General features: G+C 40.2%; 60 protein-coding genes, 1 pseudogene and 1 other annotated feature (2 of these 62 cut by a window edge). Of the genes and pseudogenes, 44 read left to right on the top strand and 17 right to left on the bottom strand.

Features of this window, described 5'->3' with window-relative positions:
• The 5 genes and pseudogenes from M3197_RS08700 to M3197_RS08680 all read left to right on the top strand — a co-directional run.
• A protein-coding gene (locus M3197_RS08700; RefSeq protein WP_251660740.1) for an ASCH domain-containing protein crosses the window boundary here: on the top strand, positions 1–85 show its 3' portion. The gene continues 245 nt to the left of window position 1, outside the view; only the last 85 of its 330 coding nucleotides appear in the window; its start codon lies off the left edge, out of view; its stop codon occupies positions 83–85.
• 10 nt (positions 86–95) lie between these two features.
• Complete coding sequence (locus M3197_RS08695) at positions 96–536, top strand: hypothetical protein (protein WP_251660738.1); 441 nt, start codon at positions 96–98, stop codon at positions 534–536.
• A gap of 1,146 nt (positions 537–1,682) precedes the next feature.
• Entirely contained in the window at positions 1,683–1,868 is a 186-nt protein-coding gene (locus M3197_RS08690) for a hypothetical protein (protein WP_251660736.1), read from the top strand.
• A gap of 196 nt (positions 1,869–2,064) precedes the next feature.
• A pseudogene (locus tag M3197_RS08685) lies at positions 2,065–2,837 on the top strand (GNAT family N-acetyltransferase).
• A gap of 151 nt (positions 2,838–2,988) precedes the next feature.
• The gene (locus M3197_RS08680; protein WP_251660732.1) at positions 2,989–3,225 is read left to right on the top strand and encodes a hypothetical protein; all 237 of its coding nucleotides are present in this window, start codon (positions 2,989–2,991) and stop codon (positions 3,223–3,225) included.
• A gap of 101 nt (positions 3,226–3,326) precedes the next feature.
• Here the strand turns inward: M3197_RS08680 and blaI are convergent, their stop codons facing one another.
• The 3 genes from blaI to bla all read right to left on the bottom strand — a co-directional run bounded on the left by blaI (position 3,327) and on the right by bla (position 6,578).
• Positions 3,327–3,707 carry a penicillinase repressor BlaI gene (gene blaI / locus M3197_RS08675; RefSeq protein ID WP_251660730.1) on the bottom strand — a complete coding sequence of 127 codons (381 nt, stop codon included), beginning with the start codon at positions 3,705–3,707 and terminating at the stop codon, positions 3,327–3,329.
• Positions 3,708–3,728: 21 nt separating this feature from the next.
• A complete protein-coding gene (locus M3197_RS08670; protein WP_251660728.1) occupies positions 3,729–5,501 on the bottom strand; it encodes a BlaR1 family beta-lactam sensor/signal transducer in 1,773 nt (590 codons plus the stop codon).
• A 147-nt stretch (positions 5,502–5,648) separates the two neighbouring features.
• Positions 5,649–6,578, bottom strand: coding sequence for a class A beta-lactamase (gene bla / locus M3197_RS08665; protein WP_251660726.1), 930 nt, complete (start codon positions 6,576–6,578; stop codon positions 5,649–5,651).
• Positions 6,579–7,215: 637 nt separating this feature from the next.
• On the opposite strand from bla, the gene M3197_RS08660 reads away from it, so the two are divergent.
• The gene (locus M3197_RS08660; RefSeq protein WP_251660724.1) at positions 7,216–7,896 is read left to right on the top strand and encodes a VOC family protein; all 681 of its coding nucleotides are present in this window, start codon (positions 7,216–7,218) and stop codon (positions 7,894–7,896) included.
• Between the two features lie 199 nt (positions 7,897–8,095).
• Here M3197_RS08660 and pepF read toward each other — a convergent pair whose 3' ends face one another.
• Both pepF and M3197_RS08650 read right to left on the bottom strand, forming a co-directional pair.
• Positions 8,096–9,922, bottom strand: coding sequence for an oligoendopeptidase F (gene pepF, locus M3197_RS08655; RefSeq protein WP_251660723.1), 1,827 nt, complete (start codon positions 9,920–9,922; stop codon positions 8,096–8,098).
• Positions 9,923–10,010: 88 nt separating this feature from the next.
• Complete coding sequence (locus M3197_RS08650) at positions 10,011–10,460, bottom strand: hypothetical protein (RefSeq protein WP_251660721.1); 450 nt, start codon at positions 10,458–10,460, stop codon at positions 10,011–10,013.
• 156 nt (positions 10,461–10,616) lie between these two features.
• On the opposite strand from M3197_RS08650, the gene M3197_RS08645 reads away from it, so the two are divergent.
• The 4 genes from M3197_RS08645 to M3197_RS08630 all read left to right on the top strand — a co-directional run bounded on the left by M3197_RS08645 (position 10,617) and on the right by M3197_RS08630 (position 13,656).
• Positions 10,617–11,099, top strand: a complete 483-nt coding sequence (locus M3197_RS08645) for a PaaI family thioesterase (RefSeq protein WP_251660719.1) — start codon at positions 10,617–10,619, stop codon at positions 11,097–11,099.
• A 62-nt stretch (positions 11,100–11,161) separates the two neighbouring features.
• A complete protein-coding gene (locus M3197_RS08640; protein WP_251660717.1) occupies positions 11,162–11,479 on the top strand; it encodes a magnetosome magnetite crystal formation protein family in 318 nt (105 codons plus the stop codon).
• Positions 11,480–11,671: 192 nt separating this feature from the next.
• Positions 11,672–12,907 carry a dicarboxylate/amino acid:cation symporter gene (locus M3197_RS08635; RefSeq protein WP_251660715.1) on the top strand — a complete coding sequence of 412 codons (1,236 nt, stop codon included), beginning with the start codon at positions 11,672–11,674 and terminating at the stop codon, positions 12,905–12,907.
• Positions 12,908–13,038: 131 nt separating this feature from the next.
• On the top strand, positions 13,039–13,656 hold the full coding sequence (locus M3197_RS08630; RefSeq protein WP_251660713.1) for a YitT family protein: 618 nt from the start codon (positions 13,039–13,041) through the stop codon (positions 13,654–13,656).
• Here the strand turns inward: M3197_RS08630 and M3197_RS08625 are convergent.
• A complete protein-coding gene (locus M3197_RS08625) occupies positions 13,651–14,025 on the bottom strand; it encodes a hypothetical protein (protein WP_251660711.1) in 375 nt (124 codons plus the stop codon). The genes M3197_RS08630 and M3197_RS08625 overlap by 6 nt on opposite strands.
• 152 nt (positions 14,026–14,177) lie before the next feature.
• Between M3197_RS08625 and M3197_RS08620 the strand changes: the two genes are divergently transcribed.
• Positions 14,178–15,758, top strand: a complete 1,581-nt coding sequence (locus M3197_RS08620; RefSeq protein ID WP_251660709.1) for a BCCT family transporter — start codon at positions 14,178–14,180, stop codon at positions 15,756–15,758.
• Between the two features lie 65 nt (positions 15,759–15,823).
• On the opposite strand, the gene M3197_RS08615 is transcribed toward M3197_RS08620, so the two are convergent.
• Positions 15,824–16,540, bottom strand: coding sequence for a metallophosphoesterase family protein (locus M3197_RS08615; RefSeq protein WP_251660707.1), 717 nt, complete (start codon positions 16,538–16,540; stop codon positions 15,824–15,826).
• A gap of 129 nt (positions 16,541–16,669) precedes the next feature.
• On the opposite strand from M3197_RS08615, the gene M3197_RS08610 reads away from it, so the two are divergent.
• Positions 16,670–17,215, top strand: coding sequence for a hypothetical protein (locus M3197_RS08610; protein ID WP_251660705.1), 546 nt, complete (start codon positions 16,670–16,672; stop codon positions 17,213–17,215).
• Between the two features lie 6 nt (positions 17,216–17,221).
• On the opposite strand, the gene M3197_RS08605 is transcribed toward M3197_RS08610, so the two are convergent.
• The 4 genes from M3197_RS08605 to M3197_RS08590 form a co-directional block, all read right to left on the bottom strand.
• Positions 17,222–17,860, bottom strand: coding sequence for a DUF3298 and DUF4163 domain-containing protein (locus tag M3197_RS08605; RefSeq protein WP_251660703.1), 639 nt, complete (start codon positions 17,858–17,860; stop codon positions 17,222–17,224).
• A 103-nt stretch (positions 17,861–17,963) separates the two neighbouring features.
• Positions 17,964–18,914, bottom strand: a complete 951-nt coding sequence (locus M3197_RS08600) for a metal ABC transporter solute-binding protein, Zn/Mn family (protein WP_251660700.1) — start codon at positions 18,912–18,914, stop codon at positions 17,964–17,966.
• Positions 18,915–18,982: 68 nt separating this feature from the next.
• Positions 18,983–19,840, bottom strand: a complete 858-nt coding sequence (locus M3197_RS08595; RefSeq protein WP_251660698.1) for a metal ABC transporter permease — start codon at positions 19,838–19,840, stop codon at positions 18,983–18,985.
• Entirely contained in the window at positions 19,840–20,583 is a 744-nt protein-coding gene (locus tag M3197_RS08590; RefSeq protein ID WP_251660697.1) for a metal ABC transporter ATP-binding protein, read from the bottom strand. Before M3197_RS08590 ends, M3197_RS08595 begins: the two co-directional genes overlap by 1 nt.
• A 422-nt stretch (positions 20,584–21,005) precedes the next feature.
• Here M3197_RS08590 and M3197_RS08585 point away from each other — a divergent pair, with 422 nt between their 5' ends.
• The 3 genes from M3197_RS08585 (at position 21,006) to brnQ (ending at position 26,737) form a co-directional block, all read left to right on the top strand.
• A complete protein-coding gene (locus M3197_RS08585; RefSeq protein ID WP_251660694.1) occupies positions 21,006–22,166 on the top strand; it encodes an exonuclease SbcCD subunit D in 1,161 nt (386 codons plus the stop codon).
• Entirely contained in the window at positions 22,163–25,240 is a 3,078-nt protein-coding gene (locus tag M3197_RS08580; RefSeq protein ID WP_251660692.1) for an AAA family ATPase, read from the top strand. The genes M3197_RS08585 and M3197_RS08580 overlap by 4 nt, the downstream gene beginning before the upstream one ends.
• 123 nt (positions 25,241–25,363) lie before the next feature.
• A complete protein-coding gene (brnQ, locus tag M3197_RS08575; protein ID WP_251660690.1) occupies positions 25,364–26,737 on the top strand; it encodes a branched-chain amino acid transport system II carrier protein in 1,374 nt (457 codons plus the stop codon).
• Positions 26,738–26,812: 75 nt separating this feature from the next.
• Here the strand turns inward: brnQ and M3197_RS08570 are convergent, their stop codons facing one another.
• Positions 26,813–27,472 (bottom strand): GntR family transcriptional regulator, encoded by a 660-nt coding sequence (locus M3197_RS08570; RefSeq protein WP_251660687.1) that lies wholly within the window; start codon positions 27,470–27,472, stop codon positions 26,813–26,815.
• A gap of 198 nt (positions 27,473–27,670) precedes the next feature.
• On the opposite strand from M3197_RS08570, the gene M3197_RS08565 reads away from it, so the two are divergent.
• The 16 genes from M3197_RS08565 to M3197_RS08490 all read left to right on the top strand — a co-directional run bounded on the left by M3197_RS08565 (position 27,671) and on the right by M3197_RS08490 (position 38,806).
• Positions 27,671–28,243 carry a 3D domain-containing protein gene (locus M3197_RS08565; RefSeq protein ID WP_251660685.1) on the top strand — a complete coding sequence of 191 codons (573 nt, stop codon included), beginning with the start codon at positions 27,671–27,673 and terminating at the stop codon, positions 28,241–28,243.
• An 87-nt stretch (positions 28,244–28,330) separates the two neighbouring features.
• A complete protein-coding gene (locus tag M3197_RS08560) occupies positions 28,331–29,047 on the top strand; it encodes an SDR family NAD(P)-dependent oxidoreductase (RefSeq protein WP_251660683.1) in 717 nt (238 codons plus the stop codon).
• Between the two features lie 307 nt (positions 29,048–29,354).
• Entirely contained in the window at positions 29,355–29,717 is a 363-nt protein-coding gene (locus M3197_RS08555) for a DUF5412 domain-containing protein (protein WP_251661035.1), read from the top strand.
• Positions 29,718–30,030: 313 nt separating this feature from the next.
• Positions 30,031–30,288: a hypothetical protein gene (locus M3197_RS08550; RefSeq protein ID WP_039044478.1), complete on the top strand. Its 258-nt coding sequence runs from the start codon at positions 30,031–30,033 to the stop codon at positions 30,286–30,288.
• A 308-nt stretch (positions 30,289–30,596) separates the two neighbouring features.
• Positions 30,597–30,920 (top strand): hypothetical protein, encoded by a 324-nt coding sequence (locus tag M3197_RS08545; protein ID WP_251660681.1) that lies wholly within the window; start codon positions 30,597–30,599, stop codon positions 30,918–30,920.
• 251 nt (positions 30,921–31,171) lie between these two features.
• The gene (locus M3197_RS08540) at positions 31,172–32,149 is read left to right on the top strand and encodes a DUF2268 domain-containing putative Zn-dependent protease (protein ID WP_251660679.1); all 978 of its coding nucleotides are present in this window, start codon (positions 31,172–31,174) and stop codon (positions 32,147–32,149) included.
• A 31-nt stretch (positions 32,150–32,180) separates the two neighbouring features.
• Positions 32,181–32,486: a hypothetical protein gene (locus M3197_RS08535; RefSeq protein ID WP_251660677.1), complete on the top strand. Its 306-nt coding sequence runs from the start codon at positions 32,181–32,183 to the stop codon at positions 32,484–32,486.
• A gap of 140 nt (positions 32,487–32,626) precedes the next feature.
• Complete coding sequence (gene dnaN, locus M3197_RS08530) at positions 32,627–33,757, top strand: DNA polymerase III subunit beta (RefSeq protein ID WP_251660675.1); 1,131 nt, start codon at positions 32,627–32,629, stop codon at positions 33,755–33,757.
• 106 nt (positions 33,758–33,863) lie between these two features.
• Positions 33,864–34,286, top strand: coding sequence for an NUDIX hydrolase (locus tag M3197_RS08525; RefSeq protein ID WP_251660672.1), 423 nt, complete (start codon positions 33,864–33,866; stop codon positions 34,284–34,286).
• A gap of 83 nt (positions 34,287–34,369) precedes the next feature.
• Positions 34,370–34,534 (top strand): LPXTG cell wall anchor domain-containing protein, encoded by a 165-nt coding sequence (locus M3197_RS08520; protein WP_251660671.1) that lies wholly within the window; start codon positions 34,370–34,372, stop codon positions 34,532–34,534.
• Positions 34,535–34,690: 156 nt separating this feature from the next.
• The gene (locus tag M3197_RS08515; protein WP_251660670.1) at positions 34,691–35,152 is read left to right on the top strand and encodes a GNAT family N-acetyltransferase; all 462 of its coding nucleotides are present in this window, start codon (positions 34,691–34,693) and stop codon (positions 35,150–35,152) included.
• Between the two features lie 380 nt (positions 35,153–35,532).
• Positions 35,533–36,102, top strand: a complete 570-nt coding sequence (locus M3197_RS08510; protein ID WP_251660668.1) for a nucleotidyltransferase domain-containing protein — start codon at positions 35,533–35,535, stop codon at positions 36,100–36,102.
• 156 nt (positions 36,103–36,258) lie between these two features.
• The gene (locus M3197_RS08505; RefSeq protein WP_251660666.1) at positions 36,259–36,855 is read left to right on the top strand and encodes a hypothetical protein; all 597 of its coding nucleotides are present in this window, start codon (positions 36,259–36,261) and stop codon (positions 36,853–36,855) included.
• A gap of 284 nt (positions 36,856–37,139) precedes the next feature.
• Positions 37,140–37,415, top strand: coding sequence for a DUF4190 domain-containing protein (locus M3197_RS08500; protein ID WP_349774109.1), 276 nt, complete (start codon positions 37,140–37,142; stop codon positions 37,413–37,415).
• A 685-nt stretch (positions 37,416–38,100) separates the two neighbouring features.
• Positions 38,101–38,259: a hypothetical protein gene (locus tag M3197_RS08495; protein WP_251660664.1), complete on the top strand. Its 159-nt coding sequence runs from the start codon at positions 38,101–38,103 to the stop codon at positions 38,257–38,259.
• Between the two features lie 181 nt (positions 38,260–38,440).
• Positions 38,441–38,806 (top strand): hypothetical protein, encoded by a 366-nt coding sequence (locus M3197_RS08490; protein ID WP_251660662.1) that lies wholly within the window; start codon positions 38,441–38,443, stop codon positions 38,804–38,806.
• A gap of 153 nt (positions 38,807–38,959) precedes the next feature.
• Here M3197_RS08490 and mnmM read toward each other — a convergent pair whose 3' ends face one another.
• Entirely contained in the window at positions 38,960–39,523 is a 564-nt protein-coding gene (gene mnmM / locus M3197_RS08485) for a tRNA 5-(aminomethyl)-2-thiouridylate-methyltransferase MnmM (protein ID WP_251660660.1), read from the bottom strand.
• A gap of 17 nt (positions 39,524–39,540) precedes the next feature.
• Complete coding sequence (mnmL, locus tag M3197_RS08480; protein ID WP_251660658.1) at positions 39,541–40,500, bottom strand: tRNA modification radical SAM protein MnmL/YtqA; 960 nt, start codon at positions 40,498–40,500, stop codon at positions 39,541–39,543.
• Positions 40,501–40,644: 144 nt separating this feature from the next.
• Here mnmL and M3197_RS08475 point away from each other — a divergent pair, with 144 nt between their 5' ends.
• From M3197_RS08475 to leuS, 4 genes are all read left to right on the top strand, one after another.
• Positions 40,645–41,829: an MDR family MFS transporter gene (locus tag M3197_RS08475; protein WP_251660656.1), complete on the top strand. Its 1,185-nt coding sequence runs from the start codon at positions 40,645–40,647 to the stop codon at positions 41,827–41,829.
• 105 nt (positions 41,830–41,934) lie between these two features.
• On the top strand, positions 41,935–42,621 hold the full coding sequence (locus M3197_RS08470; protein WP_251660654.1) for a CoA transferase subunit A: 687 nt from the start codon (positions 41,935–41,937) through the stop codon (positions 42,619–42,621).
• A gap of 19 nt (positions 42,622–42,640) precedes the next feature.
• Positions 42,641–43,288 (top strand): 3-oxoacid CoA-transferase subunit B, encoded by a 648-nt coding sequence (locus M3197_RS08465; RefSeq protein WP_251660652.1) that lies wholly within the window; start codon positions 42,641–42,643, stop codon positions 43,286–43,288.
• A gap of 59 nt (positions 43,289–43,347) precedes the next feature.
• Positions 43,348–43,563 (top strand) — a binding site (T-box leader).
• Between the two features lie 47 nt (positions 43,564–43,610).
• On the top strand, positions 43,611–46,028 hold the full coding sequence (gene leuS, locus M3197_RS08460; protein ID WP_251660650.1) for a leucine--tRNA ligase: 2,418 nt from the start codon (positions 43,611–43,613) through the stop codon (positions 46,026–46,028).
• Positions 46,029–46,934: 906 nt separating this feature from the next.
• Here the strand turns inward: leuS and M3197_RS08455 are convergent.
• A complete protein-coding gene (locus tag M3197_RS08455) occupies positions 46,935–48,209 on the bottom strand; it encodes a BaiN/RdsA family NAD(P)/FAD-dependent oxidoreductase (RefSeq protein WP_251660648.1) in 1,275 nt (424 codons plus the stop codon).
• 195 nt (positions 48,210–48,404) lie between these two features.
• Here M3197_RS08455 and M3197_RS08450 point away from each other — a divergent pair, with 195 nt between their 5' ends.
• Both M3197_RS08450 and M3197_RS08445 read left to right on the top strand, forming a co-directional pair.
• Positions 48,405–50,024: a putative polysaccharide biosynthesis protein gene (locus tag M3197_RS08450; RefSeq protein WP_432813989.1), complete on the top strand. Its 1,620-nt coding sequence runs from the start codon at positions 48,405–48,407 to the stop codon at positions 50,022–50,024.
• Entirely contained in the window at positions 50,025–50,744 is a 720-nt protein-coding gene (locus M3197_RS08445) for a pseudouridine synthase (RefSeq protein WP_251660644.1), read from the top strand. It begins immediately after the preceding gene.
• Between the two features lie 54 nt (positions 50,745–50,798).
• Here M3197_RS08445 and M3197_RS08440 read toward each other — a convergent pair whose 3' ends face one another.
• On the bottom strand, positions 50,799–51,020 hold the full coding sequence (locus M3197_RS08440; protein ID WP_025786120.1) for a DeoR family transcriptional regulator: 222 nt from the start codon (positions 51,018–51,020) through the stop codon (positions 50,799–50,801).
• 351 nt (positions 51,021–51,371) lie between these two features.
• Here M3197_RS08440 and dat point away from each other — a divergent pair, with 351 nt between their 5' ends.
• From dat to M3197_RS08420, 4 genes are read left to right on the top strand one after another with little or no spacing between them, the layout of a single operon-like run.
• Positions 51,372–52,229: a D-amino-acid transaminase gene (gene dat, locus M3197_RS08435; protein WP_251660641.1), complete on the top strand. Its 858-nt coding sequence runs from the start codon at positions 51,372–51,374 to the stop codon at positions 52,227–52,229.
• Positions 52,230–52,255: 26 nt separating this feature from the next.
• Positions 52,256–53,257 (top strand): NERD domain-containing protein, encoded by a 1,002-nt coding sequence (locus M3197_RS08430; protein ID WP_251660639.1) that lies wholly within the window; start codon positions 52,256–52,258, stop codon positions 53,255–53,257.
• A 32-nt stretch (positions 53,258–53,289) separates the two neighbouring features.
• Positions 53,290–53,940 carry a tRNA (guanosine(46)-N7)-methyltransferase TrmB gene (gene trmB / locus M3197_RS08425; protein ID WP_251660637.1) on the top strand — a complete coding sequence of 217 codons (651 nt, stop codon included), beginning with the start codon at positions 53,290–53,292 and terminating at the stop codon, positions 53,938–53,940.
• 23 nt (positions 53,941–53,963) lie between these two features.
• Positions 53,964–54,809, top strand: coding sequence for a YtnP family quorum-quenching lactonase (locus tag M3197_RS08420; protein WP_251660635.1), 846 nt, complete (start codon positions 53,964–53,966; stop codon positions 54,807–54,809).
• A 61-nt stretch (positions 54,810–54,870) separates the two neighbouring features.
• On the opposite strand, the gene M3197_RS08415 is transcribed toward M3197_RS08420, so the two are convergent.
• Positions 54,871–55,185 carry a PepSY domain-containing protein gene (locus M3197_RS08415; protein WP_251660633.1) on the bottom strand — a complete coding sequence of 105 codons (315 nt, stop codon included), beginning with the start codon at positions 55,183–55,185 and terminating at the stop codon, positions 54,871–54,873.
• A 173-nt stretch (positions 55,186–55,358) separates the two neighbouring features.
• Here M3197_RS08415 and M3197_RS08410 point away from each other — a divergent pair, with 173 nt between their 5' ends.
• The 3 genes from M3197_RS08410 to M3197_RS08400 form a co-directional block, all read left to right on the top strand.
• Positions 55,359–56,432, top strand: a complete 1,074-nt coding sequence (locus M3197_RS08410) for a M42 family metallopeptidase (RefSeq protein ID WP_251660630.1) — start codon at positions 55,359–55,361, stop codon at positions 56,430–56,432.
• 116 nt (positions 56,433–56,548) lie between these two features.
• A complete protein-coding gene (locus M3197_RS08405; protein WP_251660629.1) occupies positions 56,549–57,115 on the top strand; it encodes a hypothetical protein in 567 nt (188 codons plus the stop codon).
• A 29-nt stretch (positions 57,116–57,144) separates the two neighbouring features.
• Positions 57,145–57,671: the 5' portion of a DUF1444 domain-containing protein gene (locus tag M3197_RS08400; protein ID WP_251660627.1), read on the top strand. The gene runs 292 nt beyond the window's last position; the window shows 527 of its 819 coding nt (coding positions 1–527); the start codon lies at positions 57,145–57,147; its stop codon lies off the right edge, out of view.

Genomic DNA, 57,671 nt, shown 5'->3' with positions numbered 1-57,671 from the left:
ATCGATTCTCGATATGCATGAAGGGATGAAATGGATTCCTACTATGAAAGTATGGGTACATGAGTTTTCTCCCGTAAAGAATTGATGGATTTGATATGGGCTTCTTATATACAGCCATCGTCTATATCCATGTGTTATCAGCAGTAGCCTCAGTTGGACCGCTATTTATGCTGTTCCCGATTATTTCACGTATTCGCAGAGCGGTTTTGAGTGAGGAAGCAATTCTTCTTTCATTATTTAAATGGACAATTCGCTTTGTGATGCATTCGGGACATGTTCTTGTAGTTTCTGGAGTGATTCTGATCTTGATTGGGCCCTGGCCATGGTATACCTCATGGGTAATTGTCACGTTAGGCATTATGATGCTATCGATTGTATTTCTGGCTAGTGGTTTTTCAGTAGTATTGAATCGCTTTCCTAAAGAACCAGAAAATCGAGAAGCACTGTTAAAAAAATTAAAGACCACGTCGTGGCGGTATATAGGATTACTGCTAATTATGCTTTACCTAATGGTTGTCAAACCATCATTTTGGTAAAGATGAAAACAAATCAAATCATTTTAAATAATAAAGCGAGCGTATCATTCGAGAGAAACGGATGACATGCTCGCTTTTTTGTTCCATGTGAAATTGGTTCCATAACATTAGTCAAGATAGTTTTCTAAAAATCGCCAATCCATAAACCTTACAATCGAGACAGTATAGAGTAATCTAGTTTCTTGTTCTGAAAAATATGCTTCCTGGCCAATGGTGATTTGAAAAGAGCCGATAGGAAAGTAGAGAAGGAAAACCCATGGCAATTAGCTTTTATTGTTTGGAAAATGAGGGTTTTGTTGAAGTAAGATAATGTTTGATAATAATTAATGAATTCTGGTAATTTGTTGAAAGTTTGGTACAATTTAATTGATAAGTTAAATTACTATGCTCCCCACACGGTCTATGAAGACTGTTGCTTTCCGCTCCAGACGGAACGCTTTCCGAGGGGCGTGGCTTGAGCCTCCTCGGTCGCAAAAAACGCTCCCTGCGGGGTCTCAATGCGCACGCTGATCCCTTCGGAGTCGTCCGTCTTCCGCTCCAAGCAACGACGAATACTAAAAATAAAGCGTCTGTTCATCAACCGGGCCATTTAATTATGGACGTTGGATTTAGGGAGGAGTGATATAATGCCGACTTGCCAGAATTGTAATAAAGAGTGGAATTGGAAACAAACAATAAAAAAAACGACAACGTTGGACCCTGCAATGACTTGTCCTAACTGCTGAGAAAAGCAATATCAAACACAGAAATCTAAAAAGAGGATCAGCTTTCTAACTGTAATTATTTTATTGCCACTACTGATCCAAATCTTCTTTGATATACCAGTAATTATCCTGTTTAGCTTACTTCCCGTTTTCGCTGCTATCGTTTTTCTTTTATATCCATTTTTTGTGGAATTGAGTAGTAAGGAGAGGTACATAGGCGAACAGTGAAGTGTTTGGACAAGAATAGGGGGATTTAATCGCATAGCTTTGTACCAGAATCGGGGCGCGTTTGCTGCACAAATAATCGCGCCAATATCGCAAACGGGCCATTTTTTAGATTCGAGTAACTAGAGATGAAAATGACGAGGTAGAATAAAAAAATGTTGAAGATTAACCTGAAAAAGTATTGATACAGGAGCTATTAAGAAATGAGGATTATGTAGTGAAAAAAATTTCTTTGATAATTTTAATGCTTATTGGTGTTTTTATGATGTCCGTAACAATAGGTAGCTTGGGGGAGCAAGGAAACCGTGTTATGAATTTTCTAGGGAGAATCTTTTTTATCGGTGGAACCTTTTATTCTCTATACTTAAGCTTTGGTGTAAAAAGTAGTAATAACTCCGAATAAAGTATAGTTTTCTTATTTCAATTCTATTTTTGTACCACATATAATTAAGTAAGGATATTAGAAATAAACAAGTAACGGGGCATTAACGGAATAAAAGTTGTGCCAGAATCGGGCCAGATTGAATAAGATCCCATGTCACAAAAGGAATTAGTAATGATTTGAATTTCAATAATAAATTTATGAGAGTAGGAATTAAATGATCTATGAAGCAAAGCTGAGGTAAGAAAAAAATTAGTCCCTATGTTTGAAAATATTGATAGCACTATTGTTCTTTCATATCTTCAAGGTCATATGGGAACTGCTTGGGTGGATGACCTGGAGAATCCAGTGGTTGCCCAGATAACTGTAGGGATTTTTGTGTTTTATGCTGGCGATTCAAGTACAAAAGAAGCTGAGGAATTGCTATATAATCTCCCGGAATTCACCCTAGCAATTGTTGATTCTGATGAATGGAAAGACCGGATAGAGACAGTTCATAATGGTGCGATTGAGAAATTTCAACGATACAGTTTTGAAAAGAACCCGGAGCACTTAAATAGGTTACATATACGGAACCTAATGTCTTCATTACCAGAGGGCTATGAAATTAGGAAGGTTGATAACAATATAGCATTTACACCTTCTTTTAAGGAACTGTCTGAGGATTTTGTAAGTCAGTTTGAATCCATTGATGATTTTATTAAAAGAGGTGTGGGTTATGCCATACTACACGACGGTGAAGTTGTTGCTGCAGCGACATCTTTTAGTGTATATGACGATGGTATCGAGATTGAAATTGCTACACATCCCGAATATAGAAGAAAAGGCTTGGCGACTATAGTGGGCTCCGCTCTAATCTTAGATTGCCTGGACAGTGGGAAGTACCCCAGTTGGGATGGAGCTAATTCTGAGTCAGTTGAATTAGCCAAAAAACTTGGTTACGAGTTCAAAGAATCATATGATACCTATTTCATTAACCATATAAAATGATTTTTATGTAAGGAAATAAACCTTTAGTAACTTGTTATTTCGTTTGACGACTAAGAGCACGAGTAATTTCCTAATGTTCCATCATCGGGTGCTTTTCTTGCATAGAGTTTGTGTTTCAACCGGACCAAATTGATGGAGAAGGAGTGACAGTATGACTATTGTTTTTTTAGGGTTATGTATAATCATAGGATCTGGTTTAATATCTCATTCGCTTGATAACGCAAAAACAATTAAGTACAGATATGAGTTTATTTCAGCAAATGAACGAAACATAATCATATTTGATAAGAAAACGGGTAGTTACTGGCAGAAGCTCATTGAGGAAAGCGATGGAACGACTGAATGGCAAAAACAAGAATCTCCAATTGCCAAACAAGAACAACGTTAGTTCATTAATCATCAAAAGGGCATAATAGTGAATGCAATTTTTTGGACTAATCCAGTAGATATAGCCAAAGGATGCTTTTAGTTTTTAAAGACGGGACGGTCTTATTTTTTATCCTTCTTATCCAAGATGGATCTTAGTTCTTTAATATCTTCTTCAGACAGGTCCTCATCCTGAATGAATTGAACGAGCATCGATTTTAAGGTGCCATCATAGAATCGTTTTAGAAAGGAGTCTGCTTTGGCACGTTGGCATTCGTCTTGGGAATATCGCGGATAGAATGTATAAACTTTCTGATTCTTATGGACACCGACGACTTCTTTTTTTGTAAGCCGATCCAACAGGGTACGTACGGTTTTCGGCTTCCAGGTCGTTTGTGCCTGCAAGGATGAAATGATATCATTTGCGGTTTGTGGCGCTTTTGCCCAAAGTACCTTCAAGATTTCCCATTCTGACTCTGAAATAGCGGGTATTTTATTCTTCACGTGAATCCCTGCCTTTACCTTTTAATTGATGCCTTTATCTTGCAGAATGGATTTTGTAATTTCAGCAGCCATACCGCCACTGGCATGATGGTCGCTTTCGATATTTGTTGCGAAAAAGAACGTGTTGTTTTTCGTTTCTACATATCCAATGAACCAGCCATTTACATTTTTTCGGTTTACCGTCCCTGTGCCGGTTTTGCCATAGAGTGTTCCGTTGTCTGTCGTCTCCAGTTTGATGCCGTCTTTTATGAGTTGAATGTTTTTTCCATCAAATCCAAATTGGTTTGTATAAAAGTCTTTGAGTATCTGCACCTGTTCAATCGGTGAAATTTTCAAGGAAGATTCAAGCCAATAGTCTTCTGTTCCACCAGACAGATTTTGATTACCATACTTTATTTTATCAAGGTAAGATTTAATGTTTTTCTTTTGTACCTTTTTGTCCAAGTGCTGGAAGTACCAAGTTACGGAATTTTCTAGTGCAGTAAACAAATCTTGACTCTGGTTCCAGCTTTGATAAGGATAAGATTTCCCATTCCACTTCACTGAGTTGTCAATTCGTGTAATGACCTCGGATTCCAATGCAAATAATGCACTGTAAAGTTTGTACGTTGAATTGGGGGAAACCCGCAATGTGCTTTTATCTTTATTATAGATATTGTATTGTTTTTCCTGTAAATCGTACAGTACAAAGCTACCTTCATATCCATTGAAAAATGCGCTTAAATCCTCATACACTGTCTGCTCATTGTCAAAATTAATCCGGTCATCACCATAAGACTTTGCAGAAACAATAGGTATCTGACTCAAGACAATTCCTGCTAGAAGTATAAAAATCAGGATGCTTTTCAATTGTAGTATCTTTGTTTCAAATGTAAAGGTTGCAATACATTCGATCCGTTTTTTTAATTGCTTTTTTGAACTAGCGAGCTGGTTAGCCATTGCGAATTGCTTTTGAAAATAGGATTTTTCCGCAAACATAATAATTGTGTTTCCGTATGTAGCATGCTGATTTTGATCCAATATATTTAGGACAGCACTGTCACACGCGATTTCCCGGTCCAATCTCATCTCCCTGAACGCCATCCAAATCAATGGATTAAACCAGTATAATATCTGGAACAGGACAATCAGATAATTTGTGGCGATGTCTTTATATTTATAGTGATGTAATTCATGCAGAAAAATGCATTTTATTTTGTCCATGGACAGCCATTCTTCAGCATGACGTGGCAGGATTATATAGGTTTTAAATATCCCGAACGTCAACGGGGATTTGATTAGTGGCGATTCTCCCAAAATCAGTGGTCGCGCTACATTAAGTCCTAGTTTGCACTCATCGAATAAGGCTATCAGCTCGTTATTCTTTAGGAAGCTTATGGACTTTTTTATTTGTCGCAGTTTTATCCATGCGTGAAGGGAAAGAGCAATCATCACGAGTACGCCTGTAATCCATATTATGGATAAAGTATTATTCAGAAATGTCAAATCTAACCGGTTAACGGATATTGAAAAATCATGCATCCAATTTCCATTTTCCCATAATCCAGGGTTTTCGGTTGTGGTAAAGGATGGTAAGGGTTTTCCGTTTTGGTTCTCATACCACGTAAACTTGTCCCAGAAGTTTAATAATTGGGATGGAATATAAGGCAATAGTAAAGCGATTAGTAATAGGAACCAGAGATTGTATTTCCATTTGGATGACAATTGGTTCTTGAAAATTTTTCGGATCAGCATGACAACAATAGCCATGATAGAAGATATGATCAAGCAAACAGTCAGATGGAGGACAAACATTTCTTCAACTCCTTAACCACGAAGTTATCTACTCAAAGCACCTCTGTTTTACCACTCGAGTCTATTTTATCACCTTGGAAAGAAGTGCAAAAAAACAGAAGGATCACACATGGTGTCCCTCACTGACATGTGTGATCCGGGATTTTCTCATTTTAAGGCATTCAGTGTGATTTCGGCAGCTTTTGCAATCAGTGCGTCATCATATTCAGCATTCTCTGTATCGTGCCGGGACATAATTGCAATGACGATTGGTTCTTTGTTCGGTGGCCATACAACGGCAATGTCATTTCTTGTTCCGTAGGTTCCGGCGCCGCTTTTATCAACAACTATCCATTCTTCAGGTGCGCCTGCACGTATTAATGGATCCCCTGATTCATTTCCTGTCATCCAGTTGATAAGCAATTCTCGCTTATCATCAGTAAGAAAATCACTAAGGGCGACCTTCTTCAGATTGGTGGCCATAGCTCTCGGTGTGCTTGTATCACGCTTATTCCCCGGTGTGAATTTATTTAATTCAATTTCGTATCGTTCGGGTTGAGTAACGTCATCGCCAATGTCATGTAGGGCTTGCTCAAATTTATCAGGACCCCCAATAGCCTCAAGTAGAAGATTCCCCGCAGTGTTGTCACTTTTCCGGATGGCAGCTTCATTTATTTCCAACAGCGTCAATCCGGTATCCACTTGTTTCTCGGTGACCGGAGAATAAGGAACCAAATCATCATTAGTGTACGTAACGACTTTTTCAAGATCTTCTAAGCTGTTTTGCTTAAGTAAAATTGCTGCAGCGAAAGGTTTGAAGGTGGATGAATAGGCAAAACGTTCATTCGGTTGGTATTCAACGGTTCGATTCGTCTCGGTATATATTGCATAGACACCGAGTTGGGCATCAAACTCATTTTCAAGCTGTACAAACATTTCAATCTTATTAATTGGTTGCTTTGATTGAATCTCCTTGTCGGATGATGCATCGTTCTTATTATCTGCATTTCCGCATGCGGTAAGTATTGTTAGTAACAGCGACGTTAAGGACAGTGTAAACAGGCGAATACCTATTTTGTATGGGCTTGTTTTTCTCACATTGATACCTCTTCTCTAAAAGATTGAATTGCTTATATTTATTTTCTCAGTTTACCAACTGTTATTTGTGAAAATTAAATATCTCCTTATTAACTATTTGGACTACAGATGTAGTCCAATATTACATTTGTAGTCCATGAGATGTCAAGCTGAAGTTTTAAAGTAGTTTGGAACTATCTTGAAGTATTTTTCTGTGAAGATGGGGAATTACGTGGCAAGCCTGTCATAAAGAAATAAGAAAACATATCGGTTACAAAGAGGAGCGGAGAGGGCTGGTACGTGTTCTCTCTGACCGCGTATTCGTTCTTGCTTACAATCAGTGCGAAATCATGTCGAAAATGACTTGCTGTATAGATTACGATACGAGAATCTGTTCCAGCCGGAGCGAAAAGAAAAGTTGAAAAAGAGATTCGTAAAATCATCGAGAACTGTAAGGACTGAATAAGAGGTTGTGAAGAACTACAGAACTCTTTGAAATATGAGTGGTACAATATGAATAGATATTAAAAAATACTTTTTCTACTTCCAGTTCAATCGGGCAGTTTTATTTTTAAGTGTTTATAATCTTGTTACAAGGATAGTTAACTAGAGAATTGAATTACTTCATACAAGGATAGACATAAGAGGGGATATTGATATGGAAATAAAATTACTGACTTTACAAACGACTGAATTAGAGAAGATGAAAGCATTTTATACGCAACATCTAGGTTTTATAATTTGCGGTGAGAATACAAATGGATTTCAAATTCGAGTTGGATCAAGTATTTTAGAATTTACAAATGAAAAAGTGGTAGGGGAACCATATTATCATTTTGCATTTAATATTCCTGCCAATCAGTTTCAAGAAGCAAAGGAATGGTTGAAAGGAAAAACAACACTTTTATTAGAAGATGGAGAAGACGAGGCAGATTTTTCATTTTGGCCAGCACATGCTTGTTATTTTGAAGATCCAGCAGGAAATATAGTCGAACTCATTGCTCGATACAATGAGAATCCAATTAGCGAATCACCATTTACAATAAATAGTATTCTAAATATCAGTGAAATTGGTTTAATGGTAAAAGATGCACCAATGGTCGGTGAGCAATTTAAGGAAATTGACATTTTTGATAGTGATAATGATCCGGTTACTAATTCTTCTTTAAACTTTATGCAAGATCATAATAATGGTGTTTTTATTATTTTAACTAGCATAGATAGAAGATGGTTGTTCTCAGAAAAGAAATCTAAAATATTTCCAATGAAAATAACTCTTGATGAACAATTAGTTGTTGGAGTAGATAAAGAACATGAATTTTTCATTGAAAAAAGTTAATGACTGTAGACGAAAAGGGGAGAAATCGACTTGATTTTTATCCCTTTTGTTATTTCGATTCTTCGTCATCATGTCCATCAGCGCATTTGATAGGTGGCTCAGATGTATATCAAAACAGGAAGATATCGCAAAGAACGAACAAGAAAAAGAGCAGTGGCCATCTAGCCGCTGCTCTTTTTCTTGTTTGTTAAATTATTGATTACTTAGTAGGTTGTGCTTCGGCGTTAATTTCCTCTGTTAGCTGAACGAGCTGGTCAATAAGATCACCAATATAAGCAATCGTATTGCGTAACGGTTCGTCAGTCGTAATGTCGACGCCCGCCATTTTTGAAAGTTCAGCTGGTGTTTGTGTTCCACCTGCTTGTAAAACTTTCAACCAATCATCTACTGCTGGCTGACCTTCATTCAACACGCGTTTTGCCATTTCTGTTGAAATCGTAAGCCCTGCACTGTACGTATATGGATACAGACCCATGTAGTAATGAGGTTGACGCATCCAAGTAAGCTCTGCGCCTTCATTAATTTCCACAGCATCCCCCCAGAATTCTTCCAGTACGCCACGCTTTAGCTCATTTAAAATGGTTGCATTGACGCTGCCGCCTGCATCGATTTTTTCATACACTTTTCGCTGATAAGCAGCTTCTAGTAAATGCGTTACAAAGTTGTGATAATACGTACGTGAAATAATGGAAGAAATGACCCAACGTTTGAACTTCAGGTCTTCTGAATTTGAAAGAAGATGGTTTGCTACGAGCATTTCATTCATCGTCGATGGAGCTTCGATGAAATAGGTAGACGGACGTGAGTTGAACACGTTCTGGTTCTTATGAGCATTGTAGAAATGCCCAGCGTGTCCAAGTTCGTGAGCCAGGACAAATACATCTTCCATGCTACCTGTCCAAGAAATCAGGATATACGGGTGAGTGCCATAAGGGCTGGAACAAAAAGCGCCTGTCGACTTGCCTTTGTTCTGTGCGAAATCCGTCCAACGCTCATCATATGAACGTTTCACCATATCTAAATAGTCTGGCCCCATAATGGCAAGAGCTTCGTTAATGTATTTTTTGGATTCTTCTACAGTGATTGTCGGTTCGTACGTTGCATCCAAAGGGATTTTTAAATCTGCGAACGTCATTTTGTCGAGACCGTGCACATCTTTTAGCAGGTTTGCATACTTGCGCATGTGTGGAGCCAATTCTTTGGTGATCAAATCGATTTGGCGATGATACATCGACTGATCGACTTCCTGATTGAATAATAAGTAGTCTGTAATACTTTCATAGCCACGTAAATCGGAAGTGATTTTCTCGAGTTGCAAGTGAGAGTCATACGTTTTAGCAGTCGTATGCTGATAGTCACGTAATTTTGCAGAAAACGCTTCGAACGCAGCACGGCGTTTTTTCGTATCCGGCTCGGACTCCCAACCACCTTCAAATGAGACATAGCTGAGCGGGTATGAGTTCCCATCTACGACGAAGTCAGGAAAATCCATATCAACCATTTTAGTCGTGTTATACAAGCCATAAGGTGCCTCGAAAGCAGAAGAATAAGCAGCAAGCGCCTTCTCAACTTCCGGGTGAAGGCGATACTGCTTCTCACGGATCAATTCTTTCAGATAGTGGCTATATTCTTCTGATTGCTCCATCGCTTGCTGTAATACGTCCTCAGGAAGCTCTAGCAATTCGCTCGTAACAAAAGAGAGTTGGCTTCCTACTTTAGCTGAAACTGAACCGAAATGGCTATCTCGCATTTGTGCTTCGTCATTTGTCTGGTCAACACTCACTGCTAAGCTAGAGTACGTACCCAATGGAATAATCTGCATGTAAATCGCTTCAAATTGTTTCAGGACAGCTACTACATCGTCAGCTGTTTGGATATTTCCTTGGAACTTCTGTGCGAATGCTGTAACGTCAGTTTGCAGTGTTCCTAGAGCTTCTGAATAGGCAGCCTCCGAAGGGAATAGATCTTTCAAATTCCACGTTTCTTCTTGAGGTACTTCTGATCTTGGCGGTAATTGTTTAACCAATGAACTCTCTCCCTTATTTCGAATTCTGAACTATTTTTAGTATAAAACAAATAGACTGAAATGTACAAAGATTTATAGCGTGAATTAGTTAAGATGGAGAATGGCTTGTGAGTATGAAATCAACCATCCAGTCCGTGTCTAATGGCCCGTCAAGTAGTGTATATTGGTCTCCATTTTGTGTGACGATCAAACTGTCTTCCACCATTATGGTTACGAGATTTTCATCGTGATCCTCAATACTGATTGTGAATTGGTTGAAATTCAACTCATCGAGGATTTCTTGAGAATCTTTTTTCTTTAATTCATAGCTACCTAGAAACTCTAACAGATTGGCAATCTGTTCTTTGTCTGATGAAACCCATGCGGGCGGGGTCATACCTGTAGTAGAAGGTTTAGTAAAAATAAGTTGAGCTACATGGTCTTCAGGCAACTGTAGCACTTCTGAGAATTTCTTTGAAGAGAATTCATTAATGGAATGGATCATGGCATAAGCTCCTCCGACGAGTAGAAGAACTAGTAGAAACGCGCGTAATTTCATAGAATCAGCCTCCTTGTATCGTTCGTTAGTGTAGTATACGCATGCTCATGATCAGGTGGTATTGTATTCCGACGCTAGTATATGTATGAGTCAATATAATAATTCTCAGAATTATTATGATATACTCATAAGCAAATAGGTGAAGGAGGAATTTAAATGGTACAAAAAGTTGAACATGCGATTCAGGATCGTTATCCGGATGACTTTTCGTGGTGTTATGGATGTGGTCGATTAAACAAAGAAGGTCACCATTTTAGAACCGGTTGGGAAGGGGACCAAACCGTTACATATTATGAGCCTGATTCTAATCACAAGGCGATTCCAGGATTTGTCTATGGAGGAATCATCGCATCGTTAATAGATTGCCATGGAACCGGCTCCGCATCATTAGCACTTCATCGTAAAAATGGATTTGAACCAAATAACGAGGAACTTCCACCGAGGTTTGTAACCGCTTCCTTGGCAGTGAATTATGTTAAACCGACTCCAGAAGGGACTACCTTGAAAGCTGTCGGCACCGTTGAAGAAATACATCCTAAGAAATTCAAAGTAGCCGTTGAAGTTTTTGCTGAGGGTGTACTATGTGCAACTGGAGAAGTTGTTGCAGTTGTCATGCCTGCCTCATTTGGAGCAAAATAAAATGAATCTTTTCCACGCTTCACTCGTAAAATTACTAAGAACGAGTGAAAGGATGGAAGCTTATGGAAACAAAAGGATTAAAGATTCTCATACACGCCAGCGCATTCTTTGCACCATTTTTGGTGCCAGTTGCGATATACATTATGACGTTTTTTGTGGAGTTAGATGAACAAATAAAACGGTTGTCGATTCAAGCGCTTTTGTTCCAATTAGTCATGGGAGCATTGATCGTTTTGTCAACGATTTTTTCGTTTATCCTAATAGGAATACCGTTCCTGATTGGTTTCATCATTATGACAATTGTGATTCCGATTATCGCGATTATTAAAACGCTTCAAGATGAGCCATACAATTATCCAATCGTGGGTCGTTGGTTCTAATTAGTTTACTGAATAGAAAAATTGTTGTGTTTCTATATTAGAAAAGTTATTATGTATAGAAATGCACACGTGAAAACCTTTCCCGTGAGAAGATGCTCTGGGAAGGGCTTTTTTTATAGTACCGTGTGAAAGCGTTTGCATGTATACATATACATTGGAATACAGTAGATTACCAATGAAAAAGGGGAGGGAATGGAATTGAAATTACGTTTCAACTTAGTCACTCAAATTTTTGTTGCCTTTGTTTTAGCTATTATTCTAGGAAGTATATTCGGAAGTAAAATTGATTTCCTACAGCCGCTCGGTGATTTGTTCTTACGACTCATTAAATTTGTAATTGCACCACTTGTTCTTTCAACTCTTGTTGTAGGGGTTGCAAGTATGTCAGATCCTAAACAACTAGGGCGAATCGGTATCAAAACGATTGTGTATTATTTAGCTACAACTGCCATCGCAATTATTATTGGATTATCAGTAGCATTTTTGATCAACCCAGGGACTGGGGTCAATATTTCTACAGATGAGAGTAGCATACCTGAAGCTGCTATCGCAGAACCACAAAGTGCGATTGATACGTTCTTGAACATTGTACCTACTAATCCTTTTGAGGCACTTGCTACGGGTAATATACTGCAAATTATTTTCTTTGCTTTATTTATAGGCATTGCCATTACTATGATTGGTGAAAAGGCAGCGCCTGTGTTGTCCTTCTTTGAAGGATTTGCGGAAATTATGTACAAAATAACAGGGATTATTATGCGTGTCGCTCCATTTGGTATTTTAGGATTAATGGCGCCAGTCGTTGGAGAATATGGATTATCTGTCTTGCTGCCTCTGTTAAAAGTAGTGCTGGCGGTATACATTGCGTGTGTTGTTCATGCACTTGTCGTTTACTCCATTGCTGTGAAAACAATGGGCAAACTTAGTCCGATTACGTTCTTTAAAGGCATTTTCCCAGCTGCACTTGTAGCATTTAGTACTGCAAGCAGTGCAGGAACACTTCCTGTTACTATCAAGAACACAACAGAGAATCTTGGCGTGCCAAAACGTATCGCGAGTTTTGTTCTGCCACTTGGAGCTACTATTAACATGGATGGAACTGCAATCTATCAAGGGGTTGCTGTCGTGTTCATCGCACAATTCTTCGATCTTCAGCTGACGTTCCTACAGTTGCTAACTGTCGTTTTGACAACTGTTCTTGCATCTATTGGAACAGCCGGGGTACCAGGTGCAGGCATGATTATGCTTGCAATGGTTTTGAACTCCGTGAATATGCCACTCGAAGGAATCGCTCTTATCGCAGGTATTGACAGGGTGCTCGACATGATGCGGACGTCTGTTAATATCATTGGAGATGCGTCAGCTGCGGTCATTGTAGCTGGATCAGAAAGAGAAATCAAACCCACTCAATCCACTCTCACGTCATAAAAGATTTACTATAAAAAGCGCCGTCCATATTAAATGGACGGCGCTTTTTTCATTAACCTTAACAGATTAGGAAAGTCTGGGTGCTTGTTGCCATATAGTTGTAACAGAACACAATGAGGTGGTGAGTGGAGATGGAAACCGCTAGAAAGATAATTGCATTACTTGTAGGAAGTATTTTTATAGGTATAGGCTTAAACTTATTTCTAATCCCTCAGGGGTTGATGGAGGGTGGGGCTCTTGGGATTAGTCTCATAGTGCATTATATTACGGGAACGAAAGTAGGGCTGACGTTCCTACTAATAAGTATTCCTATTTTCATGCTGACTTGGTTTGTGTACAGACCATTTTTCTATAACGGTATCCACGGCATGTTGATTTCGGCTCTTATCATCGACCTTCTTGCACCAGTTAAAGAGAGCGATGTAGCCATTCAATTAGGGCCGGTTCTCAGTAGTGCAACAGGAGGAATCCTTATTGGAATCGGTACAGGAATCATGTTGCGCCGTGGTATTAGTATCGGTGGAACCGACTTACTTGCTCAGCTCATAGCGAAAGGATTGCGAACGAATTCGGGTCTAATTATCATGTTGTTTGACATCATTATCGTTACGGTTGGTAGCCTATCTGTCCCAACTGTTTCGCTCGTCCTCTCTCTAATTACAGTCTGTAGCGTCGGTTTAACGATTAGTGCCATTGTTTCATGGAAACCAAAAGTAGTTCCGTCAAAAGAAATAGTCAGTAGATTATGAAACTTCCTTATCATGAAAAGAATTTTCTGCCGTACGGAAACTTTGATAAACATCTATAGTATTTACAAGGAACAAAAGGAATACGAGGAAATAGGAAAACCACATTAAGCCATCACCACTTAAAGGAAAGGCAACATCCTTTCGACCTTCATACAAGGACTCAATCATAAAAGTGAATAGGTGAATGTCCAATAGCAAGGGAAATAATGTACTTGTCCAAGCCATGTTAAGCAGCAATTTTCCTGCAGCTAACTTTTTGCTCCATATTCCATCTGAGCTCTCATAAGCGCCTAATACGATTTCAATAACTGCTAACAGTAGAATGATGGGAATGTAAAGAGATAACGCATTTTCATCAGCGGTTGTCATGTGATCACTTCCTTTTCATACAAATTGTATCCGTATTGATATGAATTTAGACAAGACTGAAACATATCGAATTAGATCATTACAATTTCCATGTTATACATACAAAAATGAGGGTATTGGGGTAGTAACTAGAGAAATAGGAGTCGTTGCCGGTGGAGAAGAAGATTTGGAAGAATCCAGTGTTTGTAATATCCGCATCTGTCATTTTCATCTTAGTAGTACTTGGTGCGGTCATGAACGAAAAGTTTGGAGTTGTAGCAGATCAGTTATATGAATTTACCACGAGAAGTTTCGGCTGGTTCTACTTGCTTGTTGTATTTGTATTGATCGTGTTTCTAATTGGACTAGCCATTAGTAAATATGGAGCCATCCGTTTAGGTGGAGATGATGAACGACCGGATTTTCCATTCTTTACATGGATCGGTATGTTGTTTTCAGCTGGTTTTGGTGTGGGACTTGTCTTTTATGGTGTTGCTGAGCCAATGAGCCATTATATTAATGCACCTGTTTCAGGGGTGGAGCCTGGTACGGAAGAGGCGGCACGTGTTGCAATGGGGTATTCATTCTTCCATTGGGGAATCTCTCAGTGGGCTATTTTTGGCTTAGTTGGTATGGTTATTGCATTTTTACAGTTTAGAAAGAAGAAAGATGGACTTATTTCAACCGCATTGGAACCTGTAGTAGGTTCAAACAAGTATTTGATGGGGGGTATTGACTCGTTAGCGGTCATTGCAACGGTGATGGGGATTGCGACTTCATTGGGCCTCGGTGTTCTTCAAATGAGTGGAGGACTGGAGTATGCATTCGACATCAATAATACATACCTCGTTCAATTTTTAATCATTGCAGTTGTTTTCGTAGCCTATATGATTTCTGCGTCAACAGGGTTAGAGAAAGGAATTCGATATTTAGGGAATTTCAACTTAGGACTCGCGATCACATTACTCGCCTTTTTCTTTGTCGTCGGTCCAAAGGTATTCATATTGGACAGTTTTACGTTAGCAATCGGGGATTATATTACGAATTTCATCCAATATAGTTTGCGTTTGCAGCCCTATGGTGAAGGGACATGGGTTCAGAAATGGACGATTTTTTACTGGGCATGGACGATTGCCTGGTCACCATTTGTCGGAGCTTTTGTAGCTCGTGTTTCGAAAGGAAGAACGATTCGAGAATTCATAGTCGGAGTTATGATCATCCCTCCTGTATTTGCATGTATGTGGGTGGCAACTCTTGGCGGAACAGCGCTATATAGTGATTTGAAAAATGGGACAAACATTGCTGAAGCAGTCGACCAAGACGTGACATCTGCTCTATTCGCAACGTTCCAACATATGCCCTTCACGGGAGTCTTAACGTTCTTGGCTATCATTTTAATATTCACATTCTTGGTCACATCTGCTGATTCGGCGACGTACATTTTAGCAAGCATGACGACGAAGGGGAGCCTGTTACCACCTCTAGCAGTAAAGTTGACGTGGGGCGTGCTCATGGCGGCAATTGGTGCAGTTCTCCTGTATGCAGGTGGTCTTGAAGCCCTCCAGTCGGCCTCCTTAGTATCTGCATTGCCATTCGGTGTATTTTTAATAATCATGGTATTTTCTATGGTTAAAATGCTGAAGAAAGAACCGATTACAGTAAGACCGAGAGATGTACGATGCTTTGAACGAATAGAAGCCGAGTATAAGAAGAAAAAAGAACGACGAAAAGAAAAACAGACGAACAAGAGCTGAGGACAGCATGTTCAATCCATAAAAAAACAAGCAGACGAGTCATTTTTTTGACTCGACTGCTTGTTTTATTTTTTTGCAAAAACAAAGACTTCTTTCTTTTCAGGAAGGACTAAACAGTTTAATTGTCCACCAAATACAGCACCACCATCTATTCCGATAATGGAATTTGACCCGTAGTAGATGCTATTATCGCTCTCATCATTACGAAGCCCCTTTGTCGGTGTATGTCCAAAAATTACTGTCTTTGGCCCCTTATAATTAGCATGGAATTCATCTCGTATCCAGATTAGTTCATGTGGATCCGTTTCTTCCAACGATACTCCAGGCTTCACCCCAGCATGTATGAAGATTGTCTCTTCTTCTTCAATATAGTAAGGAAGATTACGGACGAACTCTAAGTGACGATTGAGGTGATCCGAGTGAAGATGAGGTTTTTGGAATTCTTCTTCTTCCGAAAACAAAAAGGATTCCGGTTTGAATCCATAACTTTGCAATGTTGCATCTCCACCATTTCGACCAGTCCAATTTCTCCAAATGCGCTCATTGCCATCAATCAGAGATTTGACCATCATATCCTCGTGATTTCCTTTGAGAGCAACTGCGCCTCCTTCGACCAACTCTATGACTTTATCAAGCGTTGCTTTTGAATCAGGTCCTCTATCTATGTAATCTCCAAGTAAAAATAGTCGATCTGTTTTAGAATTGTAGTTGGCCTTTTCTAATAATGCAGTGAGCATACCCAGTTCGCCATGGATGTCACTAATGACAAGTGTCCGTTTCATAACTCTCTTCCTTTCCAACGAATATCTACACTAACAGTACGCCACATTTTCCGATAAATCAATTTCAGATAATCTGTAACGAATTGATACGGTTGCCGTCTGATTCTTTAAAATAGGGAGGCGGAGAGTGTGAAAAGAATTGGAATATTGCTCACTGTATTCTTGCTTGTTTGGTCAATGCCTCTAGAAAGAGAGGCACGTGCGTGTTCGTGTAAGGAACTTCCTTCTGTTTCAGAAGCTAAAGAACAGTCAGATGCTGTGTTTTTAGGCACGATTACAGAAATTACGGACGTGGGTATTCAAAGAGAAGCGACAATCGATGTACGGGAAGCCTGGAAAGGGGTAGATACTAAAACAATCAAGATCTACACGGGTTTTAACGATGGAGATTGTGGACTTCCAATCGTGAGTGGGGAAAGCTATCTGTTTTACGGAACAGATCGGAGCGAGGGAAGAGATGATGGTTTTCTGACAAGCGACATATGTACTAGAACAACGGCCGAGGCGAACGCAAAGGAAGATTTAAAAGAACTTGGTGTCGGGAAGAAGGAGTTTACCCAAGCAGAACCAAGCTCTTTCGCGGATGGCCATCCTAGATGGATCATACCAAGTATTTTAGGTTCGATTGTTTTTCTGTTTATCCTATATTGGATCATTCGTAAAAAACGAAACTAGATTCCATTATAAGAAAGGGATAAAGCGTTGCAATGGGCTTGCAACTGGTATGAGCTTCTCAATGTCTTTCAAAGCAATTGGGAAGTAAGGGAATCCCCATACGTACGGTGTGATTTCATATAATTGGAAATAGATAACGAGTGACGTATCCGCTAAGTAAAAGTCTTGGTCTCTTCTGATTTCAGCGAACGGTGGGTCGAGTAAATCTATATCCCATTCCTCAATCTTTTTGCGAATCCGATCCGATAAAGTCTTTTCAAAATCTTGAGGACCTAATAGATCATAGAGGGAATACCTTTTACCTGTTTGAGTATCAAACGTCAACGCTTTAACGACAGTCATTCCATGTGCGCCGCCTGTAAAGGAATAAGCAATGAGTGTCAGGCTCAAAAAGTTTCGTTCGTTTGTTTTAATCTCGAAATATACGATGAGTTCAACAAGATTCGGGTCATAGTAATTTTGGTCAATGAGTAGTTGGTTTAACTCATTCCGGATTTGCGTGTTGAGACTATGTTGTACGACAGGAAGTTGAGGGAGATGGACTTCTGGATATACAATGGAGATGGAAGGTGAAGGATTCGGTAATTGGCGTGTTGTAATAAGTACAGGAACATTTTTCAAAACATCATCCTTTCTTCGATGCATCATTTTATGCAATTCAATTCAATTCATTCCAAAGGTTATTGTTATCCAACAAAAAAAGACGGAGTACACTGCTTAAGTGCGTACTCCGTCTTTTCATGTAGGGTTATCGTTTCTTGCTGAGTTCATCGTGAATTAGATCAATGTTGTAGTTCAAGTATTTCACGTACGTATCGATTGCTTCACCTGGATCGCCGATTTCATCGGAAAAGATGGACTTCTCTGCCATGGGTACTCCAGTTTCCTTAGAAACCGTCTCCATTGGACGCGTATCCACGTTAGACTCTACAAATAATACAGGAACTTTATGTTCTTGGATGAAGTGAACCAAGTCTTTAATTTGTTTCGGAGAACCATTTTCTTCAGTGTCAATCTCCCAGATGTAAGCTTCTTTTAGGCCGTAGTGGTCATTCATATACTGGAAAGCACGTTCACTTGTAACAAGCGTGCGGTTTTCTTCAGGGATGTCATTTATCCGCTCTTCATATTCTTTGTCGAGTTCTTTCAAGCGATTTACGTACTCTTCGCCACTCTTTTTGATTTTCTCTCTGTCTGTCGGGTGTTTTTCAATTAGTACTTCAGTGATTTTTTCTGCCATGAGGACACCTACAGCGGGGTCGATAAAGGCGTGAGGGTTGATTTCTTCTTCACGTCCGTCTTCGTCAGTTAGGTATTTAGGTGTCACCTTTTCTGTCAGGTTGAAGATGTTTTCATCTTTCTGGTGAACTGAGTCTGTCATCTTCTTGAACCAACCTTTGTCACCGCCTTCTAAATTCAGTCCATTATAGAACAAAACGTCAGCATCTGTAGCTGCTTTAATGTCATTCGGGAGAGGCTCATATTCGTGGGGATCCGTTCCCGAAGGTACCAAGTTATGGACATCGATATAATCACCGCCAATTTGGCGAGCCATGTCTGCAATGATTGTAAATGAGGTTACGACTTTCAGTTTTTCTTTTCCGTCAGGTGCAGATTCAGTATTTTTGTCGCTACTGCATGCTGCGAGTACGAAGACTGCCATTACAGACAATCCTATCCAAGTTACAAATTTCTTCATAAGCAAAATCTTCTCCTTCTGTAAAAATAATAATTTAGCTATTGGAACCGGGGGAACTCGGTGCTGTGTTATGCTGCAGCGTCTTGTTTTCCACGGGACTTGAACATCTGAGTGACCAAACCTTGTTGCGGTGAAAATAGGAACGCTAACACGAATATAGACGTTGTTGCTAGTGCAATCACCGGTCCTGATGGCATGTTATACAAGAAACTGAAATACAAGCCGATGACTGCTGATAATGCACCGAAGAAAGATGCAAGCACTACCATCGTAGAAAGTCGGTTTGTTAACAAGTATGCTGCTGACGCTGGTGTGATGAGCATCGAAACAACAAGAATTACACCGACCGTTTGCAAGGATGCAACTGTTACAAGCGTCAGTAAAAACATGATCGCATAGTGGATGAATCTTGTATTTAGGCCATATGCAGCCGCCATTGTTTCATCGAAACTGGAAATGAGAAGCTCTTTGAAAAACAGTGCGACCGTTACGATTACGATAGCGCCGATGACAAGCGTGATCCACATATCGGAATCTCTGACGGACAATACATTACCGAATAGGATTTGGGTCAAGTCGGTGGCACTACGGGCTTTTGTGATTAAAATGATTCCGAGTGCGAAGAATGCAGAGAAGACGATTCCGATTGCGGAGTCACTTTTAATGCGACTTTTCTGACTGATCGCGCCTATACTAAATGCTGTGAGGACACCGGTTAACACCGCTCCATAGAAGTAGTTGATGCTGAGCATGTAGGAAATCGCCACACCTGGTAGGACTGCGTGAGAAATCGCATCTCCCATTAGTGCCATTCCTCTTAACACAATGAAGCTGCCAATCGCACCGCAAATAATCCCTACCATTACGGAAGTGATAAATGCTTTTTGCAAAAATGCATAGTTCATCAGATCATGAAAAAATTCCATTACATTTGAACCTCCAAATCATCAAACATTGTCATCGGTCGTTCATAAGCACGTGTCATGTTCTTTTCACGGAATACTTGCTCAACCGGCCCTGCATCGATTAATACGTTATTCATCAAAATCAAGTCATCAAAATAACTTTTCACCTTAGATAAGTCGTGGTGTACGACTAGCACGGTCTTACCTGCATCTTTGAGCTTTCTTAAAATACCGATGATCACTTCTTCACTTGAAACGTCAATTCCAACGAATGGTTCATCCAGGAAGAAGTAATCTGCTTTTTGTGCCAGAGCTCTCGCTAGAAAAACCCTCTGTTGTTGACCTCCTGACAATTCACCGATTTGACGATCAGCAAAATCTTGCATACCTACTTGTTTTAGACATTCCATAGCCCAAGCTTTATCCGCTTTGCTAGGTCGGTGAAATAATCCAAGCTTTGGATACGTACCGAGGAGCACTGTATCTTTTACAACAATTGGAAAATTCCAATCGATGTTTGAACGTTGTGGGACGTATGCAATTAGCTTTCGCACCTTATCAATCGATTCCGAACCGATTTGTGTAGCACCACTGTTTTTCTTTATTAATCCCAGCATTGCTTTCATCAAAGTGGATTTACCCGCTCCATTCGGTCCTAAAATCCCGATTAAACTGCCGGGTTCGAAAGTAAATGAAACATTGCTAACGACTTGCTTTCCTGAATATGAAACGGAAATGTTACTCGCAGTGATCGATTCTGTCATTCCAATTCCTCCTGAACTGATAAAGTAAAGTTTCCCATGTGCAACTTTTTGTATAATATCGGCTCTCCTTGTTAAAGCAAAAGCGGGTTTACTTATTTTTTTACATTATGCATTGTGTTTCGAAAGAGTTCTTACTAGTAGAATACATCAATATGTTTCCTGAGTGCAACTTTAAGTTTCCCATGTGCAACTTTTAATAGTATATTCTATGTGTGATAGCATGTAAAGAGTAAAAACCCAGATTATTTTGAGTGGTTGTTATTTTTGCAAAAAAATGTGTTCCTGGACTCTGTAGAGTGTTTGATTGATAATATGCTACCGCGACAGGGGCATCTCCTACGAGATGTCCTGTTTGCGTTGGAGTGAACGCTCATTCTCCGTTACACTAAAGGAAGAATGAATTGAAGAGGGGCGAACTAACTATGAAAATATTCCATACAGCTGATTGGCATCTTGGCAAAGTGTTGCAAGGTGTATCGCTCATTGAAGAACAACGTTTTGTGTTAAATCAGTTTACCAATGCAGTTAAAGAGGAGAACCCTGACGTCGTCATTATAGCTGGTGATCTTTATGACCGCTCCGTGCCGCCTGCAGAGGCTGTAAGTTTGTTAGATGAATTGCTTTGGAAGTTAACGGTTGACTACAAGACACCAGTTCTTGCGATTGCGGGAAATCATGATAGTCCAGCACGGCTACAATTTGGAAGTCGTCTCATGCAAGCGAATGGTCTCCATATAGTCGGAAAACCTTCTGAACAGGGGGGAGGGACTACTGTACAAGTTGAAGATGAGTTTGGCCCCGTGCAATTTCATCTGATTCCGTTTGCAGATCCATCCGTTATCCGCAACTTGTCAAAAGATGAAAGAGTTGACAGCCATCATCGTGCGATGGAGACTGTTATTCAGCAATATGGAGAGCTGAATCCTTCCATTCGTCATGTTGCAATTGCTCACGCATTCGTTACACCTCTTGGGGAGCCGGAAGAAAATACGAGTGATTCTGAACGTCCGCTATCGATTGGCGGAGCTGAATATGTATCTGCAGATTTGTTTAAACACTTTCATTACACGGCGTTAGGACATTTGCATCAAGCACACTTTACGGGAACAGAACAAATCCGTTATTCTGGGTCGCCAATGAAGTATTCAATATCCGAAGAGAATCATCATAAAGGATTTTTAGTAATCGATCTGGACGAAAAAGGTGCAATTGAGGTTGAAAAGAGGGTTTTAATCCAAAATCGAGATATACGAACGGTTAAAGCCACTATGGCAGATCTGTTGCTAGAGGAACCTAGTGAAGATTATGTGTTCGTAAAACTTTTGGATGAAGCTCCGGTGTTATTTCCTATGGAAAAAGTCCGTTCCGTGTTTCCGAATGCCATGCATGTGGAACGTGTAGTGAATCGTTCACTTCCTGAACAAGCGACATCTCGGGTTTCAGATATCGAACGGTTGGATGATTGTGCGTTATTCCAAGCATTTTATGAGGAAATCACTGGGGCAGCACCTGATCAGGAAACGCAAACAATTGTGGATGAAGTATTGCAGGAGCTGTTCAATAAGAGGGGAGAAGCATTATGAGACCGACACGATTAACGATGACGGCATTTGGCCCTTACCGGGGAACAGAAACAATTGACTTTACGATTCTTAAAGAGCACGGATTATTTGCGGTATCAGGTGCAACTGGTGCTGGCAAAACCACAATATTTGATGCAATTTGTTTTGCCTTATATGGACAGGCTAGTGGCGAAGACCGGACTGATATCCGGGCACTGAGAAGTGATTTTGCACAAAACGATTTGCAGACTGCAGTCGAGTTAGAATTTGTTATTCAAGATCGTGCGTATCGTGTATTTCGCCAAGTTCCTTATACAAAAAAGGGAAATAAGAGTGAAACCAGCGGGCGTACAGAATTTTTTCAAGAAACAGACGAAGGAGAAATACCTGCTGTAGATCGTCAAATTGTTTCCGAAGTGAATAAGAAGATTGAAGAACTTATCGGGTTTACGATAGCGCAATTTAGCCAAATCGTGATGTTGCCTCAAGGTGAGTTTCGGAAATTTTTAACGTCTGATACCGAAAACAAAGAAACGATTTTGCGGAAAATTTTTAAAACTGAACATTATCGAGAAATGGCGGAGATTTTAAAAAAGAGAAAAGACTTTGCTATGAGTGAGCTGAACACAGCACGTCTTTCGATGGAACAAATTATCCGTCAGTTGCCTTCGAGTCTTCCAAAGCGAGAATCATCCCTTTTTGAAGCACTTCAGGCCGATTCCATCCATCCAACACGTTTAATGGAAGGGCTGGAGCAAGAACGTAATCATTACAAAACTGCAGCTGATGAAAGCGATGCACAGTACCGAAGTGCATATGAAGAACATGAAAAAGCTCAGCAAGCTTTCTATAACGGGACTGCACTTAACACGCAATTTGAACACTTAGAACGAAAAATAAGCACAATGCAACTGTTGACATCACGTGAAACTGAACTATCTGCTGATCGAGTACGACTCCAAAAAGCAGAGCAGGCTGTTCAACTAGAGCCAAGTGAAAGACGGTTAGTTGAAGCGACTGATGATATGAAGAATCGTCAGAAAGAATTACAGCAAGCGACGTTGAGGCTAGAATCTGCAAAAGAAGCTGCCGTTAAAGTGGAAGCTGTTTTTAATGAAGAAATGCAAAAACAATCTGAACGACAAAAAAGTTCGGAGCGACTCATTACCCTTCAAAACTTTTTACCAAACGTAACCCAAATTGAAGAGAAAGAAAAGCAAATTTGCACGTTGCGGAAGCACGTTGAGATCGGACAACGAGAACTTGAGAAGTTGAAGTCATCGGTTCATGCGAAAATTGACAATGTCCAAAGCCTAAAGCTGAAAATAGAGACACTCGAGTCTGAATCTGAAGGATACGAACAAACAGTGGATGAACTAACAGATGCACGCAGCAAGGCTGATTTACTGACGCGTCATAGTGAACGAACTAATACGATTCGGCAACTGACAGCTGATTTGCAACTGAAAAAAGAGCGAATGGAAACTACCCGTAGCCAAGCAGTTGCAACTGAAACTCAGTGGATAGCAAATCAAGCTGCCCTTCTCGCAGAGACCTTGGAAGAAGGGATGCCATGTCCAGTTTGCGGAAGCGCACACCACCCGGCAGTTCAACTGAATCATCATGAGCCTCAGCTAACTAAAGAACAATTAGAGTACGAAAAAGAGACAGCAACGCAAGCGTACGAACAATATAGAGCTACTGATTTGCATTTGGAAAGTGAACGTAGTGAAGTTTCAAGAATTGAACAGCAATTGGAGGGAACACCGAATTCTGATGCGTTACTAATTAGTAAAGAACACGTACAACACATGGAGAAAAAACTTGGTCAATTGAAGTCCAATCGTGATCATTTATCCACTTTAAAACTTCGATACAAAGAAGCAGCTGACCAGTTATTTGCAGACGAACAAGCAATTGTAGAAAAAGAAAAAAGTGACTTTGTCACCCGTGCAGAACTTAAACAAGCAAAAGCAATTCTTGATGAATCCTTGAAGTCTGTTCCGGAACAGGTCCGCTCAATTCAAGCATTGCAAATGGAAATGAGAAACGAAGAAAAACATAAAATGGCGCTTGAACAGTCATGGGAACAAGCTAGAGAGCAGCGACAGTTCGCAACGGAAGCGGTCTCGAATGCTCAAACAGCTGTTACCTATATGTCAAGATCAACTGAGGATGCAACGGTTAAGCAGCAAGAAGCGACAAGGTCATTTTACGCAGCGATTACGGAATCAGTTTTTGAAGATGAGACAGCGTACCAAAATAGCAAACTATCATCTGAACAACTAGCTGAACTCACTCGAAAAATAAATGAGTATGACGTTGAAATTGAGACGACTAAACAAGCGATTTCTGAATTGCAGGAACTTGTGGCAGGGAAACAAAAGGCGGATCTTGCAGTACTTCGTGATCGTACTGAGCAGCACAAGCATGCCTACGAACAAGCGCTAACTGCCTTCCATCGTGCGTCTGAGTTTGAAAAGAACGCAGCCGAACTGCACTTGAAATTTAAGGAGTTAATAGGTACCGAGAGCGGACTGGAACAAAAGTGTGCTCGATTGACTGAACTTCATGACTTAGTACGAGGGAATAATGAGCGTAAACTTTCATTTGAGCGATATTTGCAAACCGAATACTTAGAACGGATACTTCATGCCGCAAATGGAAGGTTAAGCGAATTGTCTAATGGTCAATTCCAGTTATTACGAAGTGATCGTCAGGAAAGTAGAGGCCGCCAAAGTGGTCTAGGAATAGACGTATACGATGAGTACACAGGGCAAAATCGTGATGTGAAAACACTTTCAGGTGGAGAGAAATTCAATGCATCTCTTAGTCTAGCTCTTGGAATGGCTGATGTGATTCAAAGTTTCCAAGGCTCGATCTCAGTAGAAACCATGTTCATCGACGAGGGGTTTGGTTCATTGGATGAAGAATCCCTACAAAAAGCGATTGATACACTTATCAACTTACAAAAAGCAGGCAGGATGATTGGTGTCATCTCTCACGTTTCTGAATTGAAAGAAGCCTTTCCAGCTGTTTTGAGGGTAGAAAAAACAAAAGAAGGACATAGTTATACCCGGATCGATATCCACTAACAAATCTATCTATTTTTATTCATTTATTCCTAACGCGACTTGCTTTTTTGGGAGTCGCGGTTTATGATGAGGTTCTGCAATATATCGCATACGTTTTTCAGTCAGCTTAGGAGGTATTTCAATATGGATCGGAAGTTACCGTTTTCATCTTTAGTCGTCATTGGAACGATGTTATTCGCACTTTTCTTTGGCGCAGGCAATCTGATTTTCCCTGCTCAACTTGGTCAGGAAGCAGGTACAAATTTTTGGCCAGCAGTCATCGGATTTCTCATTACAGGGGTTGGATTACCTTTTCTAGGAATTCTAGCAATCGGTTTTTCTGGTAGTGCCAACTTGCAGGATCTCGCAAGTCGCATTCATCCCCTATATGCTATTTTGTTTACATCGGCGCTCTATTTAACAATTGGACCATTTTTCGCAGCACCACGAACAGGAGCTGTTGCGTTTGATATCGGGATTGCTCCATTCTTGAATGGGGCTGATCCAATGATTCCGAGACTAATATTTACTGCATTGTTTTTCGGAATTACCATTTGGCTGTCGTTGAATCCACAAAAGATTGCCGATCGGGTCGGAAAGATTTTGTCGCCAGCGATTATTATCTTGTTACTTGTTTTGTTAGTTGTCGCATTATTTTCACCAATGGGATCATTCCAAACACCAAGCAGTACATACCTTTCCGGTGCATTTGGGAAAGGGTTTACGGAAGGCTATAATACAATGGATGCCTTGGCATCACTAGTCTTCGGAATTATCGTCATTACGATTGTCCGCTCAATGGGCGTGCAGTCTAAAAAAGGGATTGTCGCGGCTACGTTTAAGACGGGAATTGTTGCTGCAGGATTCTTAGGAATCTTATATGTAGGTATCGCTTATCTTGGCGCGAGTAGTGTTAGTTCACTTGGCGTCTTGGATTCAGGAGGAGCAGTTTTAACGTCTGTTGCTACTCATTATTTCGGACAAGCCGGACTTGTATTGCTGGGTGTTGTCATTTTACTTGCGTGTTTAACGACAAGTATTGGTCTAATGACCGCATGTGGCGAGTATTTCCACACACTCATTCCTGCTTTATCTTACAAAGTGATTGTCACCACATTTACAGTTTTCTGTTTCATCGTCTCGAATATCGGATTGAATAACATCATTACATATTCGGTTCCAGTTTTACTATTTTTATATCCACTTGCGATTACGCTCATGCTCCTTACATTTGTTTCGCCACTTTTTGGTCACGCACGTATTGTTTACGTGGCGGTTACGATCGTAGCTATGCTTATTAGTGTATTTGATGGGTTGGCTGCTCTTGCAGATACATTGCCAGGGGGACAGTTAGGGAAACTGATCGAGCCGATTACAGCGTTCTACGGAAAAGTACTTCCATTGTATGAGAATGGTCTAGGTTGGTTAATTCCTACATTGATTGTCATAGTGGTGTTCGGTGTGATTGCTCGAGTGACAGGCATGAACTCAAAACGGTCGTTAAGCACAGAAGAATAATTTTTACAAGATGGCGCTACAAAAGCTATTGGTAGAACCAAAAACCGGTCCCCTAACTATTAGGGAGACCGGTTTTTAGTTGTTCAGCGACTGAAATTCGTTGATAGCACGTAGCCAATTCCCTCGCATGATAGCTGAAGCTTGGTCAGCGCGATTGTTTTTTAACATATTGATTATTTCTTCATGTTCATCAATGGACTGCTCTGTCAAAATGATGGAGTTATGGAAGAAAAGTCGTCTAACGTGCACTTGAAGTGAAGACGTAATCGATGTGATATACGTGTTTGCTGCAGCGTCAACGATGACTTGGTGGAAAGATTCATCAATTTTTAATGCTGTAAAATAGTCTTCGCTTCGTACAGCTTCAGCAAATTCTTTGTTAAGGCTACTCAACACATCAATCGTCTCTTTTGAAATAGTAGGTGCAGCTAACTCAGCAGCAAGCGCTTGCATCGCAGCTAGAGGTGGCAACAAATCATTGATGGAATCCCGTTCGACTTCCGTGACTTGGGTGGCTTTTCCGGGATACATTTTAACGAACCCTTGAACCTCCAAAAGTTGAAGGGATTCACGTATGGGTGTTCGGCTCACGCCAAGAGCTTGAGCTAGTTCGCTATCGATTAATTTCTCTCCGGGCTTCAACGTCCCATCAATAATCCATTGTTGGAGCTGGTTGAATGCGCTTTCTTTTGCAGTTTGACGAGCTGGTTTTGTATGATTTTGAGGTATTGGCATTCCGTTCACCGTCCTGATTTGACTTTCTAATTCTACTATACATTACTTTCCTGCGAGAGTGAACAACTTGAGATGAATCTTTGCGACAACTGTAATAATCACCTTTTAATTGTAACGCGAATGGTGGTTAGCTGTAATCTTTCTGTAATATTGGGCTGTTAACCTATACACAGACTTAAAAACAAGGGAGCGGAGCTTTTGAAGAAACTAATTTTCACGTTTATCTTAGCTACGGCACTAATGGTCAGTGGAACACATGAAAGTTCAGCAGCAGCGTCTACGTACAAAGTGAAAAAAGGCGACACACTATATAAGATTTCACGGATGCACAATGTTTCTGTTAACAACTTAATGAAATGGAACGGTATCAAATCTTCAGTGATTTACCCGAACCAAACATTGAAATTAGTAAGCGGTGGTACAACAACAGCTTCAAAGAAACCGGCTAAAAAGCCATCACGTTCAGACAATGACACTGTGAAAAAGGAGTTCATGGCGAACTCATCAGCATATACGGCTTCTTGTAAAGGTTGTTCTGGAATTACAAAAACAGGACTCAACTTGAAAAAGAATCCTTCATTGAAAGTAATCGCAGTAGATCCACTAGTGATCCCACTAGGATCTAAAGTACACGTCGAAGGTTACGGATATGCAGTTGCTGGAGACATTGGCGGTGCTATCAAAGGAAATCGTATCGACGTATTCATGGCATCACATAGTAAAGCGATCCAGTGGGGACGAAAATCCGTACGGGTGAAAGTTTTAAACTAATCTTATGAGAATAAGGCCAACCGATTAATCGGTTGGTCTTTTTTATTCCCTAAATGGTACACTACTAATCATAAAGGAGTGATAGTTGTGGATGTTTATATCGTAACAGGGGCTTCAAAAGGAATCGGTGAAGAATTATACGAACAAATCAGGAAAACAGATTCACTAGTATTTGGAATTGCACGTAGCAATCCAAAGGGCTATGAAAACTTTGTAGAAGTCGATTTAACGAGTCGAGAAGTTAGGCAAGGACTGATGGAGCGGTTGTTGACTCCTTATCTTGCAACTGCTGAATCTTTTACACTTATTAATAACGCAGGCACAGTGGAACCAGTAGGGAAGGTAGGAGAATTGTCAACAAATGCTCTTCAACAAGCTATTGAATTGAATTTGACAGCTCCAATTGAGTTGTCCAATGAATTCATTGGTGTGTTGAGTCATTCTAAGGCGAAAAAACAAATCATTAATATCTCTTCAGGTGCTGGCCGTAATGCGTATGAAGGATGGGGAATCTACTGTACGACGAAAGCAGGACTTGATCGGTTTTCAGAAGTCATCCGGTTAGAACAGCAGCGTGTTGAATATCCGGTAGGGATTGTTTCGATAGCACCTGGAATTATCGATACTGGTATGCAAGAGACGATTCGATCGAGCGATGTAGATGGATTTCCAATGCTTGAGCAGTTCATCAATTATAAAGAAGATGGAAAGTTAAGAAGTGCAGAGGCGACTGCACAGTTACTAATTGAGTGGATAGAGAAAGAGGATCTGACGTCAACTGAAGTGATTTCGCGCCTTAGTTGAGGGATCGTATGAACGTGAATGACATGGAAAGAGCATTGCGAAAAGCAATGCTTTTTTTTGTTCGACAATAATGGGGAAAAATGATTTGGGATTTGTTGGTGATATGGTATAGTTGGATAAAAGTGAGAATTTCTGAAATTTCTGTAGTCAGTTCTTGAATCAGGTGCGAGAAAACTTAATTGCAAGGTGGAAATTTAAAATAAAGTAAGAGATCTGTGAATTTTCATAGCGGATGTTTTGAGAATAAGGGGGTCCAATAATCTTGGGCTATAAAAAGGCCAATGAGGTTTCAGAGCGGAAGCGAGTTATTAAGATTATTGTTAAATTCTTGGGAGTAATTAGTTTGTTAGTCGTTGCATTGGTAGGCTACGGAGTCTATTGGGCTTTCTTTGATATGAAACGTTTGCCAGAAGGAGAGTTTCTTACTGAAGAGAGATCGCCTAATGGAGAGTATACGCTAAAAGCATATGTGACTAACGGGGGAGCCACTACGCCGTATTCAGTTCGCGGGGAATTGGTGTTTAATGGAAAAAAGAACAAGACCAAAAATATCTACTGGGACTCGCGTGAAGAGAATGCGGAAATCGCTTGGAAGGGTAATCATACAGTAGTTATCAATGGGCATGCGTTAGATGTACGGAAAGACAAATATGATTTTAGAAGGCGGTGAGGATGCCCATTTTCACCTAGGATTCCTGGTTGCAGCTAAGATAGTTCATAAATAATGCAGTATAAGAAGGTCATCAAAGAAAGGAAAACAGAGCTTCTTTGTTTAATTGTCTTGAAAGAGAAGAAGTTAAATACCAGATAGATGAGAAGAATAATATTTTGATTAAACATAAAGATGCAGCTACAGCTATTGCCAGATGCGTATAAAAACAGGCATTGATTTTCTTTGAAGAATAGTTACATACTTCATCAAAAGAAAGGTTCTGAGCTTATTAATGAATAGGATTATAGCTGTTTAAATAAGGAGGAGCGAAATGAAAAAAGTATTTGAAGCAATATATGATGGTCATCGAATACAAGTCGAAAATAGGTGGTTTGCTGGCGAAAAGTTGTATGTGGATGGAGAATTGCAGGATGAAAATATAGGCTTAGCTCTTAGAGGGACGCTAAATGGGAAATTAAGAACTAATAATAATGAATTGAGGAGTATAAAAGTAACTCTGGGCGGGTTTTTTAGTATTCATTGTAAAATCTTTATCGATCATGTATTCGTTTCATCATATAAAATTTGAATCATTCGCTTATTATTTTGAAATTGGTTATAGGCAGTGTTGTAAGCATAAATCGACTTTTAGGAAAGGAAATATTTATTTTGGCTTTCGGCTTTATCTTGACTCTAATTGACTTCTTTATAAAAGGTAAGAGTAATAAAGTCCAAAACACCATGATGAGTTATTTATGTCTTTCATATAACTGTAATTGTTATGTATCTTACCATGCTTGTTAATTTTCATAGAAATTTCTAGTTTTGACCAAGACCATGCTAATTCTAATACCTTTGATGGATAATGCAAATAAACGTTTTACTGGAGGGAATTAATTGAAAAAAATATTAATTGTCATCCTAACCATGTTAATAGAAACGATATTGTTATGGGCTGTTTCTATATTCATTGGGTGGGATTTTATGGAGACGATTTTCTTGGGAGGGTTATTGATATTTGCAGTCCCTTGGCTTTATTTATTTTTTTCGAATCATGAGCAGAATTTATATCATGCAAACGTAAAAGGAATGACGGGCGTGGACATAGGAGGAGTAAAACTGTTTCAATTTCGTTTTTTACCAATCATTATAGGATTAATCTTGTTTATGATAATAAGTTTGTTTTTGACTATTTATTATTACTATGATTATTTTATTTAATTGTCTGTATGCTTAATCGAAAAAACATTTATGTATAGTGCAAATTGAAAGTACATAGCATGCAAGCAACTTGGCGTTGCAACTGTATATGGAATTATAGCCTCAGTAGGCAAAGTTAGACCTGTATAGTACTTGTTTCTAGGCTCAATCATCATGCACGCAAAGGCTGCAAGTCAAGTTGAACATTGTGTGCTGCAATTGCAATCTTGGATAATATATTTTTGTAAAATACGGTCAATTCTTTTAAGGGGATGAATCCAATAAATAGTGCAAGGAAATATTCTATTTTAATTTGTATACTTCTTATTTTTACTTTATCGGCCTGTAAGCAAATCGAGCAATCTCACGAAGAGGTAAATTTGGAAAATGAACAACAAAATATATCTTATACTTTTAAAAATCCTAAAACGGGGCAAGAATTCAATATTATTCATGCTTACTTGTTATATGAAAATTATTTTGCAGCTGTGAAAAATCAGCCAGACGAAACGCTTTCCAAGTTATTTCAACAGGAAATTATCACGCCAGTGCATGAAGCCTGTTATGAAGATGCAGAGTTTCCGAATTTTATAAGTCTAACTGGAATGATAACTAAAAGAAGCGAATTTGAACGGGTAAAGAATCAAATTGAAAAAATGAATACAGATCAATTAAATGAAGTATTTGAGGAATCGCTTGTTAAATCCTCAGATGTCCTCCCAACAGATAAGGAAACAACTGTATGTATATTTCCTGAAAATGAAAACTTCCCTTCCGATATGGCGACAATTGGGTCAGGAAAAATCATCGTCTACTACAACAGGTTTCATAATTACTTTAAATCTAGTATGTCACATGAGTATCATCATAGTGTCTGGTTCGAAAAAAATTTGAAGGAAAACCACTTGCTGACAGGATTAGATCATTTAACATTGGAAGGGGAGGCTGTGATGTTCGAGACTCTCGTGTATCCTAATTTAAATAATATGTATATCGTATTAAATGAAAGTTTTAACAAAGAGCATTGGAGTAAGATTGAACCGTATCTTGAAAGTACAGACAGCGAGAAGATTTTAGAAATGAAAATAGGCGGCTCTAATGGTATCCCGAATTCATATGGATACAGCGAAGGATACAAAATGATCAGATCTTACTTAGAGTTGCATCCGGATATGACAGTTGAAGAATGGACCGTTAAAGATCCCAAGGAAATATTTGAAGAAACGAATTACATAGCAAACTATAGGTAGATGTTTTATTAATAGTTTACGGCTATGAGAGGTGAAAATATTGGCTTCACAAAAGAACAGTAAATGGTCACTTGTTTTAAGTATTGTAGGTGTAATTGTATTTAGGGTGAGCTATCTTATATCTGAAAATCTAACTTTTTTAGAAAAGGTTGTTATTGGAATGTTTTTACTATCTGGAATTGTACTTATGTTAGGGGGAATTATATTAGGTGTTCAGGCAATCAAGAGAAAAGAGAAGGGAAAGCTTAAGTATCTAGGATTTTCAGTAATAATTCTCTTTATGATTAGTTTAGCTATACCACTGTTGCTGATGGCTTTATTAGGATTTGGAGGATAGCAAGTAAATTGAAATACCTCAATCGTGTTCAGTTAATGAATTAGGATTGATCTTCAAACTGGTTGTATTGTTAAATATGTAACATTCCTTGGGATTTATTAAATTATTTTCACTAGCGATAAAATGGGGTGGATTTTCTTATGGAATTTTTAATAGACAAAGAATGCCTGAACAAAGCAATCTCAGATGTTAACAAAGCGGTGTCTTTAAAAACACCTTTCCCTATTTTGACGGGTATTAAGATAACTGCTTATGATGATTGCTTACTACTTGTAGGAAGCAATTCTGATCTTGTTATTGAAAAAGTAATTCCTTTATCAGTAGATGGAGTACAAGTATTGGAAGTTCGTAAAGTAGGTAGCATTGTTATTTCAGCCAAATATTTAAATGGGATTGTAAAAAAATTACCCGATAAAATACATATAAAGGTGAACGAAGAAAGATTAGTTACCATTCAATCCAATGGAATCTTAACCACCCTACCCGGATTAAATGCTGAGGAGTACCCGAAATTCCCTGAAATTGATGAAGTAAAATCTACTGAAATCTCGAACGTTGAGCTGATTGAGATAATAAAACAAATTGTATTTGCAGTCTCGAATAGTGAGTCGAGACCTGTCTTGACTGGTATCAACCTGACTTTCAAAGAAAGTCAACTAACGTGTGTTGCAACAAATTCCCAACGACTAGCATTAAGGAAGATTGCATTAGTATCAGATCTAGAAGGTTCATTCACTGTCCCAGCTACGAGTTTAATTGAACTTATCAGGTTGATAAATAATGAAGCTGGTGTAGTAAAACTACTAGTAATAGACAGCTATATGGTATTTAAATTAAATTCAATATCCCTTTTTTCGAGGCTAATTGAAGGGAACTATCCTAACATCTCTGCGCTATTACCAAATAATTCGAAGACTAGCATTACTTTAAACACAAATCAGCTATTAAAGGGGATCGATAGAGCGTGCCTTTTTGCAAGTGAATGGAAAAATAACAACATATTTTTAGAAATTCAGGATGGTTCAACAATAAGAATTTCCTCAAATGCATCACAAATAGGGAAAATAGAGGAAACTCAAACTATTAATACAATCAAGGGTGAGACTAACTTAAGTATTTCACTTGATGGAAGTTTTTTGATGGACGCCTTAAAAGTAATAAAAGCAGAAGAGATTAGAGTAAGTTTTGGCGGTCCGATGAGACCCATCTTAATTGAGCCTGTAGACAATTCTTTGTATCTTCATCTGATTTCGCCAGTACGTTCATATTAGGTAGAACAATAATTTCTTACAGAATCAACGATCGGTTTTTTTTGTATTAACAAGAAGAATTATTAATGGGGAAAATTAGTCATACTGAAATGTGAGGGTTCGAATGATGAAACGAGTAGATGTCACGTATGTACTTATCTTCGATGAACAGAGAGAGAATATATTGATGGTTAAAAATAAAGGAGAAAATTCCTCGTATTATACACTTCCTGGAGGAGCAGTAGAGCGAGGGGAAACACTTGAAGAAGCTGCAATTCGTGAAGCAAAGGAAGAGACTGGATTAGATGTTGAGCTAGATGGTATTTTTTCTATAAGTGAAGCATTTTTTGAAGATAGAGGACATCATGCTATTTTCTTTACTTTTAGAGGGAAAATAATCGGTGGAGAGATGACTATTTCCATGCCAGAAGAAATAGAAGAAATTACTTGGATGGATTCTCAGAAAGCAGAGGATTACATACATATAACTGATTCAAAGGGATTAATAGAAAGTAAATCTTCCGTACCTTATTTACTTAGAAAAAGATGATAGTCATTTGAAACAGCGGATTTTTGCTGAATTGGAAGCTTTAATTGTTCTGCCAATGAAAGGGGTAGGAGATGATTATTATTTTGGAGAAATTATTAATAATTTCTTTAACAGCAATAGGTGGATTTATGCTCTCCATCACTTTTAATAGTTTAGGAGAACAAGGGAATACAATTATGAAGATAGTAGGAGCACTATTTTTAACTGTAGCTATGATCGCCCTTGTTCAAAGGAACAAAAAAGAATAAACCTATTAACTTAAGGGTTTGATTCTAATACTAGGAATTGCGCTTGATTTGTGTACTTGCCTAAATTTTGTGGTGATAGTAAATGAAACGATTGAGAAAAATCTTACTGGTGTAATGTAATACTTTTAAACAATTTAACTAAGTGAGGAATAGACTATGACTTCGTATAATATAAAAAAGTTAAATCACGAAGACTATATTAAGTGCAATAATATTTGGGATATGGACAAGCAACCAAAGATGGCGAAGACATTCTATGACGAACTAATAAGTGGAAACAGAGTCACCTTCATTTATTCTGAAAATAATGATTTTATAGGTGAAGGTTCGCTGGTTTTCAAGAACAATGATCCAGATTATACCATTCCAGGTAAGCGGATTTACCTATCTCGTATGATCGTCAAAGAAGAATATCGAAATCGTGGAATAGGCGGAATTATCCTTGATTATTTATTGGACTATGCCCAGCAGCTTGGTTATTCGGAAATAGCGCTTGGTGTTGATACGGACAATTTACATGCACGACATCTATATGAAAAAAAGGGATTTACTGACGTACTATTTATTGGGGAAGACAAGTATGGTGAATATGTGAAGCTTCTAAAAAGTTTGGATTAGGCAAGAAATTAGTAGGTGCTAACAAATACTACATAAAGTACTGTTTTTGACGTCTGGAGTTGTTCTTAAAAAAATTAGTACTTAAGTCTGCTTGGTAATAATTGCTCTGAAACCGACGCCGTCTTTTCAATCTGACTTTCCATCCTCATTATATTTAAGTGATTATCATGGTGAAACAGTTGTTCAAATTTCGGAAAATAGAATAGCAATTGTTGATAATAACATAAACTTAGGAATGCATGGAGAAGTATTTTTACTCGAATTTGATGAAACGAATAAAAGTTTTAAAGTGCTTGGTCGATACAATTACATCAATGAATTATTCAATGATTAAAAATGAAATTAGTTGAAAAAGTAGCTGTCCTTTTTGGGGGATTTATATGTCAATTGAGCAATGTCAAAGTGTTAATTTGTTAATGGCTGAATTTGCTAGAACTTGGTTTTTTGCTGGTGGATGGGCAATTGACCTTTTTGTTGGTAAAGAAACAAGGGAACATCAAGATTTAGAGATTGCCGTATTCCGAAAGGATCAAATTTATTTAAAGGATTATCTCGAAGGATGGGAGTTCAAAAAGGTTATTAAAGGTGAGCTTCATTCCTGGAAAAATGAGTTTTTAGAATTACCGATTCACGAAATACACGCTTCAAATATTTTGACTGAAGACACCATAGAGATTCTTCTAAATGAAACGAAAGACGGTGATTGGAAATTCCGTAGGGATACTAGAATTTCCTGTCCAATCAATTCCGTTTGGAGTGTAACAAAAAGAGGCATTCCATACTTAAATCCGGAAATTGTACTTTTATATAAAGCGAAAAACACAAGAGAAAAAGATCATCAAGACTTTGTTACCGTAAAGGATTATCTCGAAGATGATCAGAAAAAATGGCTTCGAGATGCATTAGAATTACATGAACCAGAACATTACTGGCTTCAGTTTTTAATCTGATTATTTATTGTCCCTAAAGGGGGCTATTCATGCATATGGGCTACACAACAATATGGCCATATTGTTTTAAAAAAATGCTTGAAAAGATTAGCGTTTTCTGTTGAGGTTATAATACTTGAAATATTAGTTCGGATATAAGATTGAGGAGGAGAAAAAATGAAGCAATCGCCGTTTGAACGTCCAACGAACCACTATGATGAACAGCTATACCTTATAGATGAACAAATTTGTGCTTTATTAAAACAACGTAAGGATCACTCGAAAGATAATCTCGGTTTTCCATCTGAAGATGCTATCTCTCAGTGGGCTACAAAGTATGGTTTATATGAAGATTATTTAAGTTCTTTTTTCGGGACGCTAAGAATGGAAGAATTTTTTAGACCTCGTGTTGAACCGACTGGATTTAGAAAGCATATTCCTGTTTTAAAATCAGTTGAAATAGATGAACGTTTATATTCGATCACGTTTATACGACAGTATGAAAATGCTAGCGTTATAAATCTTAATGTCGATTGGGATGGTATAAATGATTCACCGCACATGCATGAGCAGGGAGATTTTGAATTATATTTTGGAGAACAGTACGATTGTCGGCAAAATGGTGGAAGCGGCTCCACAGGCTATTTTAAATACGACTACATTGTCTCTCCACCCTTACCTGACGATTTTTCAGGATTGGAGTTAGTTGTAAAAGAATATAGTGATCATTTTATGGAGAAGCCAACTGGTATAGAGTTTGTTATTCATTTATAAAAAGTTTACATTTCGATGGCGAATACTTTATAAGTAATCCCTCTATATCCCAAACGGGCGCTATTCTTGCATACCACGCGAAGTTGATTGGAGTGCAAGACGGCGACTCCGGGAGGATCAGCGTGTGCCTTGAGACCCTGCACAGAGCACAGCGAAGGAAGCGGGTCAAGTCACACCCTCCGGAACGCGTCCGTCTGGAACGGAAATCAACGGCGTTACACAGTGCCAGGTACACAACAGTTCCATAATAGAGACGTTTTTAGAAGTAAGGAGGGGGAAAATGAATGGAAAAAATGCTTGAAAAAAATGAGACTAATACAAAATCTGTTATTTCACTAACACTAGGCATACTTACAATCTTTTTACCCATGATTGGTTTAGTTCTTGGTATTCTCGGAGTTGTTTTCTCAAGAATTGCAACAAAGGAAATTGTAAAAACAAACGAGAGTGGTAAAGGTTTAGCGACTTCAGGTTTAATATGCAGCGTAGTGGGGATTGTCATTCAATTATTCATTGTGTTGAGTTTTATTGCTTACAATTCTTTAACTATTGTTGGTTAATGAAACAACCGAAAGACAAGATTTAATTGATGTGGAGTTATGCCGAAGTTATATGGAAAAAATTCATTTTAATTAACGGGGCCATTCTGATAAAACTGGTTATTCTGAGATGAAGTCAATCTTATTAAATGTGCTGTTTTCAATCAACAAAAATGGTAAGATTTAATTAGTAGCTTTGGACGCTTATGCACTTTCTTGAGATTTAAGACACAATAGGAATGCTGTGTCCTGCGGTAAAGTCTGCATGCGCCACATTCTATCGGTCCTTGTTTCTATAGTGACATATGATGAAATGAACCAGGTATTCCAATTTGGATAGTTCCTCACAGCGATGGCAGCAGCCGTTGCTCTTAGGATTGCTCGTTTTATCAACAGAACAAAGTAACCACTCCACTTCTGCTAGGAAGCGGGGTGGTTACTTAGTCGTAACACCGTATGACTTTTACTGTATGACCGCACTTCATGCGGATGTCAGCTACATGGATCGGATGTGTGAGACCAGGTGTTTTTAGGATATAAGCAGTTTTCCATAATTATATTGAAAATGCATATGTTTGGAAAACAGGTTAACAATGAAGATAAGCTACTATTTTTTTAAGAAAGGTGTTTCTAATAAAGCCCATTACTTACTATCGCAATCGAGCCTAATAGATACTTTCGAATGATAAGAAAAGGAGGCGATATCATGGGGAAATATCAGTTGGATTACAAAAGGATGAAGGCAGTGTCAAAGTATCATGAAAAACTCAAGCCTACCCAATTTGATAAAAAACAGCAACTTGAAAAAATTCGTACAGCGTATTTGGAAAAGAAGCAAAAACAAGCAGATACATCGACTGAATGAAAATAAAATATGTGAACATCCTGTTTTAAGATATTTTTAACTTTATGTTATTTATCAGTAAGGGGAGACAAAAAAGAAAAAATGAAAGCCCTGACCTACAAACTCTGAGGCTATTCTTTAATTTGCCCTGGCGACCGTATTGAACATAAGAGTCACTGTTAGAAAACAGAGGTGATCGCTCATGGGAATTATTTTGTTTGTTGTATCTTACATTTTGTTGAATATGATCTGTTCAGCGCTATATGTTGGATTCTTACTTTTATTGTTTAAAGTCATGAAAAAGACGTTTACTATGAATGAAGAAAAATGGACTACACTTTTTAACTATAAAGAAGGTCTTGGGTTGCGTTTTATGATGATGTTCCCTTTCCTAATAACAAGCGCTGTAATGTTTCCGGTAAGTATATATTCGTTTAACTTAATCAACTTCAAGTATACGGTTTTAGGTTATTTTGCTGTCATCATGTTGCCAGCGACTATTTTGGTTTTTCATTTACCTAAGCTGAATAGCACAGAAAACAAAGGATCGGCTCAAGACTTGTATTGATTTGTAAAACTATTTTATTGGAAAAGTCGTTCCTTTTATGTATATGTGGAAAACGGCATTCGATACCCGATTATTTTTTTATAGTTAAAAACGAGATACTACTATACGAAAAAGACCATTCCCTGTTGAATGGTCTTTTTCGTATATTTCTATTTACACACTGCGGCTCGTTTTCTCAATGATTAGTAAAAACGGAGGGTGATTTTGTTGATTGACGACTTCATGCCGAACGACCTGATACTGTTTAGCGTCCAGCTGTTGAACGAATTCTACTACAGCATCTCGTTCTTCAGGTCCGCCGGGGTGACCGTCATACACCGCAATCATAATCATCCCTCCAGGTTTTAGCAACTTCATGGTTTCTTGAAGCGCTTGTAGAGTGGTGTCTGGAAGTGTAATCACGGCATGATCGTTTTGGTTTGGTAAAAACCCTAAGTTGAATACGGCAGCTGTGATTCCTTCAGGGACGTATTCATGGATAGATGAATGACTATCGAGTATTAACTCCGTGCGGCTGTATAGATCGCCAAGTCGTTCTTTTGTTGCATCGAGCGCTTGTTGTTGAATATCGAATGCGTATACTTTGCCGGTTGGACCTACGGCGTGTGCTAGAAAAACCGTATCGTTGCCATTACCCATTGTGGCATCTACCACAATGTCTCCTTCAGATATTACTTCTGTCAGCAGCTGTTTGGAGTGTGGCAAAATTCGCCGCAATCGAAAGCCACCGCCCTTCACAGGGGAGCGACCACTTTCTGATAATGCTTACCTTGCCAGCTGTTCCGACGTTCCAGTTCACGCGTGATGTCGTTTAATACATCCCATTTCGTAACACTCCACATCGGACCAATCAGTAAGTCAATGGGGCCGTCACCAGTGATGCGATGCACAATCATTTCAGGTGGTAGCATTTCAAGCTGATCCACTACCAAATTGACATATGTCTCTTGGTCAAGGAATTCGAGCATTCCTTTTTCATACTGCTTGACCATTGGTGTACCTTTTAACAAATGAAGCAAGTGAATCTTGATGCCTTGGACATCTAGTTTAGCCACTTCACTCGCTGTTTCTTTCATCATATCCAAATCTTCACCAGGCAATCCGTTAATAATGTGCGTACACACATTGATGTTATGGTTGCGCAACTTTTGGACGCCTTCTTTATAAAGTTCGAAGTCATGGGCACGATTGACAAGTTTTGCTGTTTTCTCATGGACCGTTTGCAATCCAAGCTCAACCCATAAATACGTGCGCTCATTCAGCTCTGCCAAATATTCAACAACATCGTCGGGCAGACAATCTGGACGTGTTGCGATGGACAAGGCAACTACTCCTTCTTGAGCGAGGGCAGCTTCAAATTTCTCTTTTAACTTTTGAAGAGGAGCATGTGTATTCGTGTAGGCTTGGAAATAGGCCATATACTTGCCACTCTTCCATTTCTTATGCATGCGATCACGGATTTCCGCAAATTGGACATCAATTGGATCGACGCGGTCTCCAGCAAAATCACCAGATCCAGCAGCACTGCAAAACGTGCAACCACCGAATGCGACTGTACCGTCACGGTTTGGACAGTCAAATCCAGCATCGAGAGCAACTTTAAATACTTTAAAACCGAATCGGTCTTTCAAATGACGTGACCATGTATGATAACGTGTCCCGTCAGACGGAAACGGATAGTTGTTTTCTTCCATTGTAACCACTCCTTAAAGTGATAGTGTACCATCTTTTTAAGGACAATCGTCATCTGAATAATCGAACATCATTTTTCATCTTGTCATTTAGCATAGATAGGCATAAAATCATACTGAGCTTGTAAGATGGGAGGCGAATATTCTTTGCCTAGGAAAGTATGGCTTTTAATCATTGGGATGTTTGTAAATGTAATCGGTAACTCATTTTTGTGGCCGTTAAATACAATTTATATGCACGATTATTTAGGGAAGTCTTTGTCCGTTGCGGGTTTAGTATTGATGGCGAATGCGGGAGCAGGAGTCGTCGGTAATTTACTTGGCGGTTTTTTCTTTGACAAAATTGGCGGTTATAAGTCGATTATGGCGGGGATTCTCATATCAATTGCTGCATTGATTGGATTAGTTATTAACCATTCTTGGGGACCGTATGTTGTCTTGTTAACTGTTTTAGGATTCAGTGGAGGGATCATCTTCCCGAGTTTTTACGCAATGGTCGGAACTGTTTGGCCAGAAGGTGGAAGGCGTTCCTTTAACTCGATTTACTTGGCACAAAACGTAGGGGTTGCAATTGGACCTGCGCTTGCTGGATTTGTAGCTTCTGTCAATATTGATTTTATCTTCTCTGCGAATCTAGCATTTTACGTCCTATTTTTCTTTATCGCGTTTTTCTTCTATAAACAAATGAGTATTGCTCCGGAAGTTCACACGTCAATTTTAAAAGAGAATACTGGTATCAAGAAAAAAGCGCCATTTATCGCGCTGTTGATTGTCATGATTGGGTATCTGCTAACGTGGCTTGTATATTCGCAATGGGCGACCACGATTTCTACTCATGCAACATCTGTGGGCATCACATTGACGGAATATAGTTTCATCTGGACAATTAATGGATTGCTGATTGTAGCGGGACAACCACTCATTAAACCGCTCATAACACGGTTAGAAAATAAAGTGAAAATACAAGTGTTATTTGGTTTAGGAATCATGCTCGTTTCGTTCTTCGTTGTCAGCTTTGCCAATACATTTAATGTGTTCATTATCGCAATGATTATTTTAACATTTGGTGAAATGATAGCTTGGCCAGCTTTCCCTACGCTTGCTGATCAGCTAGCTCCAAGGGGGAAAGAAGGGTTCTATCAAGGAATTGTCAATTCTTCAGCGACGATTGGTAAAATGATTGGTCCGATCGCCGGCGGTATTCTTGCAGACTTATACGGTGTGCAAATTGCGCTATGGATTTTAACAGGACTGATGAGTCTAGCGGTTCTTCCGACACTTTTATATGACGTTCCACTAAAACGCAGTGGTTATGAACCGAAAAGCCGATGACGCTTTTCGGTTTTTCTTGATGTTTAATTGCAAAATACGAAATGGTCTGATTAAATAAAGAGAGAGATTCGTAGTAAAATTGTATGTGTACAGGAGGTTAGTCTTATGAAAACAATTTACAAATCTGCAAAAGAGGCAGTGGAGCCAATTCAAGATGGGATGACACTAATGGTAGGTGGATTCGGTCTTGTAGGGATTCCGGAGCAGCTCATTTTAGCTCTAGTTGAAAAAGGTGTCAAAGACTTAACAATTATTTCAAATAACTGTGGAATCGATGATTGGGGACTGGGTCTTCTATTAAAAGAGAAGCAGATTAAGAAAATGATTGCTTCGTATGTAGGGGAGAACAAAGAATTTGAACGTCAAGCGTTGTCTGGTGAGCTGGAAGTAGAGTTGACACCACAAGGAACACTTGCTGAGAAAATCAGAGCAGGTGGTGCAGGAATTCCCGCATTTTTTACACCAGCTGGAGTGGGTACTGAAATTGCTGATGGAAAAGAAATCCGAGTATTCAACGGTAAGGAATATGTTCTTGAAGAATCGTTGACAGCTGACTTTTCACTTGTGCGTGCACTGAAAGCGGATACATTTGGAAACTTGGTTTATAACAAAACAGCGATGAATTTTAACCCGATGATGGCTGCTGCAGGGAATGTAACGATTGCAGAAGCTGAAGAAATTGTAGAGGTTGGCCAACTTGACCCTGGATTCATTCACACACCGAGCATTTACGTACAGGGGCTCCTACAAGCGGAACAAGAAAAACGTATTGAACGATTGACGACACGATAAGGGAAGGGGACGAAACATAATGACAACAGCAAATTCCAGAGAACTAATTGCACGACGAGCAGAAAAGGAAATAGCAAATGGAGACTATGTCAATCTTGGAATCGGCATGCCGACTCTCGTTGCTAATTACATATCCCCAGACAAGACGGTCGTGTTGCAGTCGGAGAATGGGTTGCTAGGGATCGGACCATTTCCAACAGAAGACGAAGTGGATCCGGATCTCATTAATGCGGGTAAAGAGACGGTGACTGCAAGTATAGGTGCAGCTTACTTTGACAGTGCGGAATCGTTTGCGATGATCCGAGGAGGACATATTGATGTTGCGATTCTTGGAGGGATGGAAGTATCTGAAAAAGGAGACCTTGCGAACTGGATGATCCCGGGAAAAGTGATTAAAGGGATGGGCGGAGCTATGGATCTTGTGCACGGTGCTAAAAAAATCATCGTGATTATGGACCACGTGTCTAAAAAAGGCGAGCCGAAAATTAAAAAACAATGTGATTTACCGCTGACTGGTAAACAAGTAGTGAATAAAATAATTACAGAGCGTGGTCTGATTGAAGTGACGCCTGACGGACTGGTTTTAAAAGAGGTGTTTGAAGGCTATACTGTCCAAGAGATCATAGATTCTACAGGAGCGGACTTGAAGATTGATGTTAACGCATGAGGTCGCCTCATGAAAAGCTTGTCATTACCCTTTCATTCCAGTAAAATGAATTTCAATAGAGTTTGACGTTGACGGAGAGTAGTAGGCAGGAATGACCTTTACAGAGAGCTGACGATGGCTGCGAGTCAGTAAGGTATCCTGGTGAACTCAACTTCCGAGTCTGCACGTGAGTGATCAATCGTGCCGTATTTTCCGCGTTAAGGAGTCAAGTTGGGCGGTGTATGCCGTCAATTTGGGTGGTACCGCGGGAACCTGTCTTCACTCTCGTCCCTTGTTTAGTGGGGACGGGAGTTTTTTTATTTTGAATAGGAGGAACTGAATTATGAGCTACAAGCACCTTGAGATTGAACAAAAATGGCGTGACTATTGGAAAGACAACCAAACGTATAAAATGACGGACGATCCGTCAAAACCCAAATTCTATGCATTGGATATGTTCCCATATCCATCAGGTGCTGGACTTCACGTCGGTCACCCACTAGGGTATATTGCGACTGATATTTTGAGTCAGTTCAAACGTAAGCAAGGCTATAATGTATTGCACCCAATGGGTTGGGATGCGTTCGGTCTTCCCGCTGAGCAATATGCATTGGATACAGGAAATGATCCAGCTGAATTTACAGCAAAAAACATTGCGACATTTAAGCGCCAAATGGATGAACTTGGATTCTCATATGACTGGGATCGTGAAGTGAATACAACAGATCCAAAGTATTACAAGTGGACGCAATGGATCTTCATTCAACTGTATAAGCGTGGACTTGCGTATATGGACGAAGTGGCAGTGAACTGGTGTCCTGCACTTGGTACAGTACTTGCGAATGAAGAAGTGATCGATGGTAAATCTGAACGTGGAGGACATCCAGTAGAACGTCGTCCAATGCGCCAATGGGTGCTTCGTATTACAGAATATGCGGATCGTTTGCTTGAAGATCTGGATGATCTCGACTGGCCGGAAAGCTTGAAAGACATGCAACGTAATTGGATTGGTCGTTCTGAAGGTGCGCAGTTGACGTTTGCTGTTGAAGGCAGCGAGCAGTCTTTTGATGTCTTCACAACACGTCCGGATACAATTTTTGGTGCAACATATGCAGTACTTGCGCCTGAGCACAAATTAGTGGATCAGATTACGACTCCAGAGCAAAAAGACGCAGTTGCTGCGTATTTGGATAAAGTGAAGTTGAAAAGTGATCTCGAGCGTACAGATCTTGCGAAAGAGAAAACAGGAGTATTCACAGGTGCGTATGCGGTGAATCCAGCTAGTGGCGAGAAAATGCCAATCTGGATCGCAGATTATGTCCTTGTTTCATACGGAACAGGTGCAATTATGGCAGTTCCAGCTCACGATGAGCGCGATTACGAGTTTGCGAAAGAATTCGGATTGACGGTTACAGAAGTGGTTGCTGGCGGAAATATCGAGAATGAAGCGTATACAGGTGAAGGCACGCATGTGAATTCAGGTTTCTTAGATGGTCTAGGGAAAGATGAAGCGATAGAAAAGGCGATTGCATGGCTTGTTGAAGAAGGAAAAGGCGAGAAGAAAATTACGTATCGTTTGCGGGATTGGTTGTTCTCCCGTCAGCGTTACTGGGGCGAGCCGATTCCAATTATCCATTGGGAAGATGGCACAATGACTGCGGTCGACGAATCAGAATTGCCACTTGAACTTCCTGTAACGGGTGATATCCGTCCAAGTGGAACGGGTGAATCTCCACTTGCTAATATTACGGAGTGGGTAGATGTGGTCGATCAGAAGACAGGCATGAAAGGTCGTCGTGAAACGAATACGATGCCACAATGGGCGGGTAGCTGCTGGTATTACTTGCGCTATATCGATCCGAAAAATGATGAGATGCTGATTGATCCTGAATTAGCGGAGCGTTGGTTGCCGGTAGATATCTATGTAGGTGGAGCAGAACACGCAGTTCTTCACTTGCTCTATGCACGTTTCTGGCACAAAGTATTGTATGACATCGGTGTTGTTAAAACGAAAGAGCCATTCCAGAAGTTGTTCAACCAAGGAATGATTCTCGGTGAAGGTAACGTGAAAATGTCGAAATCACTTGGTAACGTCATTAATCCGGATGATATTATACACTCACATGGTGCAGATACATTACGTATTTATGAAATGTTCATGGGACCATTGGAAGCTTCTAAAGAATGGTCTACTAATGGATTGGATGGTTCCCGTAAATTCCTCGACCGGATTTGGCGCTTGTTCGTCAATGAGGATGGTTCACTCGGTAGTAAAATCGGCGGAGAATCCGATGGGACACTTGACAAGGTGTACAACCAGACGGTTAAAAAGGTTACGGAAGACTTCGAAAGCATGCACAATAACACAGCCATTTCACAGCTGATGGTATTCATCAACGAATGCTATAAAGCTGATCGCGTACCAACCGAATATGCTAAAGGTTTCGTATTGCTTATGTCACCAATCACGCCACACTTGGCTGAAGAGCTTTGGGAGAAGTTGGGTCATGAAGGGACAATTACGTATGTTCCTTGGCCAACGTTTGACGCAGATAAGCTAGTAGATGATACAGTGGAAATCGCAGTTCAAATTAACGGTAAAGTTCGTGCGAAGCTGGAAGTGGATAAAGATATTACTAAGGAAGAGTTGGAAAAAGCGGCTCTTGCAAATGAAGACGTTCAAAAATGGATTGATGGCAAAGAGTTAAAGAAAGTCATTGCGATTCCAGGACGTTTGGTTAACATTGTAGCGGTTGGATAATTAATGTGGCACGGAAGAGGGGCTGATCTCTCTTCCGTGTTTTTTTGTGGGGAATTAGAAAGAGGAATGCAAGAATCCTCTCGCGACCTCTCATCTTGGCCAACCCGCCCGTTAAGCCCTGGAACCCGCTCGTTTCTACAGTGAACCCGCCCGTTCCGCCCTAGAACCCGCTCGTTTCCACGGTTAACCCGCCCGTTCCGCCGTAGAACCCGCTCGTTTCCACGGTTAACCCGCCCGTTACGCCCTGGAACCCGCTCGTTTCCACGTTGAACCCGCCAGTTCCGCCCTAGAACCCGCTCGTTTCCACGGTTAACCCGCCCGTTCCGCCCTAGAACCCGCTCGTTTCCACGGTTAACCCGCCCGTTCCGCCCTGGAACCCGCTCGTTTCCACGGTTAACCCGCTCGTTTCGCCCTAGAACCCGCCCGTTCCCACGGTTAACCCGCCCGTTCCGCCGTAGAACCCGCTCGTTTCCGCGGTTAACCCGACCACCGTTCCGCCTAGAACCCGCTCGTTTCCACGGTTAACGCGCCCGTTCCGCCCTGGAACCCGCTCGTTCCGCCCTGGAACCCGCTCGTTTCCACGGTTAACCCGACCGTTTTGCCCAGGAACCCGCTCGTTTCCACGGTTATCTCGCCCGTTAAGCCCTAGAACCCGCTCGTTTCCACGTTGAACCCGCCCGTTCCGCCCTGGAACCCGCTCGTTTCCACGGTTAACCCGCCCGTTCCGCCCTAGAACCCGCTCGTTTCCACGGTTAACCCGCCCGTTACGCCCTGGAACCCGCTCGTTTCCACGGTTAACTCGACCGTTCCGCCCTAGAACCCGCTCGTTTCCATGACGCCCCCTATGGATTCCTCAATCAAAAAAAGCCAAAACGTTCCGCAAATCGAAACGTCTTGGCCAATCAGTTATCCATTCACTTTTTCAGTAGCATGTAAGCTCGCATTCATGCCAGCGAGTCTTCCTGTAACCAGTGCAGATGTGATATTATAACCACCTGTATAGCCGTGGATGTCAAGAATCTCTCCACAGAAATACAAGCCATATTTTTTGCGTGACGCCATCGTTTTAGGCTCGATTTCTTTCACGGACACACCGCCACCTGTAACAAATGCTTTTTCAATCGGTTGGGTGCCGTTTACTTTCATCTGAAAAGCCTTCAGCAGATTTGCGAGTTTTCGAATCTTTTCCGAGGAGAATGTATTCGCAGGTTCGTTCGCATCCATGTCGACTTGTTCAAACAAGAACAATAACCACCGCTCAGGTGCGATTCCTTTCAATGCATTCTTCAATGCTTTTTTCGGATCTTCTTTCAACATCGCTGTTAGCTTCTGGAATACTTGTTCCTCATTATCATCCGGCAAGACATCAATTTTGATAACAACAGGCTGATCTCCGTTCTTCATGCGCTCTTTTACGACGTATTGACTGCATCGTAAAATAGCTGGGCCACTAAGTCCGAAATGAGTGAATAGCATGTCCATTTGGTGTGTCACGAGAGTTTTGCCTTTCGCGTTCAAGACAGATACGGCTGCATCGCGAAGCGCAAGTCCTTGAAGTTCTTTTGCCACAATGAATTTTTCATTGGATAATAAGGGAACCTCAGTTGGGTATAATGTCGTCACGGTATGTCCTGCCTGTTCAGCCCAAGGATAACCGTCTCCAGTACTACCTGTGTGAGGGACGGCTTTTCCACCAACTGCGACCACGACGGATTTCGCGCGGATTTCTTCGCCGTCCAATAACCGGACTCCAAGAATTTCGTTTTCATTCATGAGCAACTTTTTCACTTTCGTTTCCGTCCTGATTTCAACGCCTAATCTTGCCATTTCGCTAAGCAACGCATTGACCACGTCTTTTGCTTTGTTGGAAACTGGAAACATGCGCCCATGATCTTCTTCTTTTAATGCCACACCAAGCCCTTCGAAAAATGCAATAATGTCTTCGTTATTAAATACCGAAAACGGTCCATATAAAAAACGTCCGTTGCCGGGGATATGTTTTACAATTTCTTCAACGGATAGACGGTTTGTTACGTTACAACGACCGCCACCTGAAATGGCTAGCTTATTGCCTAGTTTTTTTCCTTTATCGAGCAAGAGTACGCGGTTCCCGGATTCTGCAGCAGCAATTGAAGCCATCAATCCTGAAGGACCACCACCAATAATAATTACGTCAACCATATAAATCACACTTTCAGTTTTTCTACAGTATACAACACTAATGGGGATAAAACATTGTGAAATATGTTCCTGCGGAGTAAACTGTAAAGTAGTTTGATTGAACTCAGTGAAAACCTATAGCGCGTGTTGCGGATTTTGAAAAATCTGTACTTCATGTCGCTTAGGTGTAATTGAAAGATGGGAAGGAATAAATTAATGGCATCTAATCTTGTTAAAGGCACTGCGATTTTAACGATCGGCCTTTTTTTATCGAAAGCACTCGGGCTGTTGTATGTAATTCCTTTTTACAGCATTGTCGGAGAGAAAAATGTGGGTCTTTATCAATACGCATATATTCCCTATAATATTGCACTCTCTATTGCAATCTCTGGAGCACCGCTTGCAGTTTCTAAATTTGTTTCTAAGTACAATGCAATAGGGGACTATGCAACCGGACGGAAATTAATGAAGTCGAGTATTGGCATTATGGCATTGACGGGAGTTCTGGCCTTTTTAACTCTCTACTTTATGGCGGAACCGATTGCTCATATGGTTATTAAAGACGACGAGCAACAGTTCACGGTTCAAGATATTGCATCTGTCATACGTTGGGTCAGCTATGCGTTATTGGCTGTTCCGATAATGAGTGTAATACGTGGATTTTTACAGGGGTATCAGAAGTTCGAACCAACGTCGGTATCGCAACTAGTAGAGCAGATTGTCCGAATTGCAGTAGTCTTAATTGGGGCATATCTCGTAGTAGACGTGCTTGGTGGTTCACCTAAAACAGCTGTGAAATTTGCCGTGTTCGCTGCATTCATTGGCGCACTTGCAAGTTTGGCTACTTTACTGCTTTATTGGAAGAAGTATAAACCTGAATTGAATGGGTTACTTCAGAATAGTCCTCCAGCTGGAGAAATTCCTGTTTCAACCATCTACAAAGAAGTCATTACGTATATTTTGCCATTTGTATTAGTCGGCGTTATCAACCCTCTGTACCAATTTGTAGACATGATTACATTTAATGGAACAATGTCTTCTATCGGGTTAGCTAAAGTTACGGATATGTATTTAACGATGCTCAATTTCCTAACTCACAAAATTGTTATGATTCCTGTAATGGTGGCAACTGGATTTTCAATGGCGCTGATTCCAGTGATGACTACCTATTATGCAAAGGGTGACCAAAAAGGAATCACACGGTCACTTGATCAAACCTACCAGATCATGCTTTTCATGACGATTCCTATGGTAGTGGGGATAATGGCACTATCTAGTGAAACGTATCAGGTATTGTATCAACAAAATGCAATTGGTTCTGGTGTGTTAAGAAGTTACGCACCTGCCGCAATTCTTTTTGGACTTTATACAGTAACGGCTGCCATTTTGCAGGGAATTGATAAGCACAAATGGATTGTCTTTACATCGCTTCTAGGATTGCTGTTTAAACTCATCTTGAATATCCCACTTATCAAACTGTTTGAAGTGAATGGTGCCATTGCAGCCACGATTATTGGGTATGCAATCGCTGTCGGTGTAAATATTTTTGTGATCAAGAAAGAATTGAATTACCAATCAAAATTGGTCGTTCGTCGTACAATCCTGATTCTGTTCTTTAATGCAATCATGCTGGCTGCTGTATTACTGACACGATTCGGTTTATATGCAATTCATGTGCCAACGGGGAAACTTCAAGCATTGCTATATCTGATGATTTGTAGTGGTGTTGGGGTAATCGTTTACGCATTCTTGTCATTCAAAAGCGGACTTGCACAAAAGTTACTTGGAGATCGAATTACAAGAATCACAAAGAAATTTGGCTTGGGGAGATCATAAGTGAGACTCGATAAATTGCTTGGAAATAATGGATTTGGAACACGGAAAGATGTGAAACAACTTGTTCGCAAGGGAACAGTGCGTGTGAATGGGGTAACTGAAAAAGATCCTGGCGCCCATGTGGATCCTGAAAAGGATTCAGTGGATGTGTTAGGTGAGCCCGTCATTCATCAGGAATTCATCTATATCATGATGAACAAACCACCTGGGGTCATTTCAGCAACTGAGGACAAATGGGATCAGACTGTAATTGACTTACTTTCTGAAAACGAACAACGATTTGAGCCGTTTCCTGTTGGACGTCTTGATAAGGATACAGAAGGACTACTGCTCATCACAAATGATGGTAAACTTACGCACGAGCTGTTGTCACCGAAAAAGGATATTCCGAAAACGTACTATGCGAAGATTGATGGAAGAGTAACGGAAGAGGATGTAATTGCTTTTTCAAACGGTGTCACACTGGAAGATGGTTTCCATACGAAACCGGGAATTCTGAACATTATTCTTTCAGATTGCATGTCGGAAATTGAACTAACCATTACGGAAGGTAAATTTCATCAAGTGAAACGGATGTTCGAATCAGTTGATAAAAAAGTGGTCTATCTGAAACGGCTGTCAATGGGGAATTTGTTTCTAGATGAGTCACTTCCCTTAGGTCATTATCGTGAGCTGACACAACAGGAACTGAACGAAGTAGATCCACGAAAAAAAGGCTGAATTGCTTGGAGCAATTCAGCCCTTTTTTTGAGGCTGGGCGGCCATAGGTAAGCGTTAAGAAGGCAATTTCACTTTTCTTGCTGTCGTTGTCCATTGGCCACGAACCGGACTCGTAATGAGGTCATTGTACTCCAGGACATTTAAATCCCGTTGTGCGGTACGCGCCGTGATGCTAAATTCTTGGACTACATTCTCTGTGGTGACAGTACCATTACCATAGATGTACAAATAGACATCTTTAATACGGGTCAGCATTCGATCTGTAGCAGGATTCAACTTTGAACCACTCCTTCATCATCAATTTCCAATCGACTTGGTTTGAGACGTGGAAATGTTACGTTAGCTCTTCGAAATCGCCTTTGCTCCGCACATCCTCTCCAGCAAAATTTAGTCAGACTGTTTGTTCTGACAATACTAGTATAACGTATATTGTCGAAAAAGTATGCTAAAATCGCTTGTGATTTTAGCGTTCCAACAGCAAGTGGAAAGTTCTTTATTTTCTTTTAAGAACATGGGAAAATGGAGAGAACTGTTTTGACAGCAAACAAACGCTCGCCAAATTAACTGAACTCACATAGACTGTATGTAAACAGCCACAATTCAATTGTAACTGAGAGGAGCATAATGATGACAATTTACTTTAATAACGGGGTATACGCAGATAAAGAAACGATGAAGGTATCAATTGATGATAGAGGTTACTATTTCGGTGACGGTGTGTATGAAGTTATAAAAGTATATGAAGGAAAGCTTTACACCGCACAGGAACACTTTACTCGTTTTTTGCAAAGTGCAAAAAAAATCCGTTTAGACCTACCTTATACAATCGATGAGTTTACGGAAATTGCAAAAAAATTAGCTACTGATAATGGTATAGTAGAAGGACATGTCTATATTCAAGCAACACGTGGTGCAGCTCCCCGGATGCATAACTTCCCTGGTGAAGATGTCAAACCTATGATTACAGCGTACGCTATCCATAATCCACGCCCGCTTTCTAAGATTAAAGAAGGGGTAGCCGTAAAAACAACAGATGATATCCGGTGGTTACGCTGTGACATTAAGAGCTTGAATTTATTAGGAAATGTGTTGGCAAAACAAGAAGCTTACGAAGCCGGATGCGCAGAAGCAGTATTTGTGCGAGATGGAATCGTTACGGAAGGTTCTTCTTCAAATATGTTCGGTGTGAAAGACGGGATTCTTTACACACACCCTGCAACTAACTTGATCCTAAATGGGATAACACGTAGAGTCATACTGAAGTTGTGTGCGCAGCATAGTATCGGAGTCATGGAAGAGCCTTTCACATTAGAGCAATTCAAAGAAATGGATGAACTTTTCCTAACTTCTACAACATCAGAAATCACACCGATTGTCTCCATTGATGGAAATTCTGTCGGAGAAGGTGTCCCAGGAAGAGTAACAGAACGTTTACAACAAGTGTTTGAGGAAACAATCCACGAACTAAAAATGGAAATTAACTGATGTAGAAAGCGCAGGTGAGTCGAAAGATGGCCCAGCTTGTCAAAATGCTCGATTACGTATCGCGTTATGAACACGATTTGTCACGTTATACGAACCAGTTCATCCGCTTAAAAAGATCTCAATGGGAACGGATGAAACGGCAATGGGACAATGGAGTTGATTTAGCCAGTTGGCAAATTGCTGCGGGTGAGGAAACAATAGAAAAGAAACCTGAAAATGAGATGGGTTCGCAGGAGGAAGTAGGTAAAAAACGTTTTGCCTCGTTATCTCGCTTCCTTCCTTTTCGAAAAGATGAACAAATGGATTCTATTGATACAGAGCCTGCGATAGAAGTGGATGAGTTACAGTTCACCCCAAATATTATCCAAGACCCACGATCTCTCCAACAGTTACGTAAGTTGTATATCGACCAGCTTTTTCACTTTCAGTTAAAATGGGCGAGTTCCACGCTGACAGAACGATCTCGGATTGATGGTAAATTTATGAGGGACAATCTACTTCATGACTTTTTAGAGAGCCTGCCTGATAGCTATTTACTGTTTTATTATCCTGTTTTGAAAATAAAAAAAGCACCTGTTGAATTGGAAGTCGTCCTCATGACACCCGTTGAATGTATTTGTATGACAATTCTACAAGCAGAGGAAGGGTCCGTTTTAGTAGGGAGTGGAGAACGATTTTGGACCAAAAAGCTGGGGGAAAAAGAATCCAAATTACTCAATCCAACAATTGGCTTAAACCGGATGGGGAAAATAGTTTCCAGTCTATTTACGTCTGCAGAAGTGGATTTTCCAATACGTAAAATCTTACTCTCCAAAGAGAGTTACATTGACTTTCCCGGAGTTGCGCATGACATACAAATCATAGACCGAAGAGATTATCCAAAATGGTTAGAAAAAGAGAAGAAATCTAGTATTCCGATGAAATCGATGCAGTTTAGGGCTGCGCAGGTCCTGCTCGACCTTTGTCAAACTACGGCAGCAAGCCGATTGTTTGAGACAGAAGAGCAATTAGAAACCGAACAGGAATAAAAAAGAATAATTTAGAAGAGAGTTGTTGAACGATGAGATTACGTCATAAACCTTGGGCGAAAGATTATTTAGATGAGCATGCGGGAATTGTTATAAAGGAACCAGAAACGAAAAGTGGGAAGTGGTCCACTATTTTCGGAAATGATAACCCTGTCCATGTAGAAGTAGGTACTGGGAAAGGTCAGTTTGTTGTGGGCATGGCCCTAGCCAATCCGGAAATTAACTATATTGGAATCGAACATTTTGATAGCATTATTGTATCTGCAGTTGAAAAAGTGGTAGATTCAGGAGTTCCAGCAAATCTGAGATTGCTTCGCGCCAATGGGAAAGAGCTTACCGATATTTTTGAAAAAGGAGAAGTCTCCCGAGTGTATTTGAACTTCTCTGATCCATGGCCGAAAACGAAACATGCTAAGCGACGTCTTACTCATGGCACGTTTCTAAGTTTATATCAATCGGTCTTGCCGAATGATGGAGAAATCCATTTCAAAACCGACAACCGCGGATTATTCGAGTACTCACTCGTCGCGATGTCTGAATACGGAATGCGTTTGTTGGATGTATCACTGGACCTTCATGCTGAAATGCCTGAAGATAATGTCATGACAGAGTATGAAGAGAAGTTTTCAGCTAAAGGACAACCAATCTATCGGTTAGAAGCAAGGTTCATGAGCAAAGCATAATTCAACCAAAAGGGGATGTTTGAATGGATACATACAACTTTCACGAGATGAAACTTACTTGGCTGGACGGCGGTGTCAACTATCTAGATGGGGGAACGATGTTTGGCGTTGTACCGAAAGCAATGTGGGCTAAAAAGTATGCACCTGATGAGAACAACTTGATTGAATTGCGAACGGATCCTATCTTACTTCAGTTTCAGGGGAAGAATATGCTGATCGATTCTGGCATTGGCAAAGGGAAGTTGGATGAAAAGAAAAAACGTAACTTGGGAATCCGTGCGGAAACGCGAGTTGCAGAGAGTCTTTCAGAGCTTAACTTAACTGTCGAAGACGTCGACATGGTACTCATGACGCATTTGCATAACGATCATGCGGCTGGCCTAACAGAATGGCAAGGAGACAATCTTGTTTCTGTTTTTCCGAATGCTGATATCTATGTTTCCCAAATTGAATGGGATGAAATGCGTAATCCGAACATCCGCTCAAGAAATACGTATTTCAAAGAAAATTGGGAGCCGATACAAGACCAAGTGAAGCCATTTGATAAAGAGTTTTCACCTCTGCAAGGAGTCACGATGGTTCATACAGGTGGGCACAGCGATGGGCACAGCATTATCCGTCTTGAGCAAAACGGAGAGACAATGATCCATATGGCGGACATCATGCCAACGCATGCACACAGCAACCCCCTATGGGTACTAGCTTTTGATGACTACCCTATGGACTCCATCTTCGCAAAAGAAAAGCTCATGAAAGAAGCACGACAAGAAGGCCATCGTTTCTTCTTCTACCATGACGCCGTTTACCGTATCGTCCGTTTCGACGAGACGGGTAAAAACGTCATTGAATCAGTTGAAAGAACTCGTTAATTGGAAATAAAAAGCAGAAGCCAATGAGGCTTCTGCTTTTGTCTTTTAGAGAAATAAATGATTAATTTTTAACGAGCTCGACAACAGTACCTGTTTTAGCGTCTGCTGCAAATTCATATTGTTCCAAGATGCCATTTTTAATGCGGGAAACTCCGCCCCTGTAAACGTTCATGGAAATTACGTTATTCGTGAACGGTTCAGTTTTCATCACAATCCATGAACCATCAATGGGACCTTCTTTTTTAAATGCATCTTTTACAGTCTTTAGTACTTGCTCTGCGGGAACAGCAGAGTTTGCGCGGTCTACGGCTTCTTTGACGACTAATCCTGCAGCTGCACCGGCCAGAACGCCGGCTGCAAATTCTTTGAATTTCATACGGACAGCACCCCTTACTAGTCATTTTAATAAGTGTATCATACCATTATCAATTTGAATAAGCGAGACTACTCATTCTATTCTTTCGGGTAGCGAACTATACAATTGGTAATTTCGACTGAATTGTTCTACAATACGTAGAGTACATAATTTAAAGTGGAGGTAATCCTTTTATGAATAACGAAACTCTTGCTATGTTTAAAACGCTAACAGAATTACCAGGTGCACCCGGAAATGAGCATGCCGTACGAAACTATTTACGGGGCGAACTTGAAAAGTATTCAGATGAAATGATTCAAGATAACTTGGGAGGCATCTTTGGGGTTCGTAAAGGACCTGAGAATAGCCCTAAAATAATGGTAGCAGGACATATGGATGAAGTTGGCTTCATGATTTCAGGAATTACGGAAAATGGAATGCTCCGTTTCCAAACACTTGGCGGCTGGTGGAACCAAGTAATGCTCGCACAGCGTGTAGAAATTATTACAGACAAAGGTGTAATTCCAGGCGTTATCGGATCCATACCTCCACATCTTTTGACAGACGAACAACGTGCAAAACCAATGGACGTGAAAAATATGCTCATTGACATCGGTGCGGACGATTTGGAAGATGCTAAGCGTATCGGAATTCGTCCTGGTCAACAGGCATTGCCAGTTTGCCCTTTCACTCCTATGGCAAACGAAAAAAAGATTATGGCGAAAGCATGGGATAACCGATATGGTTGTGGCCTTGCACTAGAGTTATTAAAAGAAGTAAAAGACGTAGACCTTCCAAACCAGCTTTTCTCAGGAGCGACTGTAATGGAAGAAGTCGGGCTTCGCGGTGCTCAAACTGCTGCAAATATGATTAACCCTGATCTGTTTTTCGGACTTGACGCAAGTCCTGCAAATGATATGTCTGGCAGCAAGACAGAATTCGGTCAGCTAGGGAAAGGAACACTACTTCGTATTTTGGATAGAACGATGATCACTCACCGTGGGCTTCGTGAATTCATCCTTGATACAGCGGAAACGCATAATATCCCTTATCAGTATTTTGTTTCCCAAGGTGGAACGGACGCGGGTAAAGTCCATATTGCAAATGATGGTGTCCCGAGTGCTATAATAGGAATCTGTTCCCGTTACATTCACACATCCTCATCAATTATTCATACGGATGACTATGCGGCTGCAAAGGAACTTCTTGTGAAATTAGTGACGACATGTGACAAAACAACTCTTGAAACAATTAAGCAAAACGTTTAAGTTCAATATCCGTTGACATACAAGCAGTCGATCACAGATCTCAATCTGAGTCGGCTGTTTTTTTATCTGTAAAGCTGTGATCTGATGTACTGCGGTTCTGATGGTTGCACGGATAAGTGCTGACAGCTAAACTAAATATATTGTACGGAAACGGAGGCGAAGGCGTGATCAGGAAATACACCTACTTCTTAACAGTGGCACTGTTAGTGATTGTCCTAACAGGATGTGGTCGATCTGTTGAAGAACGAACAGATGATGCAATGCAATCTGCACGAGATGCTTTTGAAATGAACCGTAAACAACCTACGGAAGCTATAGATGGAGTCGAATTTTATAATCCTGTTGGTTGGACAGCTGATGTGATGAAAGCCGAGCGCACCTTTGTCATTTCAAAAGGCAATCAAACTTATACAGCGCAGTTTGATCCAAATGCAAAACAAGATTCCCGGATGTATTATGAGTTAGTAATGACAGATTCAAGTAAAAAATACATCAAGCAGCAAACTTTTTCAGATGCTGGGGTCTTCGGGTTTGCAGCAATTAGTGCTCATGGAGATTCTTCTGTTGAAGTCGTGACTGGGTCTGGTCCCGTTCAAGTGACTGCTATTGTGCGGAATGAAGATCTTATTGCAGCAATGGAGCGCATGATGGAAATTGCTCGTTCTGTACAAATAGCTACGTAAAACAGTAAAATTTAGGAGAGGTGAAACCGTTGAAATCAGAACAACTAGTGGACGAACTGAAAAAACGCCTTTCTTCTCAAAACTTTGAATGGAAGTTTGATAAAAAAGCGGACCGGGTTCGTCTCGATCATACAGGGCTACATAGGGGGATGGAGATTTCCCTACCTGAAATACTTGCAAAATATGAACTAAGAGCAAATGCGGCGATTGAAGAAGTCGTCTACACCATTCAAGAGACATTTCATGCGATGGAGGCTGAACAGCAGCAAGGATTCAATGAGAATGCCATCATTCTTCCAGTGATTCGTTCTACGTCATTCCCGAAAGAATCGAAAGCGGGTAGTCCATTCCTTGTGAAACCTCATACTGCAGAAACAGCAATCTACTATGCGTTGGACCAAGGCAAAACTTACCGTTTGATTGACGAAAGCATGCTGTCTTCTCTTGGCAAGACCGAGAAAGAAATTACAGAAGCTGCATTATTTAATGCCCGAAAACTGCCTACAGATGTTAAAGTAGATGAAGTAGCGGGAAATAAGTATTATTTCCTCAACAT

The organism is Sporosarcina aquimarina, assembly GCF_023715615.1.
GTDB lineage: Bacteria > Bacillota > Bacilli > Bacillales_A > Planococcaceae > Sporosarcina > Sporosarcina aquimarina_A.
The sequence above is the reverse complement of the archived record's forward strand: the minus strand, read 5'-3'. Positions and strand labels throughout refer to the sequence as shown.

Coding starts and splice junctions, on each gene's coding strand:
- M3197_RS08695 (WP_251660738.1), top strand. CDS start 96: ATGGGCTTCTTATATACAGCCATCGTCTATATCCATGTGTTATCAGCA.
- M3197_RS08680 (WP_251660732.1), top strand. CDS start 2,989: ATGACTATTGTTTTTTTAGGGTTATGTATAATCATAGGATCTGGTTTA.
- M3197_RS08670 (WP_251660728.1), bottom strand. CDS start 5,501: ATGTTTGTCCTCCATCTGACTGTTTGCTTGATCATATCTTCTATCATG.
- M3197_RS08660 (WP_251660724.1), top strand. CDS start 7,216: ATGGAAATAAAATTACTGACTTTACAAACGACTGAATTAGAGAAGATG.
- M3197_RS08650 (WP_251660721.1), bottom strand. CDS start 10,460: ATGAAATTACGCGCGTTTCTACTAGTTCTTCTACTCGTCGGAGGAGCT.
- M3197_RS08645 (WP_251660719.1), top strand. CDS start 10,617: ATGGTACAAAAAGTTGAACATGCGATTCAGGATCGTTATCCGGATGAC.
- M3197_RS08640 (WP_251660717.1), top strand. CDS start 11,162: ATGGAAACAAAAGGATTAAAGATTCTCATACACGCCAGCGCATTCTTT.
- M3197_RS08635 (WP_251660715.1), top strand. CDS start 11,672: ATGGAATTGAAATTACGTTTCAACTTAGTCACTCAAATTTTTGTTGCC.
- M3197_RS08630 (WP_251660713.1), top strand. CDS start 13,039: ATGGAAACCGCTAGAAAGATAATTGCATTACTTGTAGGAAGTATTTTT.
- M3197_RS08625 (WP_251660711.1), bottom strand. CDS start 14,025: ATGACAACCGCTGATGAAAATGCGTTATCTCTTTACATTCCCATCATT.
- M3197_RS08615 (WP_251660707.1), bottom strand. CDS start 16,540: ATGAAACGGACACTTGTCATTAGTGACATCCATGGCGAACTGGGTATG.
- M3197_RS08605 (WP_251660703.1), bottom strand. CDS start 17,860: ATGCATCGAAGAAAGGATGATGTTTTGAAAAATGTTCCTGTACTTATT.
- M3197_RS08600 (WP_251660700.1), bottom strand. CDS start 18,914: ATGAAGAAATTTGTAACTTGGATAGGATTGTCTGTAATGGCAGTCTTC.
- M3197_RS08595 (WP_251660698.1), bottom strand. CDS start 19,840: ATGGAATTTTTTCATGATCTGATGAACTATGCATTTTTGCAAAAAGCA.
- M3197_RS08590 (WP_251660697.1), bottom strand. CDS start 20,583: ATGACAGAATCGATCACTGCGAGTAACATTTCCGTTTCATATTCAGGA.
- M3197_RS08585 (WP_251660694.1), top strand. CDS start 21,006: ATGAAAATATTCCATACAGCTGATTGGCATCTTGGCAAAGTGTTGCAA.
- M3197_RS08580 (WP_251660692.1), top strand. CDS start 22,163: ATGAGACCGACACGATTAACGATGACGGCATTTGGCCCTTACCGGGGA.
- brnQ (WP_251660690.1), top strand. CDS start 25,364: ATGGATCGGAAGTTACCGTTTTCATCTTTAGTCGTCATTGGAACGATG.
- M3197_RS08570 (WP_251660687.1), bottom strand. CDS start 27,472: ATGCCAATACCTCAAAATCATACAAAACCAGCTCGTCAAACTGCAAAA.
- M3197_RS08550 (WP_039044478.1), top strand. CDS start 30,031: ATGAAAAAAGTATTTGAAGCAATATATGATGGTCATCGAATACAAGTC.
- M3197_RS08540 (WP_251660679.1), top strand. CDS start 31,172: ATGAATCCAATAAATAGTGCAAGGAAATATTCTATTTTAATTTGTATA.
- dnaN (WP_251660675.1), top strand. CDS start 32,627: ATGGAATTTTTAATAGACAAAGAATGCCTGAACAAAGCAATCTCAGAT.
- M3197_RS08525 (WP_251660672.1), top strand. CDS start 33,864: ATGAAACGAGTAGATGTCACGTATGTACTTATCTTCGATGAACAGAGA.
- M3197_RS08515 (WP_251660670.1), top strand. CDS start 34,691: ATGACTTCGTATAATATAAAAAAGTTAAATCACGAAGACTATATTAAG.
- M3197_RS08510 (WP_251660668.1), top strand. CDS start 35,533: ATGTCAATTGAGCAATGTCAAAGTGTTAATTTGTTAATGGCTGAATTT.
- M3197_RS08505 (WP_251660666.1), top strand. CDS start 36,259: ATGAAGCAATCGCCGTTTGAACGTCCAACGAACCACTATGATGAACAG.
- M3197_RS08500 (WP_349774109.1), top strand. CDS start 37,140: ATGGAAAAAATGCTTGAAAAAAATGAGACTAATACAAAATCTGTTATT.
- M3197_RS08495 (WP_251660664.1), top strand. CDS start 38,101: ATGGGGAAATATCAGTTGGATTACAAAAGGATGAAGGCAGTGTCAAAG.
- M3197_RS08490 (WP_251660662.1), top strand. CDS start 38,441: ATGGGAATTATTTTGTTTGTTGTATCTTACATTTTGTTGAATATGATC.
- mnmL (WP_251660658.1), bottom strand. CDS start 40,500: ATGGAAGAAAACAACTATCCGTTTCCGTCTGACGGGACACGTTATCAT.
- M3197_RS08470 (WP_251660654.1), top strand. CDS start 41,935: ATGAAAACAATTTACAAATCTGCAAAAGAGGCAGTGGAGCCAATTCAA.
- M3197_RS08465 (WP_251660652.1), top strand. CDS start 42,641: ATGACAACAGCAAATTCCAGAGAACTAATTGCACGACGAGCAGAAAAG.
- leuS (WP_251660650.1), top strand. CDS start 43,611: ATGAGCTACAAGCACCTTGAGATTGAACAAAAATGGCGTGACTATTGG.
- M3197_RS08455 (WP_251660648.1), bottom strand. CDS start 48,209: ATGGTTGACGTAATTATTATTGGTGGTGGTCCTTCAGGATTGATGGCT.
- M3197_RS08450 (WP_432813989.1), top strand. CDS start 48,405: ATGGCATCTAATCTTGTTAAAGGCACTGCGATTTTAACGATCGGCCTT.
- dat (WP_251660641.1), top strand. CDS start 51,372: ATGACAATTTACTTTAATAACGGGGTATACGCAGATAAAGAAACGATG.
- M3197_RS08430 (WP_251660639.1), top strand. CDS start 52,256: ATGGCCCAGCTTGTCAAAATGCTCGATTACGTATCGCGTTATGAACAC.
- trmB (WP_251660637.1), top strand. CDS start 53,290: ATGAGATTACGTCATAAACCTTGGGCGAAAGATTATTTAGATGAGCAT.
- M3197_RS08420 (WP_251660635.1), top strand. CDS start 53,964: ATGGATACATACAACTTTCACGAGATGAAACTTACTTGGCTGGACGGC.
- M3197_RS08415 (WP_251660633.1), bottom strand. CDS start 55,185: ATGAAATTCAAAGAATTTGCAGCCGGCGTTCTGGCCGGTGCAGCTGCA.
- M3197_RS08410 (WP_251660630.1), top strand. CDS start 55,359: ATGAATAACGAAACTCTTGCTATGTTTAAAACGCTAACAGAATTACCA.